Origin of the sequence: Amycolatopsis sp. NPDC052450 (assembly GCF_044547565.1) — a bacterium.
Classification (GTDB): Bacteria; Actinomycetota; Actinomycetes; order Mycobacteriales; family Pseudonocardiaceae; genus Amycolatopsis.
Window position 1 is genome coordinate 204,479 of record NZ_JBIUAQ010000011.1, and the last position, 49,823, is coordinate 254,301.

General features: G+C 69.3%; 47 protein-coding genes. 15 read left to right on the forward strand and 32 right to left on the reverse strand.

Annotated features, from left to right (window positions below; translation table 11 throughout):
- Positions 1 to 218 precede the first annotated feature (218 nt).
- Positions 219 to 569, forward strand: coding sequence for a rhodanese-like domain-containing protein (locus tag ACIHAO_RS20645; protein ID WP_125791596.1), 351 nt, complete (start codon positions 219 to 221; stop codon positions 567 to 569).
- 29 nt (positions 570 to 598) lie between these two features.
- Complete coding sequence (locus ACIHAO_RS20650) at positions 599 to 1,033, forward strand: co-chaperone YbbN (protein WP_125791224.1); 435 nt, start codon at positions 599 to 601, stop codon at positions 1,031 to 1,033.
- Here ACIHAO_RS20650 and ACIHAO_RS20655 read toward each other — a convergent pair.
- The gene (locus tag ACIHAO_RS20655) at positions 1,015 to 1,812 is read right to left on the reverse strand and encodes an alpha/beta fold hydrolase (RefSeq protein WP_396560079.1); all 798 of its coding nucleotides are present in this window, start codon (positions 1,810 to 1,812) and stop codon (positions 1,015 to 1,017) included. The two genes, ACIHAO_RS20650 and ACIHAO_RS20655, sit on opposite strands and share 19 nt — an antisense overlap.
- Here ACIHAO_RS20655 and ACIHAO_RS20660 point away from each other — a divergent pair.
- Entirely contained in the window at positions 1,811 to 3,253 is a 1,443-nt protein-coding gene (locus ACIHAO_RS20660) for a M1 family metallopeptidase (RefSeq protein WP_396560081.1), read from the forward strand. The genes ACIHAO_RS20655 and ACIHAO_RS20660 overlap by 2 nt on opposite strands.
- A gap of 69 nt (positions 3,254 to 3,322) precedes the next feature.
- Here the strand turns inward: ACIHAO_RS20660 and ACIHAO_RS20665 are convergent, their stop codons facing one another.
- Positions 3,323 to 4,513, reverse strand: coding sequence for an FAD-dependent monooxygenase (locus tag ACIHAO_RS20665; RefSeq protein WP_396560083.1), 1,191 nt, complete (start codon positions 4,511 to 4,513; stop codon positions 3,323 to 3,325).
- A 61-nt stretch (positions 4,514 to 4,574) separates the two neighbouring features.
- On the opposite strand from ACIHAO_RS20665, the gene ACIHAO_RS20670 reads away from it, so the two are divergent.
- Together ACIHAO_RS20670 and ACIHAO_RS20675 are read left to right on the forward strand one after the other, a co-directional pair.
- Positions 4,575 to 4,883, forward strand: coding sequence for an antibiotic biosynthesis monooxygenase (locus tag ACIHAO_RS20670; RefSeq protein WP_005165349.1), 309 nt, complete (start codon positions 4,575 to 4,577; stop codon positions 4,881 to 4,883).
- On the forward strand, positions 4,876 to 5,688 hold the full coding sequence (locus ACIHAO_RS20675) for an SIR2 family NAD-dependent protein deacylase (RefSeq protein WP_396560085.1): 813 nt from the start codon (positions 4,876 to 4,878) through the stop codon (positions 5,686 to 5,688). The genes ACIHAO_RS20670 and ACIHAO_RS20675 overlap by 8 nt, the downstream gene beginning before the upstream one ends.
- Here ACIHAO_RS20675 and ACIHAO_RS20680 read toward each other — a convergent pair.
- Both ACIHAO_RS20680 and ACIHAO_RS20685 read right to left on the reverse strand, forming a co-directional pair.
- Complete coding sequence (locus ACIHAO_RS20680) at positions 5,681 to 6,517, reverse strand: hypothetical protein (RefSeq protein ID WP_396560087.1); 837 nt, start codon at positions 6,515 to 6,517, stop codon at positions 5,681 to 5,683. The two genes, ACIHAO_RS20675 and ACIHAO_RS20680, sit on opposite strands and share 8 nt — an antisense overlap.
- Positions 6,518 to 6,542: 25 nt before the next feature.
- Positions 6,543 to 7,568, reverse strand: coding sequence for an endonuclease/exonuclease/phosphatase family protein (locus ACIHAO_RS20685; protein WP_396560089.1), 1,026 nt, complete (start codon positions 7,566 to 7,568; stop codon positions 6,543 to 6,545).
- A 135-nt stretch (positions 7,569 to 7,703) separates the two neighbouring features.
- Between ACIHAO_RS20685 and ACIHAO_RS20690 the strand changes: the two genes are divergently transcribed.
- On the forward strand, positions 7,704 to 8,681 hold the full coding sequence (locus ACIHAO_RS20690; RefSeq protein ID WP_396560091.1) for an ATP-binding cassette domain-containing protein: 978 nt from the start codon (positions 7,704 to 7,706) through the stop codon (positions 8,679 to 8,681).
- Positions 8,678 to 9,478, forward strand: a complete 801-nt coding sequence (locus tag ACIHAO_RS20695) for an ABC transporter permease (protein WP_396560093.1) — start codon at positions 8,678 to 8,680, stop codon at positions 9,476 to 9,478. Before ACIHAO_RS20690 ends, ACIHAO_RS20695 begins: the two co-directional genes overlap by 4 nt.
- 361 nt (positions 9,479 to 9,839) lie before the next feature.
- On the opposite strand, the gene ACIHAO_RS20700 is transcribed toward ACIHAO_RS20695, so the two are convergent.
- Positions 9,840 to 13,028: a BTAD domain-containing putative transcriptional regulator gene (locus tag ACIHAO_RS20700; protein ID WP_396560095.1), complete on the reverse strand. Its 3,189-nt coding sequence runs from the start codon at positions 13,026 to 13,028 to the stop codon at positions 9,840 to 9,842.
- A 137-nt stretch (positions 13,029 to 13,165) separates the two neighbouring features.
- Here ACIHAO_RS20700 and ACIHAO_RS20705 point away from each other — a divergent pair, with 137 nt between their 5' ends.
- On the forward strand, positions 13,166 to 14,581 hold the full coding sequence (locus tag ACIHAO_RS20705) for a M1 family metallopeptidase (RefSeq protein ID WP_396560097.1): 1,416 nt from the start codon (positions 13,166 to 13,168) through the stop codon (positions 14,579 to 14,581).
- 26 nt (positions 14,582 to 14,607) lie between these two features.
- Positions 14,608 to 15,243: a pyroglutamyl-peptidase I gene (pcp, locus tag ACIHAO_RS20710; RefSeq protein ID WP_396560099.1), complete on the forward strand. Its 636-nt coding sequence runs from the start codon at positions 14,608 to 14,610 to the stop codon at positions 15,241 to 15,243.
- Here pcp and ACIHAO_RS20715 read toward each other — a convergent pair whose 3' ends face one another.
- From ACIHAO_RS20715 to ACIHAO_RS20730, 4 genes are all read right to left on the reverse strand, one after another.
- Positions 15,244 to 17,019, reverse strand: a complete 1,776-nt coding sequence (locus ACIHAO_RS20715) for an Hsp70 family protein (RefSeq protein ID WP_396560101.1) — start codon at positions 17,017 to 17,019, stop codon at positions 15,244 to 15,246.
- A 185-nt stretch (positions 17,020 to 17,204) separates the two neighbouring features.
- Positions 17,205 to 17,543, reverse strand: coding sequence for a helix-turn-helix domain-containing protein (locus ACIHAO_RS20720; RefSeq protein ID WP_396560103.1), 339 nt, complete (start codon positions 17,541 to 17,543; stop codon positions 17,205 to 17,207).
- A gap of 1 nt (position 17,544) precedes the next feature.
- Complete coding sequence (locus ACIHAO_RS20725; protein ID WP_396560105.1) at positions 17,545 to 17,910, reverse strand: type II toxin-antitoxin system RelE/ParE family toxin; 366 nt, start codon at positions 17,908 to 17,910, stop codon at positions 17,545 to 17,547.
- A 330-nt stretch (positions 17,911 to 18,240) separates the two neighbouring features.
- Positions 18,241 to 20,799, reverse strand: a complete 2,559-nt coding sequence (locus ACIHAO_RS20730) for an ATP-dependent Clp protease ATP-binding subunit (RefSeq protein ID WP_125791213.1) — start codon at positions 20,797 to 20,799, stop codon at positions 18,241 to 18,243.
- 406 nt (positions 20,800 to 21,205) lie between these two features.
- On the opposite strand from ACIHAO_RS20730, the gene ACIHAO_RS20735 reads away from it, so the two are divergent.
- Entirely contained in the window at positions 21,206 to 21,964 is a 759-nt protein-coding gene (locus tag ACIHAO_RS20735; RefSeq protein ID WP_396560154.1) for a (2Fe-2S)-binding protein, read from the forward strand.
- Here ACIHAO_RS20735 and ACIHAO_RS20740 read toward each other — a convergent pair.
- A complete protein-coding gene (locus ACIHAO_RS20740) occupies positions 21,961 to 22,542 on the reverse strand; it encodes a TIGR03086 family metal-binding protein (RefSeq protein ID WP_396560107.1) in 582 nt (193 codons plus the stop codon). The two genes, ACIHAO_RS20735 and ACIHAO_RS20740, sit on opposite strands and share 4 nt — an antisense overlap.
- A 66-nt stretch (positions 22,543 to 22,608) precedes the next feature.
- On the opposite strand from ACIHAO_RS20740, the gene ACIHAO_RS20745 reads away from it, so the two are divergent.
- Positions 22,609 to 23,448: a DUF6597 domain-containing transcriptional factor gene (locus ACIHAO_RS20745; RefSeq protein WP_396560109.1), complete on the forward strand. Its 840-nt coding sequence runs from the start codon at positions 22,609 to 22,611 to the stop codon at positions 23,446 to 23,448.
- Positions 23,449 to 23,454: 6 nt separating this feature from the next.
- On the opposite strand, the gene ACIHAO_RS20750 is transcribed toward ACIHAO_RS20745, so the two are convergent.
- Both ACIHAO_RS20750 and lysS read right to left on the reverse strand, forming a co-directional pair.
- On the reverse strand, positions 23,455 to 23,808 hold the full coding sequence (locus tag ACIHAO_RS20750) for an Lsr2 family protein (protein WP_005165380.1): 354 nt from the start codon (positions 23,806 to 23,808) through the stop codon (positions 23,455 to 23,457).
- A gap of 151 nt (positions 23,809 to 23,959) precedes the next feature.
- Positions 23,960 to 25,471, reverse strand: a complete 1,512-nt coding sequence (gene lysS / locus ACIHAO_RS20755) for a lysine--tRNA ligase (protein WP_396560111.1) — start codon at positions 25,469 to 25,471, stop codon at positions 23,960 to 23,962.
- Between the two features lie 96 nt (positions 25,472 to 25,567).
- On the opposite strand from lysS, the gene ACIHAO_RS20760 reads away from it, so the two are divergent.
- Positions 25,568 to 26,341, forward strand: coding sequence for a class I SAM-dependent methyltransferase (locus ACIHAO_RS20760; protein ID WP_396560113.1), 774 nt, complete (start codon positions 25,568 to 25,570; stop codon positions 26,339 to 26,341).
- Positions 26,338 to 27,102 carry a class I SAM-dependent methyltransferase gene (locus ACIHAO_RS20765; RefSeq protein ID WP_396560115.1) on the forward strand — a complete coding sequence of 255 codons (765 nt, stop codon included), beginning with the start codon at positions 26,338 to 26,340 and terminating at the stop codon, positions 27,100 to 27,102. The genes ACIHAO_RS20760 and ACIHAO_RS20765 overlap by 4 nt, the downstream gene beginning before the upstream one ends.
- Before the next feature lie 46 nt (positions 27,103 to 27,148).
- Here the strand turns inward: ACIHAO_RS20765 and ACIHAO_RS20770 are convergent, their stop codons facing one another.
- The 7 genes from ACIHAO_RS20770 to ACIHAO_RS20800 form a co-directional block, all read right to left on the reverse strand.
- The gene (locus tag ACIHAO_RS20770) at positions 27,149 to 27,928 is read right to left on the reverse strand and encodes a type III pantothenate kinase (protein WP_396560117.1); all 780 of its coding nucleotides are present in this window, start codon (positions 27,926 to 27,928) and stop codon (positions 27,149 to 27,151) included.
- 4 nt (positions 27,929 to 27,932) lie between these two features.
- On the reverse strand, positions 27,933 to 28,427 hold the full coding sequence (panD, locus tag ACIHAO_RS20775; RefSeq protein ID WP_125683507.1) for an aspartate 1-decarboxylase: 495 nt from the start codon (positions 28,425 to 28,427) through the stop codon (positions 27,933 to 27,935).
- Positions 28,428 to 28,439: 12 nt separating this feature from the next.
- A complete protein-coding gene (gene panC, locus ACIHAO_RS20780; protein ID WP_125786163.1) occupies positions 28,440 to 29,348 on the reverse strand; it encodes a pantoate--beta-alanine ligase in 909 nt (302 codons plus the stop codon).
- Positions 29,345 to 30,271 (reverse strand): Rossmann-like and DUF2520 domain-containing protein, encoded by a 927-nt coding sequence (locus ACIHAO_RS20785; protein WP_396560156.1) that lies wholly within the window; start codon positions 30,269 to 30,271, stop codon positions 29,345 to 29,347. Before ACIHAO_RS20785 ends, panC begins: the two co-directional genes overlap by 4 nt.
- A gap of 135 nt (positions 30,272 to 30,406) precedes the next feature.
- Complete coding sequence (locus ACIHAO_RS20790) at positions 30,407 to 31,576, reverse strand: PrsW family intramembrane metalloprotease (RefSeq protein WP_396560120.1); 1,170 nt, start codon at positions 31,574 to 31,576, stop codon at positions 30,407 to 30,409.
- Between the two features lie 28 nt (positions 31,577 to 31,604).
- Positions 31,605 to 33,626, reverse strand: coding sequence for a DUF6779 domain-containing protein (locus ACIHAO_RS20795; RefSeq protein WP_396560122.1), 2,022 nt, complete (start codon positions 33,624 to 33,626; stop codon positions 31,605 to 31,607).
- 69 nt (positions 33,627 to 33,695) lie between these two features.
- Positions 33,696 to 34,157 (reverse strand): DUF3180 domain-containing protein, encoded by a 462-nt coding sequence (locus ACIHAO_RS20800; RefSeq protein WP_396560124.1) that lies wholly within the window; start codon positions 34,155 to 34,157, stop codon positions 33,696 to 33,698.
- A 60-nt stretch (positions 34,158 to 34,217) separates the two neighbouring features.
- On the opposite strand from ACIHAO_RS20800, the gene ACIHAO_RS20805 reads away from it, so the two are divergent.
- Positions 34,218 to 35,159, forward strand: a complete 942-nt coding sequence (locus ACIHAO_RS20805) for a MerR family transcriptional regulator (RefSeq protein ID WP_396560126.1) — start codon at positions 34,218 to 34,220, stop codon at positions 35,157 to 35,159.
- A gap of 390 nt (positions 35,160 to 35,549) precedes the next feature.
- Here ACIHAO_RS20805 and folK read toward each other — a convergent pair whose 3' ends face one another.
- From folK to dacB, 13 genes are all read right to left on the reverse strand, one after another.
- Positions 35,550 to 36,041, reverse strand: coding sequence for a 2-amino-4-hydroxy-6-hydroxymethyldihydropteridine diphosphokinase (gene folK / locus ACIHAO_RS20810; protein WP_396560128.1), 492 nt, complete (start codon positions 36,039 to 36,041; stop codon positions 35,550 to 35,552).
- Positions 36,038 to 36,397 carry a dihydroneopterin aldolase gene (gene folB / locus ACIHAO_RS20815; RefSeq protein ID WP_396560130.1) on the reverse strand — a complete coding sequence of 120 codons (360 nt, stop codon included), beginning with the start codon at positions 36,395 to 36,397 and terminating at the stop codon, positions 36,038 to 36,040. The genes folK and folB overlap by 4 nt, the downstream gene beginning before the upstream one ends.
- Complete coding sequence (gene folP / locus ACIHAO_RS20820) at positions 36,390 to 37,232, reverse strand: dihydropteroate synthase (RefSeq protein WP_396560132.1); 843 nt, start codon at positions 37,230 to 37,232, stop codon at positions 36,390 to 36,392. The genes folB and folP overlap by 8 nt, the downstream gene beginning before the upstream one ends.
- Complete coding sequence (folE, locus tag ACIHAO_RS20825) at positions 37,229 to 37,843, reverse strand: GTP cyclohydrolase I FolE (protein ID WP_396560134.1); 615 nt, start codon at positions 37,841 to 37,843, stop codon at positions 37,229 to 37,231. Before folE ends, folP begins: the two co-directional genes overlap by 4 nt.
- Positions 37,812 to 40,229 (reverse strand): ATP-dependent zinc metalloprotease FtsH, encoded by a 2,418-nt coding sequence (gene ftsH / locus ACIHAO_RS20830; RefSeq protein WP_396560136.1) that lies wholly within the window; start codon positions 40,227 to 40,229, stop codon positions 37,812 to 37,814. The genes folE and ftsH overlap by 32 nt, the downstream gene beginning before the upstream one ends.
- Positions 40,230 to 40,430: 201 nt before the next feature.
- Entirely contained in the window at positions 40,431 to 41,264 is an 834-nt protein-coding gene (locus ACIHAO_RS20835; protein ID WP_396560138.1) for an ESX secretion-associated protein EspG, read from the reverse strand.
- A 197-nt stretch (positions 41,265 to 41,461) separates the two neighbouring features.
- Positions 41,462 to 42,256, reverse strand: a complete 795-nt coding sequence (locus ACIHAO_RS20840) for an ESX secretion-associated protein EspG (RefSeq protein ID WP_396560140.1) — start codon at positions 42,254 to 42,256, stop codon at positions 41,462 to 41,464.
- A gap of 66 nt (positions 42,257 to 42,322) precedes the next feature.
- Positions 42,323 to 43,693 carry a WXG100 family type VII secretion target gene (locus ACIHAO_RS20845; RefSeq protein WP_396560142.1) on the reverse strand — a complete coding sequence of 457 codons (1,371 nt, stop codon included), beginning with the start codon at positions 43,691 to 43,693 and terminating at the stop codon, positions 42,323 to 42,325.
- A gap of 17 nt (positions 43,694 to 43,710) precedes the next feature.
- Entirely contained in the window at positions 43,711 to 44,076 is a 366-nt protein-coding gene (locus ACIHAO_RS20850; protein ID WP_125791195.1) for a hypothetical protein, read from the reverse strand.
- Positions 44,077 to 44,221: 145 nt separating this feature from the next.
- Positions 44,222 to 44,785 (reverse strand): hypoxanthine phosphoribosyltransferase, encoded by a 564-nt coding sequence (gene hpt / locus ACIHAO_RS20855; RefSeq protein ID WP_396560144.1) that lies wholly within the window; start codon positions 44,783 to 44,785, stop codon positions 44,222 to 44,224.
- Between the two features lie 13 nt (positions 44,786 to 44,798).
- Positions 44,799 to 45,773: a tRNA lysidine(34) synthetase TilS gene (gene tilS / locus ACIHAO_RS20860; protein ID WP_396560146.1), complete on the reverse strand. Its 975-nt coding sequence runs from the start codon at positions 45,771 to 45,773 to the stop codon at positions 44,799 to 44,801.
- Positions 45,770 to 46,798 carry a zinc-dependent metalloprotease gene (locus ACIHAO_RS20865; protein ID WP_396560158.1) on the reverse strand — a complete coding sequence of 343 codons (1,029 nt, stop codon included), beginning with the start codon at positions 46,796 to 46,798 and terminating at the stop codon, positions 45,770 to 45,772. Before ACIHAO_RS20865 ends, tilS begins: the two co-directional genes overlap by 4 nt.
- 100 nt (positions 46,799 to 46,898) lie before the next feature.
- On the reverse strand, positions 46,899 to 48,965 hold the full coding sequence (gene dacB / locus ACIHAO_RS20870; RefSeq protein ID WP_396560148.1) for a D-alanyl-D-alanine carboxypeptidase/D-alanyl-D-alanine-endopeptidase: 2,067 nt from the start codon (positions 48,963 to 48,965) through the stop codon (positions 46,899 to 46,901).
- A 167-nt stretch (positions 48,966 to 49,132) separates the two neighbouring features.
- Between dacB and ACIHAO_RS20875 the strand changes: the two genes are divergently transcribed.
- Positions 49,133 to 49,651 carry an inorganic diphosphatase gene (locus ACIHAO_RS20875; RefSeq protein WP_125786179.1) on the forward strand — a complete coding sequence of 173 codons (519 nt, stop codon included), beginning with the start codon at positions 49,133 to 49,135 and terminating at the stop codon, positions 49,649 to 49,651.
- Positions 49,652 to 49,823: the final 172 nt, after the last annotated feature.

Below are 49,823 nucleotides of genomic sequence, written 5' to 3' on the forward strand. Positions count from 1 at the left end.
CTGTCCCGCCACCCCAAACCCACTGGCGCCCCGCCGCGCCCCCCCCCCCCGCCCCCCCCCCCACGGCCGGACCCACGGCCGCGAGCGAATCCCCGCGACCCGGCACCTTTGCGCTACCCCTGGATAACCCTTCGGCATGCCGATGCGGCACTAGAGCGTGTCCCGGCGGCCGTCCGACGATGGGAATCGTCAATCACGGCCTGCTGAAAAGGGGCACCATGCTGCCGTTGATCACTCGTACGGAACTGCTCTCCGGAATGGAGACCGGATCGGTGATCGTGGTCGACACGATGCCGGTCGCCTATTTCGAAAAGGAGCATCTTCCCGAAGCTCGCAACATTCCGGGGTTCCCGTACGAACAGGCGGCCGAATTCACCGACCGCCTGGCACCGGCGGTGCTCCCGGACAAGACCGCCGCGATCGTCGTCTATTGCGCGAACACGCCGTGCCGCAACAGTGAATTCGTCGGACGGCGCCTGCTGGAACTCGGGTACACGAACGTCCGCAAGTACCGCGAAGGCATCGAAGACTGGGTCTCGAACGGTTTGCCGACCGCGTCTTCGTCCTGAGTGGACTCCTCACAGCCAAGGAGATCGTCTTGTCCAAGCTCAAACGATTCGTCTGTGTGCTGGCCGGCGTGCTGGCGCTCATCACCGGCTTCGGCAACGGCGTGGCTTCGGCCGCACCGACCGCCGAGAACGTGATGACGGTGACTTCGGCCAATTACGCCGAGGTCATGAACATCTCGCGGCAGAAGCTGGTCATCATGGACTTCGGCGCCACCTGGTGCCCGCCGTGCCGCCAGATGAAGCCGGTGATCGAACGGCTCGCCGGTGAATACGGCGGCCGGTTCCTGCTGGGCGAGGTCGACGTCGACCAGAGCCGCGACCTGTCCACCCGGTACAACATCCGCTACCTCCCGACGCTGGTCGGTGTCCGCAACGCCGCCGAACTGCCGTCGTCGCGGAACATCGGCTACCCGGGCGAAGCGCGGTTGCGTGCCTGGATCGACGCTCAGCTGGCGAAGGGCTGACCGATGACGTCGGAGAGAAACGCTTCGACGGCACCGAGGTAGGTCTCCGGCGCTTCGTCGTGCACCACGTGCCCGGCGCCTTGGACGACGATGTGCCGTCCGAGGCCGCCGGGTACGCGGGCGGCCAGTTCGGCCTGCTGGCCGTGCGGCATCGCGGTCCGTTCGCCTTCGATCGCGAGCAGCGGGCATTTCACGCGTTCGACGAACTCCCAGAAATCGCGCCGTCCCCATTCCGCCGCGATCTCGTACAGGTCCGAGAGTGACGCGATCAGGTGGTAGCCGTCCTCCCGTTCCTCGACGCATTCGATGAAGTAGTCGCCGGTGTCGCCGAAGAACTCGCGCACGTGGGCCAGCGACCGGAACGGGACCGGCCACGACTCGAAGTACCCGCGCCAGGTGTCCACGGTCCGGCCGCGCTGATCCGGCGCGAAATCCTCGCAGACCACGGCGCGGACGAGGCCGGGATGGATCGCCGCGGTGACCCAGGCGTGCAGGCCGCCCATCGAATGCCCGATCAGGACCGCGGGCTCGTCGAAGGTCCGCAGCACCGCGGCGACGTCGTCGGCGAACCGCTCGGTGCGCCATGGCCCGCCGCGCGGCCCGCGTCCGTGACCACGCGCGTCGAGGCCGTGGACACGCCCGTACGGTTCGAGCCTTCGCGCGACCCGCCACCACGTCGTCGCCCTGCCCATGAGCCCGTGCAGCAGGACGATCGGCGGCCCGTCGCCGCCGAAAGTGATCAACCCGTCGCGCTGGATCACCACTAAGCTCCCCTCCATGCGCAGCCGTGTCCCCGCCGCCGGCCTGATCCTGGGGCTGGTCTGCGCCCTGATTATCGGCTGTACCGCCGATCCTCCGCCTGCCACACCCCCGCCGCCGCCCCCGATGAACCCGGCTCCCGGCGCTTCGGGCGCGGGCGACCCGTACTACCCGATGGACGGCAACGGCGGTTACGACGCGGCCGAATACCAGGTCGGGATCACTTACGACCCCGCGAAAGGGCGTCTCGACGGCGACACCACGGTGATCGCGAAAGCGACCCAAGACCTCAATCGGTACAACTTGGACTTACGCGGCTTGACGGTCCAATCCGTTGAAGTGGAGGGGAAACCGGCGAAGTTCGCCCGCGAGGGCGAATTCGAACTGGTGGTGACCCCCGCCGAGCCGATCCGGAACGGGACCACCTTCCGCACGAAGATCCTCTACGGCGGCGACCCGTCGGCGACCCCCAAGGCCGGTGGCAGCGAGAACGGCTGGCAGAAGTCGAAGGACGGCGGCGCGTTCATCGTCGGCGAGCCGCATTCGGCGTCGTTCTGGTATCCCGTCAACGAAACCCCGCGCGACAAGGCCATGTTCACCCTCACCGCGCGGGTGCCGGACGGCTGGACCGTCATCTCGAACGGGCGCGAGATCCAGAAGACCTCGGCGAACGGCTGGAGCACGACGTCCTGGCAGGAACGCACACCCGTGGCGGCCTACCTGACCACGGTGGCGATCGACAAGTTCACCGTCGACCGGATGGCGCTCGCGGACGGGACACCGGTGGTCAACGCGTACGCGCCGGGTGCCGAAGACCGGCGCGACGCCGGCAGGCGGCTGCCGGAGATCATCGGCTTCCTGAGCTCGAAGTTCGGGCCGTACCCGGTGGACGCGGCGGGCGGCATCTATCTCGACGAGGACATCCACTTCTCGCTGGAGACCCAGACCAGGCCCACCTACGCGAAATGGGCCGACCTGATCACCGTGGTGCACGAAACCGCACACCAGTGGTTCGGCGATTCGGTGACGCTGAATTCGTGGTCCGACATCTGCCTCAACGAATGCCTCGCCTCGTACGCGCAATGGCTGTGGCAGGAATCGCGGGACAACGAGAACCTGGACGACCGTTATCGCGCCTCACTCGAGATCATGGGCGGCAGCAAGGACTTCTGGGCGTCGAAACTGGTCGATATGGGAGCCGGGCAGGAGTTCCACGGCGTCTACGACAAGGGGATCCTCGCCATCCACGCGCTGCGGCGGAAGATCGGCGAAGGAGCGTTCGCGCGGCTGCTGAAGGAGTGGCCGGCGGCGTACCGGAACGCCAACGCGTCCTGGGCGGATTTCGAGGCGTTCACGATCAAGCTTTCGGAGCAGGACCTGCGGCCCTTCTTCGACTCCTGGTTCCACGGCACGACGATCCCGCCGGACGCCGAACTGCTGCCGGGCACCCTGCGAGGCTGACGCCACGCAATTCGTCACCTACTTGCGGCCGGGCACTCTCGCAAGTAGGTGACGAATTGCGGGGGGCGGTCAGGCGCCGGGGTAGTCCGGCAGGTCGATGCCGTTCACGACGTCCCGCATCTTCCGCGAAGCCAGCGCGGCGAACGGCTTGAGCCGCATCACCCGCATCGCCAGGTAGCGCATCCGCAGTGCCGTCCGCGACTTCGCGAAGATCGACTCCGCGTTGGCCCGCCCCATCTCCTGCGTCTTCTCGACGAACTCGCGCATGACCGCTTCGTAGCGTTTGAGCCCGGTGTCGAGGCCCGCGGCGAGTTCCCCGGCGAGGACGTACGCGCCGACGAACGCCAGGCTCGTGCCCTGCCCGGAGAGCGGTGAAGGGCAGAACGCGGCGTCACCCAGCAACCCGATCCGGCCGTGCGACCAGGAGTCCATGATCACCTGGGCGCACGAGTCGAAGTAGAAGTCGGGAGCCTTGTCCATCTGTTCCAGCAGCCAGGGCGCTTCCCACGCCATTCCGGTGGCGAACTCGCGCACCAGCGCCTTCTGCGCCTCGACGTCGCGATAGTCGTAGTCCACCTTCTCCGACGCGAACCCGAAGTAGGCCATCGCCTCGTCGCCGTCGCGGATGCCGCGGATCCCGGCGGACCGGCCGACGTCGTCGTAGCCGATCGCCCAGTTCCGCAGGCCGAGCCGGTTCGGCACGGTGAAGAACGCCAGGTACGAGCCAAGATGCCGGACGAACCGGGACTCCTCGCCGAAGGCCAGCGCCCGCACTCCCGAATGCAGCCCGTCGGCCCCGATGACCAGGTCGAACGTCCTCCGCGACCCGACGGCGAAGGTGACGTCGACGCCGTCGGGTCGCTCGTCCAGCGCGGTGATCCGGTCGCCGAAGACGTACTCCGTCTTTTCCTTGGTCGCCTCGTACAGGACTTCGGTCAGGTCGCCGCGCAGGATCTCGATCTCGGCGATGACGCCGTCGCCGTCGAAGTCGTCGGCGCGGAGAGTCGCCTTCGTGCGGTTCTTCCCGTCGACGAGCGTCTCGCCCTTCGTGTCCGTGCACGCCGCGCGGACGCGTTCGTCCAGGCCCATCCGGCGGACGACTTCTTTGGCCGTTCCGCGCAGGTCGACGGCCTGGCCGCCGGGGCGCAGCGTCGGCGCGCGCTCCACGACGGTCACCGAGAAGCCGTACCGGGTGAGCCAGAAGGCCAACGCCGGTCCGGCGACACTCGCTCCGGAGATGAGGATCTTGGTGTCAGCCATTCTTGGGAAGGTCCCACGCATCACATCGCGGCGCAAAAGAGTTTCGTCGTAGGCTGGCGGCATGGCTGTCGTGAAGATCAACGCGATCGAGGTACCCGAAGGCGCAGGCCCCGAGCTGGAGAAGCGGTTCGCCGCGCGGCTGCACGCTGTCGACAACCAGCCGGGCTTTCTCGGCTTCGAGCTGCTCCGCCCGGTCTCCGGCGAGTCGCGCTACTTCGTCTACACCAAGTGGGAGTCCGAAGAGGCGTACCAGGCGTGGGCGTCCGGCCCGGCGCGTGAGGCGCACGCGGGTGAGCGCGCGAAGCCGGTCTCCAGCGGCGCGAATCTGCTGGAATTCGAGGTCGTCCAGGCTTCGAAGCCGGGTGAGTGAGCTCGAACGAGCCGCGGAACTGATCGACGGCGCCGGCGCGCTGCTCGTCTGCGCCGGTGCCGGGATGGGTGTCGACTCCGGCCTGCCCGATTTCCGGGGTGACGAGGGTTTCTGGAAGGCGTATCCGCCGTACGAGCGGCTGGGCATCAGCTTCGTCGAGCTCGCCGACCCGCGGCATTTCGCCGAGGATCCCGAGCTGGCCTGGGGTTTTTACGGGCACCGGCTCGCGCTGTACCGCGCCACCGTCCCGCACGACGGCTTCGGTCTCCTGCGGTCCTGGGGAGCGGCCAAACCCGGCGGCACCCGCGTCTTCACGTCCAATGTGGACGGACAGTTCCAGAAGGCGGGCTTCCCGCACGTCGCCGAAGCGCACGGGTCCATCCACCACTTGCAGTGTCTCGCCAAATGCACCGGCGAGATCTGGCCCGCCGAAGACATCGAAGTCCCGATCGACGAAGACACGATGCGCGCGCTGGAGCCGTTGCCGTCCTGCCCGCGCTGCGGTGGCCTTGCCCGGCCCAACATCCTGATGTTCGGCGACTACGACTGGCTCGGCCGACGCAGCCAGGCCCAGCTCGACGAGCTGACCGCGTGGCGTCGCGCGCATCGCGACCTCGTGGTGGTGGAACTCGGCGCCGGACAGGCCGTGCCGACGGTGCGGCGCTATGCGGAACTGGCCAGCGCCGCGACCGGCGCCCTGATCCGGATCAACCCGCGCGAGCCGCAGGTCCGGCACGGTCGCGGCGTCTCGCTCGCGAGCAACGGCCTCGAAACGCTCAGGGAACTGGACGCGCTGCTCAGCTAGGCCGGATCCACAGGTCGCGGTCGCCCTTCAGCAGCACCCGCCCGTCATCGAGGGTCGCCGCGGCGACGAGCCGATCCGCCGGGCAGCCCAGCTCTCCCCGCTGCCAGCCGCCGCCCGAAACCCAGACCACCGCACACGACCGGTTCGAGGTCTGGGACTGATCCCACTCGGTGCGGTCGCCGAACAGCACCGCTTCGCCCGCCTTGTCGACCGTCCCGCCGAGGATCCGGCCGTCCCCGAGGGAAACGGTCTCCCAGGCGCCGGGCGCACCCGTCACGACCAGCGCCCCGGCCGCGGAACCCCCGGCCAGCAGCCATTTCCCGCCGGTGCGGAGCACCGTGGAAAACCAGAGATCGCTTCCCCGCACATGAACCGGCGACACCGTCCAGGTCTCGCCCGCGTCGCCGGAGGCCCACACCCGTACGTCCGCGCCGAGGGAGCCGGCCACGAGGACCTGATCGCCCTCGGCCGCGATCGCGGTCGGCGCCCAGTGCCCCGGCCGGTCCCGCGGCAGGACGATCTCGCGCACGCTGCGGCCTTCGTCCCCGGACACCCACGCGATCGGCTCGGACCGCTCTTCACCGGGGAACTCCCGGACTCCGACCCCGACCACGTTCCCGCCCGCGCGGGCCAGCGCCACCGGCCGCCTGCCGGGACCCGGCCGGAACAGCCGCTCGATCTCGGCGGGGGGCTCCAGGACGCCGAGGGACCGCGCCTCACCCGGCCGGGCGGCGAAGCCCAGCGCGCTTCGCGCGGCGCTCGGCGGCAGGTTCCCCGGGACGCAGGCCGCCACCAGCGACAGCGCGAGCACGCCCCAGAGCTTCCTCATGAGCGGGAAGCCTGCCAGCGGAAGGTCACTTTCCGGGCAGTACGACCTCGGCGTAGACCGCGTCGTGATCGCTGCCGGGCGTCTCCAGCACCTTGAAGTCCGCGATGGCCGTCCGCTTGTCCGCCAGCACGTGGTCGATCGGCACCGGCGGCACCATCCCGTTCGTCCAGGTGCCCTGCAACGCCTTCCCCAGCTGATCGGCCGCGTCCACGTATCCCCTGGTCAGCAGCTCGCGGAAGAGCGAGTGGTCGAAGCTGGCGTTGAAGTCGCCCGCCAGGATCCGGATGTCGTGCTCGGCGTCGGCGTACGGCAGGTCCTTGGCCTCGTCGACCCACGCGTGCCTGTCCCACATCGGCGCCGACGGGTGCACCGCGACGACCTCGATCCGCACACCTTCGCCGAGGTCCACGCTCGCGCTGGGCTGCTTGTCGTCCGAATCGCCGCTCAGTTTCAACGGCGTGAGCGGGTACTTCGACACGAGCCCGGAGCCGTACGCCCACTCGGCCGGGTGCAGCACGTGGTACGGCAGCAGGTCGAAGAGCCCGGCCCGTTCGAGGCCGGTGATCGACTCGGGCGTCATCTCGGTCAGGCTCAGGACGTCGACCTGGTGTTCCTTCACGTAGCCGACGATCACGGCCGGATCCGCCTGGCCGCCGAGCAGGTTCGACGCCAGTACGCGGACGTGCTTCCCGCCGAGCGCCTTCTGCTCGTTCGCGAACGCGCGAGGCAGCACCATCGACGCGATCGTGCAGGTCAGCACGAGCGCGACGACCGCGGTCCACCAGCGGCGAAACCCCAGCGCCAGGATCCCGAGCACCAGCGTCGCGATGCCGGCGTACGGCGTCAGCGCGAGCGCCGCGATCGTGTAGGTGTTGCCGTCGTAGCCCACCAGCCGCAGTGCCGTCAGCACCGCGAACGGCACGATCGCCGCGATGAGCAGCCCGCCGGCCAGCTTCCGCCCGGTACCCCGGCGCGCCGGTCGGACCACCCGTTCTTCGATCACCATGACGTCGAGTATGCCGATCATCGGCATCGTGGCGGCGGTCTCCACAACACCTCCACAACCTCCTCACGCCGCGTCTACCAGCGCGTATCAGGTCCTGTCAGGTCCTGCCAGCGCTTTGTGCGCGCTCTGCCAGGCCCGGCGTGCACCTTTGTCCACGGGCGAGATCCACAGGAGGAAACGATGACTCACGCGATCAGGGCCGAGGGCCTGGTCAAACACTATGGGGAGACGAAGGCGCTCGACGGGGTCGATCTGGAGGTCCCGGCGGGCAAGGTGGTCGGGGTGCTGGGGCCGAACGGCGCGGGGAAGACGACCGCCGTCCGGATCCTGGCCACCTTGATCCGGCCGGACCGCGGCCACGCGAGCGTCTTCGGCCACGACGTCGTCAAGAACCCGATGGCGGTCCGGAGCATGATCGGGCTGACCGGGCAGTACGCGTCGGTCGACGAGGACCTTTCCGGTACGGAGAACCTCGTGCTGATCGGCAGGCTGCTGGAGTTCTCGAGGGCGGACGCGAAGAAGCGCGCGGCCGAGCTGCTGGAGCGGTTCGAGCTGACCGGCGCCGCCGGGCGCGCGATCAAGACCTACTCGGGCGGGATGCGGCGGCGGCTCGACCTCGCCGCGAGCCTGGTCGGCCGTCCCAAGGTGCTGTACCTGGACGAGCCGACCACCGGACTCGACCCGCACGCCCGCAACGAGGTCTGGGCCGTGGTCCGGACGCTGGTCGCGGACGGCACGACGGTGCTGCTCACCACGCAGTACCTGGAGGAGGCCGATCAGCTGGCCGACACGATCACCGTGTTCGACCACGGGCAGGTCGTGGCGAACGGGCGGGCCGACGAGCTCAAGCGGCGGACCGGCGGCCAGACGCTGCAGGTCCGGCCGAGCGCGCTCGCCGACCTCGACGCCGTCGAGCGCATCCTGGCCGGGCTCACCGGCACCCGGCCGAACCGGGACGACGACACCGGGCTGCTCACCGCGCCCGTCGCCGACCCCGTCCTGCTGTCCACCTTGGTCCGCAAGCTGGACGAGGCCGGGATCACCGCGGACGAGCTGGCGCTGCGGCTGCCCAGCCTCGACGAGGTGTTCCTCGCGCTGACCGGCAAGAAGACCGACGGGTCCACAAAGGACACCACTCCGGAAGGGAGCCTGGTATGACGACCATCGCGATGCCCGCACCACCGCGGCACGTTTCCCCGTCGAGCAGCGTGCGGCACGGGCTTTCCCTTGCCTGGCGCGGGATCCTGAAGATCCGCAAGAACCCGGAACAGCTGGCCGACGTCACCATCGCGCCGATCATCTTCCTGGTCATGTTCGTCTACCTGTTCGGTGGCGCGATCATGGGCAGTACGGAGAGCTACCTCCAGAACATCGTGCCCGGCATCATGGTGTTCAACATCCTGCAGGCCAGCATGACCGTCGGCGTCCAGCTGAACACCGACGTCACCAAGGGCGTGTTCGACCGGTTCCGGGCCATGCCGATCGCGCGGTCCGCGCCGCTGATCGGCGCCGTACTGGCCGACATCGTGCGGTACCTGGTGTGCCTGGTCGTGCTGATGGTCGTCGCGACGATCATGGGCTACCGGATCCAGACCGGACCGGCCGAGTTCGCGCTGGCGATCGTGCTCGTCATCGCGTTCGCGCTGGCGTTCTGCTGGGCTTCGGTGTTCGTCGGGATGCTGGTGAAGAGCCCCGGCGCGGTGCAGGGCCTGATGTTCGTGGTGCTGATGCCGCTAACCTTCGGCAGCAATGTGTTCGTGGGGACGAGCACCATGCCCGGCTGGCTGAAGGCGTGGGCCGACATCAGCCCGGTGACGCAGATGTCCGACGTGCTGCGCGGGCTGATGAACGGCGGTCCGGTCGCCGGTCCGCTGACCGGGGCGCTGATCTGGATGGCGGCCGCGATCGCGGTCTTCTTCCCGCTCGCCACGTGGGCTTACCGGAAGCGCGTCTGACGGGGGTCAGGGGGAACGCGCGCGGGTCGTGAGTGGCGTTTCGGGTCAGGGCCAAGGGTGTCTTAGGTACCTATGTGGGTTCCGGCTGCGGTTGCTCTCAGGCTCGAGTCCGTGAAGGCCTCCTTGAGGGACTCTGGGTCCCTCAAGGAGGCCTTCACGGACTCGATGATCGCCGCGTTCGCCCCACGTGCACCAGCGGTCACAGCGGCTGCGCGTGAAGGACTTCCAGTCAGACGCTTGCGTGAGTGGTCACGGTCCGTGGGGACATAAGAGCTCGACACCGGACCGCCGGAAGCACTGAACGAGCCGCCCACTCATCCTCGCGTCTCGTGAGTGGTGAGGACTGCTAGAACCCGAAACGTCACTCACGACCCGTTTCGGCGGTTATACAGGCCACCAGGTCCGGACGCGACAGACCGGCGTCCTGGACGAGGAGCTCTTCGTAATGCTCCTCGCCGAAATGCTCGCGAAGGTCGTCGACGAGCTGCCGGATGCCGGGCTCCCCGAGGTCCAGCCTGCCGCGCAGCAGTTTCGCCGCGCCGAGCAGCCGGACAGCCGCCTCCGGCCGCCCCTGCCGGAACCGGATCAGGCCGCAAACCTCGACGATCCGGCCGAGATCGGGCATGTCGCCGCGTTCCGCGGTGGACTTGACGACGATCGCGGCACCGCGCTCGGCACCATCCAGATCTCCGGCGGCCAGCGCGATCTCCGTGTCGATGTACCCGCCGTACTCGTCGCCGAACATGCCCGGCATCGACACCGTCGCCATCAGCTCCCGGAACCGGACGCCGACCGCGCGCGCCTCGTCGATCCGTCCGGCGCGGCAGAGCAGGTCGGCCTTCCCCACCAGCACCATCACCGCGAGCTGGTCGTTGCCCGTGTCGATCGCGTAGCGCTCCGCGTCGCGCATCTCGCGCATCGCCGTGTCGAGGTCACCGGCCCGCGCGTACTCCGTCGCGAGCCTCCAGCGCTGCTGGATCACGTCGTCCTGCGACCCCAGTTCGAGTGCGAGGTCGAGGCCTCGCCGGTACAGCGCGAGCGCGGCGTCGTGATCGCCCGACATCGAGATATCGCTCGCCTTCATGCCCACGGCCATCGCGGTGCCCCAGCGGTCGCCCACGGCCGTGAACCCTTCGTAGGCCCTGTCCCTGGCCCTGTCCGCGCGCTCGGGGTCGCCGTCGTCGGCGAGGATGAAGCTGTACGCCCACGACCCGGCCGACCTGGCCCACGGATCCGGGCTCGCCATCGCCCTCTCGACCTCGCGATGCGCGAGTTCCTTGTTCTGGCTGAAGAAGGCCAGCATCGGCAGGCAGATGGCCAGCCCGGCGAACCGGGTGTGCGCGTTCGTCCGCACGCAGTCCTCGATGAGTTCACGCACGGCTTCGCGGTCGCCGGCTCCCGGCACCATCGAGGTGATCTCGCCCATCGCCCGGAACGCGGCGGCGAAGTCCTCCTCCAGCCGGTCGCCGAAAGCGAGCACTTCGGCGACGAAGGACTCGACCCGCTCGCTGTCGCCCTTGACCAGCCAGTACCAGAAGGTGTTGCCGAACAGGCGCGTCGCCATTTCCGCGTCGCCGGCGTCGATAGACTGGCGAAGCGCCGTCACGATGTTGCCGTGTTCCGCGTCGTAGCGGGAGATGGCGACGAGCTGATCCGCCGTCCGCAGCATCGGTTCCAGCCGCTCGGTGAGCTGGGCGTAGTAGCGGTGATAAGCCTTCGTGAGCTGCTCTCGCTCTTCGGCCTCGTCAAGCCGCTCCGCCGCGTACGCCCGGATGGTCTCCAGCATGCGGTACCGCGGCTCGCCGTGATCGCCGGTCACCGCGTCCACAATGGACTTCTCGACGAGCGATCCGAGAACGTACAGGACGTCTTCGGCGGCCAGGCCGTCTCCGGCGCAGACACCTTCGACCGCTTCGACCTCGGCACCCGCCCCGAAGACCGAAAGCCGCCTGGCGAGCACGCGCTCGGCGTCGTCGAGCAGATCCCAGCTCCACTCGACGACGGCACGCAGCGTGCGCTGCCTCGGCAACGCCGTCCGGCTGCCCGAGGTCAGCAGGCGGAACCGGTCGTCGAGACGCTGCGAGATCTGCGCGACGGTCATCGACCGCAGCCGCGCGGCGGCCAGTTCCAGTGCCAGCGGCATGCCGTCGAGCCGACGGCAGATCTGCGCGACGGCGTCCACAGTGGACTCGTCGAGGAGGAAGTCCGGGCGCACGGCCACCGCCCTGTCGACGAACAGCCGGATCGCACCCGCCTCGGCCGCCTGCGGGACGGTCGGCGTCCCTTCCGGGACGGACAGGGGGCCGAGCGGGCACAGCGTCTCGCCGTCGATGGCCAGCGCCTCGCGGCTCGTCGCGAGGATGCGCAGCGTCGGCACGCGGCGCAGCAGGGTGTTCGCCAGCTCCGCGGCAGCGTCGACCAGATGCTCGCAGTTGTCCAGCACCAGCACCGACTCGCCGGCACCGAGTGTCTCCACGACCCTGGCCAGCGCGTCCGCCGGACGCCGCATCGGATCGCCGCCGTGCGAAAGGCCGAGATCCCACAGCTCCAGCGCGGCGAAGACCGCGCCGGGCAGGTCGCCGGGGTCGCGGACACCGGCGAGCGGCACGAACCAGACACGTCCGCGCGCGTGCGCCGGATGCCGCGTCGCGACCTCGGTGGCCAGCCGTGTCTTCCCGGCACCACCGGACCCGACGAGCGTCACCAGCCGCGCCCCCGCGAGGAGCTCGGCGACCAGCTTCAACTCGTCGTCACGGCCGACGAAACTGGTCAGCCGGACCGGGAGATGATCGGCGGCCGCGGGCGCCGGGCCGAGCTCACCGCGCAACGCGGCGAGATGGATCTCCTGGAGTTCGGCCGACGGGTCGACGCCGAGCTGGTCGGCCAGCGCCGCGCGGACCTCCTCGTAGACGGCGAGGGCGTCGGACTGCCGGTCCGCCGCGCACAACGCCCGGATCCACAGCCCGGCGAGCCGTTCGCGCAGCGGATTCCGCGCGGCCGCCTCCTTCAGATCCGCCAGCACCCGCCCGTGCCCACCGAGCCGGATCTCCGCTTCGAAGCGATCTTCGACGGCTTCGAGCCGCAGATCCTCCAGCCTGGTCGCCGGTGCCTGCGCGAAAGGGGCTTCGAGCACGTCGGACAGCGCTTGACCACGCCAGAGCCCGAGCGCTTCGGCGAGGACCGCGGCCGCACCGGCGTCCCGGCCCGCCGCCAGCTCCGCGCGGCCCTCCGCCGCCAGCCGTTCGAAACGGAACACGTCGACGTCCTCGCGGGCGACGTCCAGCCGGTAACCACCGGGGCCGGAGTCGAGGGCGACGCCATCGGCACGCAGGACCTTGCGCAACCGCGAGACCAGCGACTGCAACGCGTTCGCCGCGTCGGCGGGCGGTTCCGCGCCCCAGAGACCGTCGATGAGGGCCGTCGCCGGAACCGCGCGGCCGGCGTCCAGCGCGAGCCTGGCCAGGAGCATGCGGAGGCGGGCACCGCCGATGTCGACCGGGGTGCCGTCACCGGCCTCCGCTCCGACCGGGCCCAACAGCGTCACACGCACGACCCCAGCTTTCCAGAAGCCGCAACCAGGCGACGGAAGTGGGGATTATCCGGGCACGAAGGATCTTTCCGGGCGGACGGCCGACGTCACGGCGCTAGGTTCGTGATCGAGTCACAGCCGATCGACTGGGAGCGTGAATGAGGTACCGGAGTGCGGCCGTCATCGCCGCCGTTCTGGCCGCGAGTGTCCTCGGCGGCGGGACCGCCGTCGCCGGCACCGGGAAACCGGGCGCCGACGGCGCGGGCGACAGCTACTACCCGCAGGACGGCAACGGCGGCTACGACGTCGGCGACTACAACCTGAAAATCGGCTACGAGCCCGCCACCAAACAGCTCACCGGCCTCCAGACGATCACCGGCCGGACCACTCAGGCGCTGAGTTCGTTCAACCTCGACCTGCGCGGGCTGACCGTCGACTCGGTCAAGGTCAACGGGCGAAAGGCGGCCTTCACCCGCAGCGGTGACCACGAACTCGTGATCACCCCGGCGCGTCCGCTGCGGAACCACGAGCGGTTCACCGCCGAGATCGCCTACCACGGCGTCCCGCAGCCGATCGAGGATCCGTCGCTGGGCGAGAACGGCTGGCAGTACGCGAAATCCGGCGGCGCGTTCGTCGCGGGCGAGCCGAAGTCCGCGACCACCTGGTACCCGGTCAACGACACCCCGCGGGACAAGGCGACCTTCCACCTCGCGGTCACCGTGCCCTCGGAATGGGGTGCCATCTCGAACGGCCGCGAGCGCGGGCAGTTCGCTTCGGGGAAGAACACCACGTACGTCTGGGCCGAAGAGACCCCGGCCGTGCCGTACATGACGACGGTCGCGATCGACAAATGGGAGTTCGAGCGGACGAAGCTGTCCGACGGCACCCCGGTCGTCAACGCCTACGCCCCCGGCACCCCCGCGGCGACGAAGCAGGCCGAGGCGCGGCTGCCGGAGATCATCGACTTCCTGGCGTCGAAGTTCGGGCGCTACCCGGTGGACGCCGCGGGCGGCATCTTCCTCGCCGAGCCGATCGGCTTCTCACTGGAGACGCTGAGCAGGCCGATCTACTCGGGCGCGGCGGGCAACGTCCCGACGATCGTGCACGAGAACGCCCACCAGTGGTGGGGCGACTCGGTCGCCGTCGACAAGTGGAAGGACGTCTGCCTCAACGAATGCTTCGCCTCGTACGCGGAATGGCTCTGGTCCGAGGCGAAGTCGGGGCAGGACCTCAAGGCGCGCTACCTGACCGCCGTGCAGAAGGCGACGGACCGGTTCTGGGCAGGGAAGCTGTACGACATGGGGCCCGGCAACGAGTTCACGTACGTCTACTCGAAGGGCCCGGTGGCGCTGCACGCGCTGAAGAACTACATCGGCGCGGCACCGTTCGACCGCATCCTGAAGACGTGGCCCGCCATCCACCGCGACGGCAACGCGAGCCTGCCGGAGTTCCAGAAGTTCGCCGAACGCGTCGCGCACAAGGACCTTCAGGGCTTCTTCGACGCGTGGTTCTACGGCAACACCAAACCGGCACCCGAGTTCCTCTACCCCGGGGACCTCAAGCCGGCGGCCTGACCGTCGTCACACGTTAGGGTGAGGGCATGACGTCAGTGCTCCTCACCGGTTTCGAACCGTTCGGCGGTGAGCGGGTGAACCCGTCGTGGCAGGCGGTTTCCCTGCTCACCGGCCGTCGGCAAGACGCCGTGGCCGTCGAACTGCCGTGCGTGTTCTCGCGTTCGCTGGTCACCTTGCGCGACGCGATCGACGAATACCGCCCGGAACTGGTGATCTGCGTCGGACAGGCGGGCGGCCGCCCCGGCGTCACCCCGGAACGCGTCGCGATCAACCTGATCGACGCCCGCATCCCGGACAACGCGGGCTCGCAACCCGTCGACGTCCCGGTGATCCCCGGCGGGCCCAACGCGTACTTCACCACTCTGCCGGTGAAAGCGTGTGTCGCGGGGATCGAGCACGCGGGACTGCCCGCGTCGGTCTCGCACACCGCCGGGACGTACGTGTGCAACCAGGTCTTCTACGGGCTGATGCACTTGCTGGACAACGACTTTCCCGGCGTCCGCGGCGGTTTCGTGCACGTGCCGTACACGCCGGAGCAGGCCGCGCGGACGACCGCGCCGAGCCTGGCCGTGCACCGCGCGGCGGAGGCGCTGGAGATCATCGTGGACACCGCGCTTTCGGTGACCGAGGATCTCGCGACCCCGGCGGGCACCCTGCACTGATCAGGGCTTGAGCTGCGCGGTGAAGAACTCGACCATCTCCGCCGTCGTGCGCGAAGTGCCGTCGCTGCGGGTCGAAACGAGCATCGCGCTCAACGGCGCGTCCTCGGTGCCGAAGAGCACGATGCCGCTTCGCTTGCCCGCGCCCGCCAAGTAGCGCCCACGGAGCCCGTCGGCCGCCCAGGTGCCCTCCACGGGCTTGCCCTTGGTCATCCGCTGCCGGACGCCGTCCTCCAGGCCGGTCATCGCGACACCCTGGTAGTAGTTGATCGCGTTCGACGCCTTGTCGCCGGAGAACACACAGGTGACCGCCGACGACGCCCCCACCGTGGCGGCCGCGTCCGGCGCCTCCCGGCAGTCGTCCCCCTTCGGGACGACCGCGGCGATCCGGCGGAGGCAGTCCGTGAAGCCCTGCGCGTCCTTCGCCCCCGGCTGGTCGCAGCTCACCGGTTTCGCCGGGGCCGGTCCGGCGACCGGCGCTTCCTCGCCGCCGCGGAGCAGGACGATCGTCGTCACGATCGCCGCGAGGGCCAGCACGATGACGCCGTACGTCGTGGGCTTCTGCCAGCTCCGGCCCGGCGGGGGCGGGGGCGGCGCCCAGCGCGGCGGCTGCGGGCGGCGCGGCTGTTGTTGCTGCACGGGCTGCTGCTGCACGGGCTGTTGCCGCACCGGCGGCGAGACCGGCGCGAAGGCGGGCACGGTCAGCTGAGAATCCTCGCCACCCGCGGGCACGTGGTGCAGCCCGAACGCGACCGCCGTCTCCGGCTGATCCTGCGTGGTCGGCGCGATCCTGAGCTGGTTCGCCAGCAGGCTCGCCAGCAACGGCATCCGGCTCGGCCCGCCGACGAGGTAGACGCCGCCGAGCCGGTCGGGGGACAGCCCGGCGCGGCGGATCGTGGTGGCCAGCAGTTCGGCGCTGCGCAGGAAACTCGGCCGGACGAGCGCTTCGAGCTCCGTCCGCGTCACCCGCACGTCGCCGAACGGCTCCGGCATCGGGATCTCGGTCTGCTGGTGCCGGGACAGGCTTTCCTTGGCGTCACGGACATCCTGCAGCAACGACCGGCGCGTCCGGCGGTCGCTCACCGACTGCGGACGCAGGATCCGTTGCCACCGCGCGGGTTCGGAATGCGACACCTCACGGCCGATGTGCACCAGCAGCGCCTGGTCGATGTCGAGACTGCCGAGATCGGGCAGGCCGTCCTCGGCGAGCACGGCGAACCCCTGCGCGCTGACACCGACGACCGCGCAGTCGAAGGTGCCCGCCCCGAGGTCGTACACCGCGATCGGACCGGGCGGCCGCCGTCCGTGGTTGAGGGAGGCGTAATGCGCGGCCGCGGCGACCGGCTCGGGAATGAGCACCGTCGCGGGAAAACCGGCCTTGAGCGCGGCGTCGCGGAGGATCTGCTTGCGATCCGGGCCCCAGCCCGCGGGATGGGAGATCCGCACCTGCGCGGGCAGGCGCTGAAGAAGCAGCTCGGCCTCCTCGCCGACCCGGCGCAGGACCGCGGCGAAGGCGTCGGCGATGGGCAGCGTGACCTCACCGAGCTGGAGAGCGCCCTCGTCGATGCGACGCTTCGGATTCGCCTCGAACCGGCTCGGATCCAGCCGCGCCCGGCGTTCGGCGTCACGGCCGACGAAGACGGTGCCGTCCTTGTCGACGTAGATCGCGGACGACATCGTCACCGACCCGTCGATCTCGACGACCTGCGTCCCCCTGCCGTGGATCGAAAGCACCCCCACCGTGCTGGAGGTACCGAAATCGATCGCCAGAACGTCCACCTGACCCCCTCCCGGACCCGAAGGCATCGTCTCACGCCCCCCGATCACGCGAGTTCCGCCTCTGATCACGCGAGTTACGTCCCTGATCACGCGAGTTCGCCCTCTAATCACGTGAGTTCGCCATCCACGCACACAGGCCCCTGTGCGGGAAAGGCGAACTCGCGTGACCTGGAGCCCGAGACGGGTCAGACGGCGGTCGAAATGGTGACGTCGTGATCGTCGAAATCGGCGACCACCCGCATCCGGCCGCCCAAGGCGACGATGTACCTGCGGAGCGTGTCCAGTTCCATCTGGCTCGGATCGCCCTGCTCGAGCTGGCTGATCCGCGGCTGACTCACGCCCATCCGCTTGGCGACCTCGGCCTGACTCAGCCCCACGTCTTCGCGCAGTTCCGACAGTCGAAAGCCGAGAACGTACGCCTGAGTGGCTTCTCGCGCCTCAGCCCGCGCGACTTCGACGTCGCGGCCCGCCTCACGATCCGCGGCGAGCTTTTCGGCCTTGACCTCTTTCCAGGACCGACCCATTTCAGCCTTCCTCCATCGCGTCCAGATGCCGCCGGTATCGCTCCTCCGCGATCGGGATGTTGACGTCGTACCACCGTTTCCAGTTTCCGGCCTTGTCACCGGCCACCAGGAGCACGGCCCTGCGCACCGGATCGAAGACGAACAGGATCCTGATCTCGGTGTGCCCCGCCGACGCCGGGCGCAACTCTTTCAAGTTGTGCCTGCGCGAGCCACTGATCCGGTCGACCAGTGGCCGTCCGAGCCGCGGTCCTTCACGAGCCAGCATGTCGATCGCCTCTTCGACCCGGTCGGCCGTACGCGGTTCTTCCCGGCACAACGCCGCGAACCAGCGATCCACTTCGTCGTGAAGTTCGATCTCCCACTGCATCAGGCGACCATAATGTAGACCTTATATCGATCAGAGTGCGAAGACCAGAGTTCCCACGAAGGTGCGCTTCCACCACTGGGTTTTCCGCAGACGCAATGCCTCACCACGCACGAGTCCCGTTCCTGATCACGCGAGCTCGCCATTCCCGCACACAGGCCCCTGTGCGGAAAAGGCGAACTCGCGTGATCGGGCACGCAAGTCACGTGACTGGATGGCGAACTCGCGTGATTGGGAGGCCGACACGCGTGATCAGACGGACGACACGGCTGCAGACGCGAAAGTGCCCGCCGCGGCAAACCCGCGACGGGCACTTCCGGAACCGATGGGGCTTTACTCGCCCTCGGCTTCACCGTTCTCTTCGGTCGAGCCGGCACCGATGCTCACCGGCGGGGCGTCCGGGACCGACGAGGGCCGGGCTTCGCCGCGGAAGACGAAGTGCGCCTTGTCGTCCTTCTCGCCCTCTTCGTCGTTCCAGCCTTCGACGTCGACCAGGATGATCTGGCCGGCCTGGATCTCGCCGAACAGGATCTTCTCCGACAGCTGGTCCTCGATCTCGCGCTGGATCGTGCGGCGCAGCGGCCGCGCGCCCAGCACCGGGTCGAAGCCGCGCTTGGCGAGCAGCGCCTTGGCCTTGGGCGTGAGCTCGAGCTCCATGTCCTTGGCCTTGAGCTGCTTCTCGACCCGGGCGGCCATCAGATCGACCATCTGGATGATCTGGTCCTTGGTCAGCTGGTGGAAGACGATGATGTCGTCGATCCGGTTCAGGAACTCAGGCCGGAAATGCTTCTTCATTTCCTCGTTGACCTTTTGCTTCATCTTCTCGTACCGGTTGGCGGTGTCGCCTCCCTGCGAGAACCCGAGCGAGACGGACTTGGAGATGTCCGAGGTACCCAGGTTCGAGGTGAAGATGAGCACGGTGTTCTTGAAGTCGACCGTACGACCCTGGCCGTCGGTGAGACGGCCGTCTTCGAGGACCTGCAGGAGCGTGTTGTAGATCTCCTGGTGGGCCTTCTCGATCTCGTCGAACAGCACCACCGAGAACGGCTTGCGCCGTACCTTCTCGGTCAGCTGGCCGCCCTCTTCGTAGCCGACGTAGCCCGGAGGGGCACCGAAGAGCCGCGAAGCGGTGTAGCGGTCGTGGAACTCGCCCATGTCGATCTGGATGAGCGCGTCGTCCTCGCCGAACAGGAACGCCGCGAGCGCCTTGGACAGCTCGGTCTTACCGACACCGGACGGGCCGGCGAAGATGAACGAGCCGGAGGGGCGCTTCGGGTCCTTCAGGCCGGCGCGGGTGCGGCGGATCGCCTGGGAGACGGCCTTGACCGCGTCCTCCTGGCCGATGATCCGCTTGTGCAGCTCGTCCTCCATGCGGAGCAGACGCGTGGTCTCCTCCTCGGTGAGCTTGAACACCGGGATGCCGGTCCAGTTGGCGAGGACCTCGGCGATCTGCTCCTCGTCGACCTCGGCGACGACGTCGAGGTCGCCGTCCTTCCACTGCTTCTCCCGCTCACCCTTCTGGCCGAGGAGGGTCTTCTCCTCGTCACGGAGGCGGGCGGCGCGCTCGAAGTCCTGCGCGTCTATCGCGGACTCCTTGTCCCTGCGCACGTCGGCGATCTTCTCGTCGAACTCGCGCAGGTCCGGCGGCGCGGTCATGCGGCGGATGCGCATCCGGGCACCGGCCTCGTCGATCAGGTCGATCGCCTTGTCCGGGAGGAAGCGGTCGTTGATGTAGCGGTCCGCGAGGGTGGCCGCCTGCACCAGCGCGCCGTCGGTGATGGAGACGCGGTGGTGCGCCTCGTACCGGTCGCGGAGACCCTTCAGGATCTCGATCGTGTGCTCGAGCGACGGCTCGCCGACCTGGATCGGCTGGAAGCGGCGCTCCAGCGCGGCGTCCTTCTCGATGTACTTGCGGTACTCCTCGAGGGTGGTCGCGCCGATCGTCTGCAGCTCACCACGGGCCAGCATCGGCTTCAGGATCGACGCGGCGTCGATCGCGCCCTCGGCGGCACCCGCGCCGACGAGCGTGTGCAGCTCGTCGATGAACAGGATGATGTCGCCGCGGGTCTTGATCTCCTTGAGCACCTTCTTGAGGCGCTCTTCGAAGTCACCGCGGTACCGGGAACCGGCGACCAGGGAGCCGAGGTCGAGGGTGTAGAGCTGCTTGTCCTTCAGCGTCTCGGGCACCTCGCCCTTGACGATGTTCTGCGCGAGCCCTTCGACGACGGCGGTCTTGCCGACGCCGGGCTCACCGATCAGGACCGGGTTGTTCTTGGTGCGCCGCGACAGCACCTGCATGACCCGCTCGATCTCCTTGCCGCGGCCGATGACCGGGTCGAGCTTGCCTTCGCGGGCCTGCACGGTCAGGTTGCGGCCGAACTGGTCGAGCACCAGCGACGACGACGGGGTGCCTTCACCGCGTCCGGAGCCGGTCTCGGTCGACTCCTTGCCACCCTGGTAGCCCGACAGCAGCTGCAGGACCTGCTGACGCACCCGGTTGAGGTCCGCGCCGAGCTTGACGAGCACCTGTGCGGCGACGCCTTCGCCCTCGCGGATGAGCCCGAGCAGGATGTGCTCGGTGCCGATGTAGTTGTGGCCGAGCTGCAGCGCTTCGCGCAGCGACAGCTCAAGCACCTTCTTGGCCCGCGGGGTGAAGGGGATGTGCCCGCTCGGGGCCTGCTGCCCCTGGCCGATGATCTCCTCGACCTGCTGGCGGACGCCCTCCAGCGCGATGCCCAGCGATTCCAGCGCCTTGGCGGCGACACCTTCACCCTCGTGGATCAGACCCAGGAGGATGTGCTCGGTGCCGATGTAGTTGTGGTTGAGCATCCTGGCTTCTTCTTGGGCCAGGACGACCACCCGCCTCGCGCGGTCGGTGAACCTCTCAAACATGTGCACTCCCTCGACTGCTGCGACGGCGGCCCGTTTCCATCGTGCTTTCACCGCGATGGATTCAGCACCGTGAGACCACTCTAGTAGCCACGCGGTCGCGCTGGCGTACCACTACGGCTGATTGCGGCCCGTTCGCGCCCGGCCCGTTCTCCGGCCGTGCGCTCTTTCATCTTCCGGTTGCCCTGCACCTTTACGTCAAGCACAACGTGCGGACACGCGTCCGGATTCCGCCGGAAGGGCGTTGTCCGCTGAGCGCGAACACGGGTCCGCCCAGTGGATGGACACCCGTCCGGAGTAGTCACGGATCGTATGTAAGGTAAGGCGTACCTAATGACGGGAGGCCGGTGTGTCACGACACTACGCGCTCGCGTCCCCCGCGGACGGGCTCCGGGCCTCCCTCGCCAGGATGCCCGGGGACGCCCGGCTCCGCGGAGACGTGCCGGAGGACGAGCCGGGCTGGGTCCGCTGCGGCGACCTGCTCGGCGAACCGGCCGGTCTCGTGCGCTGGCGGGAGCGGCTCACCGGCTGGCTGGCCGAGACGTACCCGGAGTCGGCCCGGATCCCCGAGCGGACCCCGGCGAGCTGGATCCTGTCCTGGTACCTGCACGTCCCGGCCTTCGCCGGCGCGATGCTGCTGCATCACGAACGCCGCGTCCCGTCGCTGGCGCCGTCCGCGCTGGCGTTCCGGATCGGCGCCGACCGGCCGCATCCCGACTCCGTCGCCGTCTTCGGTGACGGTTTCCACTGCCTGCCGACGGACCCGGGCTCCGCGCATCCGCGGGCCGTCGTCGTCCCGGACGAGCGGGCGCTGGCGACCGTCCTGCGCGGCAGGTTCGTCGCGCACGCGAGCCGGTTCATCGACGTCTACGGGCCGCTGACGAGGCTCGGGCGGCGGCAACTGTGGGCGGCAGCCACGGACGCGCTCGACAACGCGCTGTGGTCGGCGGGACGGCTGGGCGGGACCCCGGAGGCCGAAGGAGCCGGGGTCGCGGACGCCGCGCTGGTCCTCGAATCGCGGTTCCCGCCGCTGACGTCGGCGTCGAAGCTGACGTCAGCGACGGGAGCCGACGGCCGCCGCGAGTGGACGAGAAACCGCGAAAGCTGCTGTTTCTCCTATCTGCTGCCGGCGGAATCGGAATGCGGCGGCTGTCCGCGAATCCGTTAAGGGGTCCAGGCGGGATTCCGGCCCGTCGCGCCCAACGCGCGTTCGAACGTCGTCGCGCCTTCCGCGACGACCACTTCGTCGCCGTACACCTTCATCGCCCGCGCCTGATCACCGATCTCCAGCGCGATGGCGTACACGGCGTCGGCGACTTCGGGGAGGACGGTGAACTCCGCGCCGGTCGCCTTGGCGAGGTCCCAGCCGTGGAAGACGAACTCGTCCAGCACCATGTAGCCGGCCATCGACGCGGGCATCGGGTTGCCGCCGAAGGTGGTCTGTCCCTGCCACGCCTCGGGCGCCCCGAAGACGTCCACGAGCCGCGCGGTCTGCTTCTCGACGTCACCGAGCCATCCGTCGCCAGCGAGCCCCGCCTCCGCCTCGCCGGAGGACACCTCGGGCGGCGGCGCCTTACGCCCGGCGGCTTCGAGCCAGGGTCCCCAGTAGAGAAGGTGGTTCAGCAGGGCGCGGACGTCGTATTCGGCGCACGGGGTGCGGGCGGCGAGGTCGGACTCGCCGATCCCGCGCAGGATTCCGGCGAATTCCGCGGCGGCGGGGGCGATCAGGGCAGCGTGTTCGGACATGGGGGCATGAGTTCACGGAAACCGGCGCACCGTCTTGAAGAAACGCGACAGGGTTAGGTTGAGGGGGTGAGCGGGCACCGGATCCCGGCGGGGATCGTCAACGCGCGGCAGGCGAAGTTCAGTCTCGTCCGGTATCCACCCACACCCGGGCTGGCCCCGTTCGTCGACCACCACTGGGTGCTGCGCTGGGATCTGAGCGGCCGTCCGGCCCACGAACAGGTGGTACTGCCCAATCTCGCGGTGAACGTCACGTTCTTCCGCCACGCGGAAGGTGCGTTCGGGCCGGGGAAACGACCTTTTCGCCACACCGTCGCGGGCACCGGCCACGGTATCGGCGTGCGATTCCGGCCGGGGGCTTTCCGGGCATTCCTCACCGGCCCGGTCACGATGATCTCCGGCGGTTCCGTTCCGCTCACCGATCTCTTCCCCAGCGCCGGCGGAGTGACGGAATCGGTACGGAATGCGACGAACGACTTCGAAATGGTCCGCCGATGCGAGGAACTGCTCCTCGGAGGAGATCCCGTGCTCACCGCCGCGGCCAGGTCGGCCATCGAAGCGGTCGAAACAATCGCGGCCGATCCGGCCATTACCAGAGTCGGCGAGCTGTCAAGCCGAACGGGCCTGTCTCAGCGAAGCCTGCAACGCCTGTTCGCCGAACATGTCGGCGCCGCCCCCAAATGGGCGATTCAGGTGTACCGATTGAACGAGGCGGCGGCACGGATCGCCGCCGAGGATCGGCCGGACTACGCGGAACTGGCGTTCACGCTGGGCTATAGCGACCAAGCCCACTTCATCCGGGATTTCCGCTCCGTGACCGGATGGGCGCCCACCGAGTACGCCCGCTTGAACCGTGTACAAGAACAAGAAAGCCGCCGGGAACAGTTTCCCGGCGGCCCGCGAGTCTGAAAGACCTCAGTTCTTCTTGTGGTAGGCCTCCACGACCTCGGACGGGATACGTCCACGGTCGGAAACCTGGAAGCCGTTCTTGCGGGCCCAGGCGCGAATGGCCTGGTTCTGCTCGCGGTCCACGGTCGCGGGGCGGGCGGCGGCCTTCACGCCGGCGACCGGACGAATGGCGGTGCGCTTACGGCCACCCGCGCGACGGGCGTGCTCCACATACTGGGCCAGCGCGTCACGAAGCTCTTCCGCGTTTTCCGCGGAAAGGTCGATCTGGTAGCTCACACCGTCCAAACCGAACTCGACGGTCTCTTCCGCCTCAGTGCCGTCGAGGTCGTCGACGAGAGAGACGAGCACCTTCTGTGCCATCTGTTTCCTCCTGCTGGGGGCTTACACGAATGATCTGGTACGGGGCATGCCCCGGACAGAAGACTTTGTCTAGCGACATTAATACCCGCTACCGAGACATAACGCAAATCTTGTTTACGAGAACGATCGAGGTATCTGTCACGCGGACGGGTTATTCGGGTCGGACGAGCGGGAAGAGGATGGTCTCCCTGATACCAAGGCCGGTCAGCGCCATCAGCAACCGGTCGATCCCCATTCCGACACCACCGCTCGGCGGCATTCCGTACTCCAGCGCACGGAGGAAATCCTCATCCAGGTTCATGGCCTCACTATCACCCTGCGCACCCAGCCGAGCCTGTTCCACCAGACGCTGACGCTCCACCACGGGATCGACGAGCTCGGAGTATCCGGTGGCCAGTTCGAATCCGCGCACGTACAGATCCCACTTCTCGGCCACCCCCGGCTTGCTGCGATGTTGCCTGGTCAGCGGGGATGTCTCGACCGGAAAATCACGGACAAAAGTGGGTTCGTGGAGATGATCTCCGACGAGATGTTCCCAAAGTTCTTCGACGAGTTTGCCGTGGCCTAACTTTGGGTCGAGCTCCAGCTCTCGCGCTTCGGCATAGGAACGCAGCTTGTCCGCCGATGTCTCGGGAGTGACCTCTTCCGACAACGCCCCGGACAGCGACTCGTACATTCCGAGCGTGGTCCACTCGCCGGACAGGTCGTACTCCGAACCGTCGGCGAGAGTGACCACCTGAGTACCGAGAACGTTCTGCGCCGCCTCCTGGATGAGCTGGCGCGTCATCACCGCATTGGAGTCATAGGTCGCATACGCTTCGTAGTACTCGAGCATCGCGAACTCCGGCGAGTGGGACGAGTCGCTGCCCTCGTTCCGGAAGTTCCGGTTGATCTCGAAGACCTTCTCGATACCGCCGACCACGCAACGCTTGAGGTACAGCTCCGGTGCGATCCTCAAGTAGAGGTCGAGGTCGAAGGCATTCGAATGTGTGACGAATGGCCGGGCCGCCGCGCCGCCGTGCAGCGTTTGCAGCATCGGGGTCTCGACCTCGAGGAATCCCCGGCCGTGAAACGAGTCACGCAGGGAACGCAGCACACCGGCCCGGGTACGGACCACGTCCCGCGCCTTGGGACGCACGATCAGATCGACATAACGCTGCCGGATCCGCGTTTCCTCGGCCAGCTCTTTGTACATCACCGGCAACGGGCGCAATGCTTTCGACGTGATCCGCCATGAGTCGGCCATCACGGAAAGCTCACCGCGCTTGGAGGTGATGACCTCGCCCTCGACGAATACGTGATCGCCGAGATCGACATCGGACTTCCACGCCGCGAGCGCGTCCGCGCCCACCTTCGCGAGGCTGATCATCGCCTGCAACTCGGTGCCGTCGCCTTCACGGAGACTCGCGAAACACAGTTTGCCGGTATTGCGCATGAACATGACCCGGCCGGTGACGCCGACGATCTCACCGGTGGCGGTGTCGACGGGAAGACCGGAATGCTTCTCGCGCACTTCGGCCAGCGAGTGCGTCCGGGGTACCTCGACCGGATACGGATCGATACCCTCCGCGATTATCCGGTCGCGCTTGTCCCGGCGCACCCGCATCTGTTCCGGCAGGTCTTCGTCGGGGCTCACGCCCTCGGATGCGGGGATTTCAGTCATGGCGCACAGCGTACGAACCCGCCGCTTCCCTACGCCAACCGGATTACCTTTTCCGAGTCCGGACCGGCCGGTTTTCTCTCCATTAACCTGGTTCGCGTGAACTCATCCACTCCCGGCATCGAACCCGAACTGCACGCCCGCCGCGCCGCCTCGTTCGGCGCGAAGGCCGCCGCCTATGCCGCCCATCGGCCGGATTATCCGGAAAAGGCACTGGCCTGGGGGCTGGCCGGCGCCCGGGGAACACCGGAACGGGTCCTCGACCTGGGCGCGGGCACCGGCAAGGTCAGCATGGGCCTGCTCGCGCTGGACGTCACGGTCACCGCGGTCGAACCGGACGCGCAGATGCTCGAAGAGCTCGCCAAGGCGCTCCCGGCCGTGACCCCGCTCATCGGGACCGCGGAGCGGATCCCGCTGCCGGACGAGTCCGTGGACGCCGTGGTCGCCGGGCAGGCGTTCCACTGGTTCGACCTCGACCGGGCCTATCCGGAGATGGCCAGGGTACTCAGGCCGGGCGGAGTCGTTGTGGCGCTGTGGAACCACGACGACGAGTCGACGGGCTGGCTGGCGGAGTTCAACACGCTCATCAAGAGCTCGATGAGCAGGCGCTGGCTGAGCGACTACGAATCGCTGCCGGATCACGAGGCCTTCGAACCGTTCGAGAAGGAGACCTTCGGCCACAAACAACCCAGGACGGCGGAAAGCTTGGTGGAGACGATCGCCACCCATTCGCATCTGCTGGTGGCCCCGGAAGCGGAACGCGCCGCCAAACTGCGCGCGGCGCGGGAATTCCTCGACCGGAACCCGGAAACCGCCTCGGGGGAATTCGACCTTCCGCTCATCACCACGGTCTTCCGGGCGGGTAAACGATGACCGACTGGAAGGCGGCGTTCACGGCGACGTTCGGCGCGCCCGCGTCGGCGGTGTCCGCGGGGATCTGGGCCGAGGCGTACGGCGACGAGTACCCCGCCGAACTGGACACCTACAGCTTCGTGACCCGGACCGACCTGCGCGACATCGTGGCCGGGGCGCGACTGGCACCGGGCGGGCGGCTGGCCGACATCGGCTGCGGGCGCGGCGGGCCGGGCCTGTGGGTCGCCGCGCGCACGTACGCGACGCTCACCGGCGTCGACATCGCGGAGACGGCGCTGGCTTCGGCGCGGCGTCGCGCCGAAGCGATGGACGTCGACGCGGCCGACTTCCAGGTCGGCAGTTTCTCGGACACCGGTCTGGAGGACGCGTCGTTCGACGCGGTCATGAGCGTCGACGCGCTGCTGTTCGCGCCCGACAAGCGGCGCGCCTGCGAGGAGTTCACGCGGATCCTCGTGCCCGGCGGGCGCCTGCTCGTCACGACCTGGGACTTCGACGGGCAGCCCGAGAACCGGCCGCCGCAGGTGCCCGACCACCGGCCGCTACTGGAAGCGGCCGGGTTCGACGTCCTTTCCTACGAGGAGACGCCGGACTGGCAGGCGAGGCAGCGGCGGACCGTGGAACTCTCGCTGGAGCGCGTGGCGGAACTGGCCGCGGAATCCGGCACGGATCCGGCGAAACTGCGGGCGAGCCTCGAAGTCGTCCTGCGGAACCAGGACCTGATGACGCGGCGGGTCCTGATCGTCGCTTCCCGTCGCGTTTAGTCCTCTGAATGCGGTAGTCGAACACGCAAGGACCGCATTCAGAGGACTAAACGCGGTGGTTGCGCTCGTAGACGAGGCGCAGGCCCAGGAGGGTGAGATCCGGCGCGTGCTCGGTGATCGTTTCGGACTCCTCGAGCACCAAGGGCGCGAGGCCACCGGTCGCGATCACCGCGACGGGATCGGTCCCGCCCGGCGAGAGCTCGCGCTTGATCCGCTTCACCAGGCCGTCGACCTGGCCGGCGAAGCCGTAGAGGATGCCGGATTGCAGGCATTCCACGGTGTTCTTCCCGATCACCGACCGCGGCGGCACCAGCTCCACCTTGCGCAGCGCCGCGGCCCGCGCGGCCAGCGCGTCGACCGAGATCTCGATACCGGGCGCGAACGCGCCGCCGAGGAACTCGCCCTTGGCGGAAATGGCGTCCACATTGGTCGAAGTCCCGAAATCCACCACCACGCAGGCGGTGGACGGGTGCAGATGGTGCGCGGCCAGGGTGTTCACCAGCCTGTCCGCGCCCACCTCCCTGGGGTTGTCGACCAGGAGCGGCACGCCGGTGCGCACCCCCGGCTCGATGACGATCTTCGGCACTTTGGCGTAATACCGCGAAAGCATCACGCGCAGTTCCCGCAGCACGGCGGGAACCGTGGACAGCGCGCTGATCCCGGTGATCGCGTCCGCGTGCGAGCCGAGGAGGCCGCGCATGGTCAACGCCAGTTCGTCGGCGGTCATCCGCGCGTCGGTGCGCATCCGCCAGTCGCCGATCAGCTCGCTCTCGGAGTACAGGCCGAGCACGATGTTGGTGTTACCGACGTCGACCGTGAGCAGCAAGGGCTCAGCTTTCGGCGTGCAGAAGCGCGTCGAGACGGCGGGCGTCGGCGGTTTCGGCGACCGGGAAGGTCATCGTGTCGTCGTCGGCCAGCGTCACGGTGCCGCTCAACAACCCGGAACCCTCCGGCGCGTGACCGGGGTTGGCGCCCTTCTCGACGATCCGGTTGTCCGCGTCGACGAAGACGACCCGCGGCCGGAACGAGGCCGCCTCGGCGTTCTCCATCTGCGCGTACGAAATCAGGATCACCAGATCCCCGGGGTGCACCAGATGCGCCGCGGCGCCGTTGATGCCGAGCACCCCACTGCCGCGTTCGCCCGCGATCACGTAGGTCTCGAGCCGCGCGCCATTGGTGACGTCCACAATGGACACCTGTTCGCCCGGCAGCAGATCCGCCGCGTCCATCAGGTCCTCGTCGACGGTCACCGAACCGACGTAGTGGAGATCGGCCTGGGTGACCGTCGCCCGGTGGATCTTCGATTTCAGCATCGTGCGATACATCGTGGACTCTCCCTATTCCCCTGCGTCCAGCGCGTTTTCCGGATGGTCGACGGCGGCGCCGAGCATCACCGGGACGTTGTCGATCAGCCGGGTACTCCCCACCCTGGCCGCGATCAGCAACCGCGCTTCACCGTCCGCGGGCGCGGGCCCGAGGTCGGTTCCCCTCAATTCCAGATAGTCGACCTCGACCGCCGGACGCGCGGCGAGGGTCTGCCTGGCGGTCGCCAGCACGGCTTCCGCGCCGTCGCGTCCGACGAAGGCACCCGCGGTGAGTGCCGCCGACAACACGATCGCGTCCTCGCGCTGTTCCGGAGTCAGGTAGACGTTGCGCGAGGACAACGCCAGCCCGTCGCGTTCCCGGACCGTCGGCACCCCGATGACACGGGTGTCGAAGTTCAGGTCACGCACCATCTTCTTGATCAGCACCAGCTGCTGGTAGTCCTTCTCCCCGAAGAAGGCGTAGTCCGGCCGCACGATGTTGAACAGTTTCGCCACCACGGTCAGCACGCCGGCGAAATGCCCCGGCCGCACCGCGCCTTCCAGCTCGTCGCCGAGCGCGCCGGGATGCACCGTGACGGTGGCCCCGTCGGGATACAGATCCGACGCCTTGGGCAGGAAGCCCAGCTCGACGCCGTCCTCCTTCAGCACCTCGAGGTCCTTGTCCAGCGGACGCGGGTACGCCTCGAAGTCCTCGCCCTCCCCGAACTGCAGGGGATTCACGAAGATCGACGTCGCGACGACCGTGTTCGGCAGCCGCTTCGCCCGGCGGATCAGCTCACGGTGGCCCGCGTGCAGGGCGCCCATCGTGGGCACCAGCGCGACCTTGCGGCCGACGCCGTGCAGGGCACGCGTCACCTTGCTGACCTGCTCGGGCGGCTGGAAGGTGTGCAGCGTGCCTCGGGCGAATTTCGGTGTGGTCACTGGTTTTGCTGCCCTTCGGCGGGATCTGCGGGATCACTCAGGAGTTCGGTGAGCTCGGCGGCGGCCGAGGCATCCAGTAGCCCGGCGGCGTCGCCGCGCGCCAGCGTGCGCCTGGCCAGCGCGCGATAGCTCGGGGCGACGTCGGGGCCACGTTCGGCAAGCACCGCGAGATGCTTACGCACGGTGCCGAGATCACCACGGGCCACCGGCCCGGTCAGCGCCCGGTCCCCGTGTCGGAGAACATTATCCAACGCCGCCGACAACAACGGAGCCACCAGGCGTTCGGGCTGGGCGATTCCCGCCTCCCGCAACAATTCCGCGCAATCGGCGACCAGCGTCATCAGGTGGTTCGCGCCGTGCGCCAACGCCGCGTGATAGAGCGCTCGCGCTTCGTCAGGGACCCGGACGGGTTCCGCGCCCATCTCCACGGTCAGCGCCTCACCGACGTTCCACGCCGCTTCGTCACCCTCTGTGGCTGTGACGCCGATGCTGCACGCGGCCAGCCTGTCGAGGTCTTCGGCGCGGCCGGTGAAGGTCATCACGGGGTGCAGGGCCAGCGGCAGCGCCCCGGCCTCGGCGGCGGGCGCGAGGACGTCGATGCCGTGCGACCCGGAGGTGTGCACGACGATCTGGCCGGCCCGCAGGGAGCCGGTGGCGACGAGGCCGCGCACCATCCCCGCGAGCGCGTCGTCCGGCAGGGCCAGCAGGACGAGGTCGGCGCGGCGGGCGACCTCGTCGGGCGGCAAGAGGGGTACGTCGGGGAGCAGTTGCTCCGCCCGGCGAACCGAAGCGTTGGAAAGGCCCGAAGCGGCGACGACGGTGTGCCCGGCCCTGGAGAGCGCGGCACCGACGACACTGCCGACCCGGCCCGCGGAAACGACGCCGACGGCCAGGCGAGCGGGCCTCATCATGGCGTTCGCCAGTGGACGCTCATGGTCGAAAACTCCTCAACTCGTTCCAGTCCCGCTCGGTGGGCGCGGGTACCAGACGACGGCGCGAGAGTAACCCTCCGGCCCGTGTCTGAACCGACCCTCGTGACCAGCTTCACCTGACAGTGGTCACCCGCGTGGCGCGCCGTCGGCCAGCCGCACGGCCTCGGCGCGCGACGTCTTGAGCACCTGGAGCAGCTCACGCTGCCGCTGTTTGGCCTCGTCGGTGAGCTTCCGGCCACGCCGCAGGAACGCGAGCTCGGTCACGCTGGCCTGGTAGCGGCCGACGGCCTTCGCCGCCTCCCGCCCCGACTGCTTCCGCGCCTGTTTCCGCCACGACCGCCGCCCGGACAGACTGGCCAGCAGCGGCACCTCGGACGGCGCGATCCAGCGCGCGTCGACCATCAGCGGCAACGCGGCCGCGACGATCCGCTGCTCGCGGCGCCGCTGCATGACCACCACCGAGAAGACCCCGATGAACAGCGGCACCATGATCAGGAAGTAGACGTTCAGGAAGGTCTTGGCGCCGCCGAGCAGCGCGGCACCGTTCCACAGCGCGTGCAGCAGCACCGCGACGACGTAGCCGCCGATCGGCGCCAGGATCCGCAGCGAGCGCACCTTGCTGCTCGCGGCGATGCCGAGCCCGATCCCGGTCATGACGGCGAACAGCGGATGGGTGAACGGCGAAAGCACGCCGCGGAGGAAGAACGCCGCGAGCACGCCGGCGCTCGTGCCGTCACCGAAGCCGTGCTCGGCGAAGGCGCGGCCGAAGTAATAGATGTTCTCGGTGAAGGCGAACCCGGCCGCGGTGAAGCCGGCGTAGACGATGCCGTCCACGACGCCGTCGAACTCGATCGGGCGGCGCCACCACAGCAGCAGGATGAAGGCCGCCTTCGCGGCTTCCTCGACGAGCGGCGCGGAGACCAGTCCGCTGATCTTGCCGCCGACGCCGGTGCCGAGCAGCAGGTCACCGACAGCCTCGGCGCCGCTGTTGAGCAGCAGCGCGATGATCGTCGCGACACAGGCGCCCCAGACGAAGGACAGCAGCAGGAGCTTCGGCGGTTCCGGTTCCCAGCGGTCGACCCACAGGAAGGCCGTGACCACCACGGCGACCGGGACCAGCGCCGCGAGCACACCGATCGTCACCGCGGGCAAGCCGACCTTCTCGGTCACCGTGCCGAACACGAACAGCCCGCACAGCGCGACGGCGATCAGCCCGAGCACCGGCAGCAGCACGGTGATCGACCGAGACCGGCGTGGCCGGTCGAGACCGGGCGCCGGGGAGGAAGGCTCGCTCACAGCGGGTCACCCTACCGTCGGGATACGGTCAGTCTTCGGCACGCCGCCTGCGCCGCGGGGTGGACTCGTTCGCGCCGTTCGCCGCGAGCAGGTCCATCACCGACCGGCCGGAGGCGTGGGAACCCGCGGCGGGCCTCTCCGGACGGCTGTGCGAAGACCCGTTGCGCGACGGCGCCTCCTCCTCCGGCTTCGCCCGCCTGCCGCCGTGACGGCCGCTGGAGGACTCGGAGTTCTGCCAAGCCGGAGGCTCGCCGTCCGGGCGGCGGCGACGGCCGCCACCGGTGGGCTCCGGAACGTTCGGGGCCGGGGTGAGCGAGACCGAGGAGTCCTCCGCCGCCCGGCGACGGCGTCCGCCGCCGTTCTGCGTCAGGCGGACCTCTTCGGGCAGCGTCGGGTTGACGGCGGGCGGCTTCTCGGTGCCACCGCCGTGCCGCGACGGCGCCTCGGCGGCCGGACGGCGTACCGGTTCGGGCTCCGGCTGCCGCACGGGCTCTGCCCGGCGAGGCGGCTCGGACACGACAGGGATCGGCATGGGGATCGACAGCGGGGTCGGCGGCTCAGGATCACGACGCGGCTCGGGGCGCGGTTCCGGCCGCGGCTGCGACGCCGACGGCTGGGGCTGCTGCGGTTTCGGTGGCGGCATCGGGCGCAGCCGGTCCTGGAAGTCGTCCTTCCTGGGGAACGCCGCGCTCAGGTCGGACACCGGGCGCTCCTGCGTCCACGACGGCTTCCACTCGCCGGTGGCCTCCATCGGCTCCTGGGCGGGTTTGTTCGCGGGCGGCGGCGTGCCACCGGCCGGGTGGGACCGCTCGACCGGCTTCATCCCTGGACGGGTCAGGCCGAGCTCGCGGTTCGGCCGCGGACGATCCGGCTCGACCCGCTTGACCGGCTTCGCCTGCGCGGCGGGCTTCACCGGCGGCGTCTCCTTGCGGGTCTGCTCCTCCGGGCGCGGCGCGGGCGGCCGCTGCACGGTTCCGGCGTCGAGCCGCTGCTGCAGCGAAGGCTGCGGACGGCGAGTCGGTTCGTTGCGCTGGGGCTCGGGGCGCTGGGGTTCCGGACGCTGCGGCTGCCGGGCGACGGTGGGCATCGACGGCTGCGAGACCTCGGCGCGGGAGACACCCGGCATGGACGGGCGCGACACCTCGGCGGGCGTCACCGGCGGCGGGGTCTTGCGCTGAGGTTCCAGACGCTGGGGCTGCGAAACCTCGGCCGGCGACATGGCGGGGTTGGACATCTCGAGCCGCTCGCGGCGGGCGGCTTCGGCGGCGAGCGCCTCGGCCGCCTTCGAAGCGCGGGCGTCCGCCTTGCGCATGCTGCGGCGAGTGGACTCGTCGACCGGCTTCGGCCGCTGGACCTGATTGCTCTGGCCGTAGCCGTTGGTGCCGTTGACCTGGCCGTTCGACGGCTTGCGACGGGCGGCGGGCGGCGTGCCCGCCCGCGCGGACGCGGGTTCGAGGACACGGTCGATCATCTCGGTCGGGCGGTCGCGCTCACGCTCGTCGACGTCGATGGTGGTGCTCTTGGCGGGCATCAGCTGGGGTTTGCCGTTGCCGTTCTCGGAGCCGGCGCTCATCAGCTGCTTGTTGTCGAGGGACCGCATCCGGGTGGCCTGCGCGGTGAGCGCGACGCGTTCGAGGAGGACCTCGCCGCCGCCGAAGAGCGACTGGAGGCTTTCACGCAGGGCGCTCACCTCGGCTCTGAGCGCTTCGAGCTCGTCATGGGAGCGGTTCTCGGCGACCTGACGGCTCTCCGCTTCGATCTCCAGCTCGAACTCGCGGCGGGCGGCGATCTCGCGTTCCAGCTCAAGCTCGTAGACGGCCTGCGCCTCGGCGACGGCGTCCTCGCTCTGTGACACGTGCTTGCGGTAGCGGACGGCCAGGAACGCACCGATCAAGGCGGCCCACAGCGCCGCGACGATGCCCAGCCGCAAGTAGCGGAGGTCGTCGGAAAGCACCAATGCGAGAGTCGCGCCGACGGCGAGAACCAAGCCGACGACAAGCCACGGCCTACCCGCAAGGCGGCCGCGCGAGTCGTCACCCACCCCGGTCATGCCCAACACCGTACCTTCTAGTAATCCGAACGAGACCTAGTCGGTACTTCGAGCGGTGGCTCTCGAGCGTTAACCGGTCGGCTCGGGATCGGGGTCCCGATCACCGCCCTCGGGGGTCCGGCAGCAGTGTTCGAGCCACAAAGCCGCAGCTACCAGGGCCACCGAGCTGACGATCCCGACCGTCGCCGAACGGAGGTCACCGCCCGCCGCGAGGAGTTCGTCACGTCGCGGAAAAAGATACGCGAAAGCCGCCAGCCAGACCCCCGTCATGGCGGATCCGGCGAGCGACGAGGCCTTGGCGAGGGCCACCGATCGGGCGACGGAGATCGCGGCGAGCACGCGGCCCTCCTTGATCCGCGAACGGATGATGAAGGCGAGCACGACCTCGCACAGCGCGAGGACGAGCAACGTGATTCCGGCGAAGAGCGGAAGCGCGGGGATCGATCCGTAGGCGACCTGGAACACCAGATAGGCCAGGACCAGACCCAGGAGGCCGGCCACCGCCAGCTCGCGTGGCCGGGTGAAGTGCATGGAACAACGCTACCTGGCAGGCTTGACTCTCCACCAACTGGAGAGTCGACGATGAAGCATATGGGCACCGCAGCGGTTTTCACCATCGGGGAGCTGGCCAAACGGACCGGCCTGCCGGTGAAGACCATCCGCTTCTACTCCGACGAAGGACTCCTGCCACCGACCGACCGCACCGACGCCGGCTACCGCCTTTACGACGCCACCGCGATGGCGCGTCTGGAGCTGGTCCGGACGCTGCGGGAACTCGGGCTGGGCCTCGCGGACGTGGAGCGGGCGCTGACCAGGGAAGCGACCATCGGGGACCTCGCGGTCCAGCACGTCGCCGCCCTGGACGAGCAGATCCGGCGGCTGGAACTGCGCCGCGCGGTCCTGCGAGCGGTGGCCAAACGGGACTCACCACTGGAGGAGGTCGAACTGATGAACAAACTCGCGTCGATGTCGGACGAGGACCGCAAACGTTTGCTCGACGAGTTCTGGGCGGACATGGTCGAAGGGCTCGAGCTGGACCCGCAGTTCTACGAGCGGATGCGCTCGGCGAAACCGGAACTGCCCGACGACCCGACGCCCGAGCAGCTGGAGGCCTGGATCGAGTTCGCCGAACTCGTCCAGGACGAGGAGTTCCGCGCGTCGATCCGCCGGATGAGCGAGTGGCACTCGAAGCTCCGGAAGGAGGACGGAGCGGACTTCGGCGAGAAGCAGCAACAGCTGTGGACCGCGTGGAGGGAGAAGGCGACCGAAGCGCTCGAAGCCGGTCTCGCGCCTGACTCGGCCGCGGGCCGCGAACTGGCGGAGACGATCTTCACGCAGTCTTCGCGGAACGGACAGGACCCCGCCGACCCGGCCTGGCGGAAACGGCTGGCCGACGGGATGTCGATCAGCATGGACCCGCGCGCCGAGCGGTACTGGCACCTGCTGGGGAAGATGAACGGCTGGCCGTCGTTCCCCTCGCAGATGCGGGAGGCCGAGTGGATCATCGCCGCCCTGCGCGCCGCGCTGGGATAGCAGCTATCGCCTCCGCGTTTCGTCACCTACTTGCGGTGGTTGGTCGCGAGTCGCACCGGGGCGCGGCAAAGGGCGTGTTGCGAAAGCCACCCACCCGCGCAATTAGGCACCTGCTTGCGGTGGTTCGTGTTGCCAACTTCCGCAGGCAGGAGGCGGGCGGCGACCGTGTGGATTTCTGGTCATCCAACGCCACAAAATCCACACGGTGCCCGCATCACCGGCCCGGTCACGACCGAGAGGTGACTGAACGTGAGGGGTGTGTGGATATAGGGACGCTCAACGTCCCTATATCCACACACCCCTCCGCCCGAGGCGCGTTTCGTCACCAACTTGCGGTGGTTCGTATCCCGAACTATCGCAAGTAGGTGACGAATTGCGGAGGGGGACGGGTCAGGCGAGGGTGAGCGACGTCGGCCGCACGGAGTCGCGGTCCGAAGCGGGGCGGGCGGCGAGGAGGTCGGCGACGGGACCGTGGCCGGGGAGTACTGCGTCGGGCTCGATTTCCAGCCAGGGGATCAGCACGCTCGCGCGCTCCGGCGTACCGGGATGCGGAAGCAGCAACTGGGGGTCGTCGGAGCGCACCCCGTCCACGGTCACTATGTCGACATCCAGCGTGCGCGGCCCCCAGCGGAGTTCGCGCACGCGTTCCGCCGCCTGCTCTGCGGCCTGCCCCGTGCGCAGCCAGTCCCAATGGTCACGCGCCGGGTCGTCGACCAGCACGACGGCGTTGAGGAAGTCCGGCTGATCCTCGACGCCCCACGCCTTGGTCTCGTAGACCGACGACACGGCGACGATCGCGGGCCGCACGGCGTCGACGGCGGACTGAAGGAACGCGAGCCGGTCCCCCAGATTGGAACCGAGCGAAAGCAGCGCGCGGCTCATCGTTCGCGTCGCACCGTGACGGCGACGTCGTCGAAGTTCAGCGGGATGGGCGCGGACGGTTTGTGCACCGTCACCTCGACGGCGCTCAGCCGCTCGTCGCGCAGCACCTCTTCGGCGATCTTCCCGGCGACGCTCTCGATGAGGTCGTACGGCTCGCCCGCGACGATCCCGGCGGCGAGTTCCGCGAGTTCGCCGTAGTGCAGCGTCTTGGTCAGGTCGTCGGAGGCGGCGGCCGGGCCGAGGTCCAGCCACACCACGATGTCGACGACGAACTCCTGCCCGTCCCGCTTCTCGTGGTCGAAGACCCCGTGCCTGCCGAAGACCCTCAATCCGGTCAACGTGATCCGGTCAGACAACGGGACTCCCCTTCCGCCAAGCCGCCGCGACGGTCACGGCGTCGATGCTCGCGCCCACCTCGTGTACCCGCACTCCCCAGGCTCCGGCCGCCGCGGCGAGCGCGGACACGGCCGCGGTCGCGTCCTCGCGGCCGTCCGGCGGAGCGGGCTTTCCGTCCTTTCCGGCCAAAAGGCGCCCGAGGAACCGTTTGCGCGAAGCGCCGACGAGAACCGGGAAACCCAGTGACAGAAGGGAATCCAGTCTGTTCAGCAGCGCCCAGTCGTGTTCGGCGTTCTTCGCGAACCCGAGCCCGGGGTCGAGCACGATCGCACTCTGGTCGACGCCCGCGGCGACCGCCTCGTCCACTCGGGACAGCAGTTCGGCGCGCACGTCCGCGACGACGTCCTCATAGGACGCCAGCGCGTTCATGTCCTTGCTGTGCCCGCGCCAGTGCATCAGTACGTACGGGGCACCGGTCTCGGCGGCGACCTTCGCCATGTTCGGATCGGCCAGCCCACCGGAGACGTCGTTGATGACGGACGCGCCCGCCTCGACCGCGGCGAGGGCGACCTCGGCGCGAGTGGTGTCCACGGACATCGCGACACCATCGGCGGCGAGTGAGCGGATCACCGGCATGATCCGGGAGATCTCGGTATCGGCGTCCACTCGGGACGCTCCCGGCCGCGTCGACTCCCCGCCGACGTCGATCAGATCCGCCCCGCGCGCCCACATCTCGTGCGCGTGCTCCAGCGCCTGCTCGACACCCAGGTAGCGGCCACCGTCCGAAAAGGAATCCGGGGTGACGTTCAGAATGCCCATCACCGCGCACCGGCCGGGCCGGGGCAGGGCGGTCATCGACGGCCCTTGATCAGATCCAGTGCCTCCGCCCGCGAGGACGCCGAAGTCTGCAGCAGCCCGCGCACCGCGGACGTCGTCGTCCTGGCGCCGGGTTTGCGGATGCCGCGCATGGCCATGCAGAGATGTTCGGCCTCGATCACGACGATCACGCCACGGGGCTTGAGCTTGCGCATCAGCGCGTCGGCGACCTGGGAGGTGATGCGCTCCTGGACCTGGGGGCGTTTGGCGTAGAGATCGACGAGGCGGGCCAGTTTGGACAGGCCGGTGACCTTGCCGTGCTCATTGGGGATGTAGCCGACATGGGCGACGCCATGGAATGACAGCAAGTGGTGTTCACAGGTACTGAACATCGGGATGTCCGTCACGAGCACGAGTTCTTCGTGTGCCTCGTCGAACGTGCGGTCCAGGACGTGGTCCGGCTCGGTGTAGAGCCCGGCGAACATTTCCCGGTAAGCGCGAGCGACCCGGGCCGGGGTCTCAAGGAGACCGTCCCGGTCCGGGTCCTCACCACAGGCGAGCAGGAGTTCGCGTACGGCTTTCTCGGCCCGGTCCTGATCGAAGACCGGGCTTGCGCCGTTACCGCTTGGTGTCGTCCTGTCCGTCGTCACGCCGTTGCTGTCCTTCGTCCTGCTGACCGCCGGGCTGGTCAGCGAACCAGCCGTCGCGCGGGCGGTCTTCGGCGGGACGCCAGGGCTGGTTCGGCTGGCCGCCCGGCTGCGTGGCCGGGGTCCATCCGGGAGGAGCCCCGTAGTTCGGCGGGCCGCCAACGGGCCCACCCTGGTAACCGCCTGCCGGACCACCCGGCTGCTGCCCACCATATGCCTGGGGCCAGTGACCGGTGCCGTTCGGCCCACCGTTGGGGCGACCACCGTTGGGGTAGGCGCCCGGCGGCGGCGGGGCGTACGGGTTCGCGTTCGGGTCCGGCGGCGGAGCGGGCTGCGTGTACGGCGGGCCACCGGGAAGGTCGCCGCCGCCCTGCGCGGTGCCGACCGGGGTCGGCGCCGGCTGCAGCACCGGCTGCTCCTTCTTCTCCTCCGGCGGCGGCCACGGCTCGCCGCGCTCCATCGCCAGCTCGCCGGGGGTCTTGATCGGCGGCTTGTCGGACGGCTTGCGGTCGCCGAACTCGTTGAAGATGGTGATGTGCGGGCGCTTCTCGACGGTCGCGAAGATCCGCTCGAGGTCCTTGCGGGTCAGCGTCTCCTTTTCGAGGAGCTCGATGACCAGCTCGTCCAGCACGTCACGGTAGGTGCTCAGCACGTGCCACGCCTCGGTGTGCGCGGTCTCGATGAGCTTGCGCACCTCCTCGTCGATCTCGTGCGCGACTTCCAGGGAGTAGTCCGCCTGACGGCCCGCCGAGCGGCCGAGGAACGGGTCGCCCTGCTCCTGGCCGTACTTGACCGCGCCGAGCCGGGCGCTCATGCCGTATTCGGTGACCATCGCGCGGGCGATCTTGGTCGCCTGCTCGATGTCGGAGGAGGCACCGGTGGTGGGCTCGTGGAAGACGAGCTCCTCCGCCGTCCGGCCGCCCATCGCGAAGACCAGGCGCCCGATCATCTCCGAACGGGTCATCAGCTCCTTGTCGTCCTCCGGGACGAGCAGGGCGTGACCGCCGGTGCGCCCGCGCGGCAGGATCGTCAGCTTGTAGACCGGTTCGATGTCCGGCATCGCCCACGCGGCGAGCGCGTGCCCGCCCTCGTGGTAGGCCGTGATCTTCTTCTCCTTCTCGGAGATGATCCGGCTCTTGCGGGCGGGGCCGCCGACGACGCGGTCGACGGACTCCTCCAGCGCGGCGTCGGTGATCACGTGCCCGTTCTCGCGGGCGGTGAGCAGCGCGGCCTCGTTGAGCACGTTCGCGAGGTCGGCGCCGGACATGCCGACGGTCCGCTTCGCGAGACCGCTCAGGTCGGTGCCCTGCGCGATCGGCTTGCCCTTGGCGTGCACCTCGAGGATCGCCTTGCGGCCGCGCATGTCCGGCGCGGACACCGGGATCTGGCGGTCGAACCGGCCGGGACGCAGGAGCGCCGGGTCGAGGATGTCGGGACGGTTGGTCGCGGCGATCAGGATGATGCCGCCGCGCGCGTCGAAGCCGTCCATCTCGACGAGGAGCTGGTTCAGCGTCTGCTCACGTTCGTCGTGGCCGCCGCCGAGGCCGGCGCCGCGCTGGCGGCCGACCGCGTCGATCTCGTCGACGAAGATGATGCAGGGCGCGTTCTGCTTGGCCTGCTCGAACAGGTCGCGGACACGGGACGCGCCGACACCGACGAACATCTCGACGAAGTCGGAACCGGAGATCGTGTAGAACGGCACGCCCGCCTCACCGGCGACGGCCCGCGCGAGCAGCGTCTTACCGGTACCGGGCGGCCCGTAGAGCAGCACGCCCTTGGGGATCTTCGCGCCGAGCGCCTGGTAGCGCGCCGGGTTCTGCAGGAAGTCCTTGATCTCGTACAGCTCTTCGACGGCCTCGTCGGCGCCCGCGACGTCCCCGAAGGTCGTCTTGGGCATGTCCTTGTTGAGCTGCTTGGCCTTCGACTTGCCGAAGTTGAGGACGCGGTTCCCGCCGCCTTGGGCGTTGTTCATCATCCACATCAGCAGGCCGAGCACCAGCGCCAGCGGGATGGCGAAGATCAGGATCTGCGTGAGGACGTTCTGCTGGGTGACCTTGGTGGTGAACTTGACCGGGTTGTCACCGCTCTTCAGGCCGATGAGCTGGCCGTAGATGGTGCCCGCGACGTTCGCCGGGTACTGCGCGATGATCTGGTCGACCTGCTGGCCGTCGACCTCGATCTTCTTGTTCAGCAGCAGCTTGATCTGCTGCTCCTTGTCCTCTTGCGAGGCTTCCTTGACGTTGTTCGTGGTGATCTGCTGGTTCGCGATCGAGATCGGCACCTGGGTATAGCCACGATCACTGTCGAAGATCGTGTTGTATGCGAGAAACGCCAGTACCGCCGCGAGAATCCAGAGCACTGGGTTCTTGAGCACGCTCTTCCGGTTCATACGACTCGGCCCTGGTGGCCTCGACCCTTCCTGGTTGGGCGGCTCCTGTGATACCCGCCATCACGATCTTGACGACCCATGGTGCTCCGACACCCGCCCCTCAGGATACCGCCCGCCTGGACGGACGAGGGTGGTGAGCCTCTCGGACGTAAACGGCGGACGCCGCGCGAGGGTTCCCGGAGCGTGAACGGGGCGGCCACCCTAACGTGTGTCAACCGCCACACCAGCGGCCATTTCGCCCAGTCGCGTGCGGAGTGTCTTGATGTCAGCGGGTGACACGGTGACCCATTCGCGGCCGTCCGGACCTGCCTGTGACGTGCTGAGGTAGCGCCCGCTGGCGGTGTCGAACCAGCCGAGGACCCGTGACCGCTGCTTGGCGCCCACGTGGGACCGGCTGTTCGCTGCCAGCTGACCGCCGCGCAGCCTCGGCTGGCCGGTGAGCTTGCCGAACGCCTCACGCGGATCCGCGGTGATGCGGTCACTGAGTGAGACGCGGGACTTCTCCTTGCGACGCACCTTCGCCGCTTCGGGCTCCTCGGCCTTCTTCGTCGGGTTGACGGCGGCACGGATCGGCTCGGTGCGGCGGGCGTCGTCGATCGGCAGCGTGACGGACGCCTCGGAGCCGCGCTGACCCGGCGGCAGCAGCTCGACGACCGCTGTCGGGAGACCGTCTGCGGGTGCCTCCCGCAGCCAGATCCCGGACTGGTCCTGGATCGCGATCACCCCGTCGCGGCCGTCGGTGGCGCCGAGCAGGGCGACCGTCGGGGCCTGGAACTCGGGGATGTGCAGCGCGTCGATGGTCAGCGAACCGCGGGCGAGGAGGTACAGCCAGTCCTCGATCCTCCGCTCCAGCCTTCCCCGGCCGTCGCGGATCCCGCGGGCCTGGAGTTCGACGTCGGTGCGCTGGCGCAACGCCCGGCGCTCGGCCTCCGTCGCGCCGTGCGAACGGACGCGCAGCGGATAAGGCACGTCGCCGAGCTCGGCGGACTCCCAGAGGAAGTCGAACGCCATCGGTGTGAAGTGTTCTTGGTGCATGCTCCGTGCCCTCCCGGCACCTTGGCTCCTGGGCCTCGGGACACCCAGGGGGTTCACGATAGCGAAGGGGTACGACAGTCGGCGGCCGGATCCGGGAAACGTCCGTGTTCCGGGCGCCGGGACGTGCAATGAAAGGCCCCTTCATTGCAAATTTTGCAATGAAGGGGCCTTTCATTGCACGCGAAGGGACCGAGAGATCAGCGTGCGGGCGAAGCGTCCGCCGCGATCTTCCCCAGCATTTCCGTGAGCCGGTGCCGCAGGGTCGCCGGGTCCGCGGGCGCGATGGTGATCCAGTCCCGTCCGTCGGAACCGCGCGTGGCCTGGGTGAAGTACCGGCCGGACTGGGTGTCGAACCAGCTCAGCACCGAAGACCGGGTTCGCGTGCCGTGTTTGCTGCGCGCGTTGGCGCCGAACTGGCCACCGCGAAGCCGCGGCTGCGCCTGGAGCCGCGACAGGGCCTTGCGGTCCTCGTCGGACGTCGCCGAGCCGTCGACCTGCGGCTGACGACGCTGGAGGAAGTCCGCGCCCGAGGCGCCGACCAGGCCGTCCAGCGGGAGGGTGATCGACTTCTCCGTGCCGCGCGAACCCGGCGGCAGGAGGGAGACGATCGCGCTCGCGAGGCCGTCCGGGGCGATGGGGTGGAAGTGGAATCCGCGCGGGTCCTGCACCGTCAGCAGGCCTTGCCCGCCGAGCAGCGAGGCGACCGCGAGCAGCGGTTCGGTGCCGGGATTGTTGAGCTGGACGCAGTCCAGGCTCAGGTCCGGCCGCGCGAGGACACCGAAGTAGTCCTCGATATGCGGTTCGGGACGGCCGCGTTCGTCGGCGAGACGACGCTGGTTCAGCGACTGGAGCGTCTGCGTCCGCAGCGCGCCGCGCTCGTCCATGGTCGCCCCGTGCGAGCGGAGCCGCAGCGGGTACGGCAGTTCACCGGCGTTCGCGCTTTCCCACAGGAAGTCCAGCTCGACCGGGGTGAGCAGGTCACCGTTCGCCATTTTCCGCCCCCAAACAAGTCAGCGGGCGCGCGGCCGGATCGGCCGCGCGCCCGGTGAAAAACCGCTCTAGCGTTCGTCGTCTTCGGTCCAGGCGCCGATGACCGGCGGCGGGGTCGCCTCGTTGGCGCCGAAGGCGTCGTCCGGGTCCGGCTCGATGAGGAACGACGCGTGCGTGTGCTCCTCTTCCTGCTCGGCCTGCGCGCCGGGGGCGCCCATGCCCATGCCGCCGCCCATGCCCTGCATCGGCGGCGGGGTGGCGCCGATGGTGCCGCTGGAGGACACGATGCCCTGCTGCGGCACGGCCTGGGACGCGGCGCTCTGCGCGGGGGCCTTCTCGGTGGCCGACGCGTCGGTGCTGTCGGTGTCCTTGGCGCCGGACTTGTTGCCCTGTCCGAGCGCCTTGGCGCCGGCGTAGCCGAGGCCGCCGCCGAGCGCGGCCGCGGTGAGGGCCTGGCCGAGTCCGTTGCCGCCGCTCGCCGGGGCGTGCGGGGTCGCCATCGGGGCGCCCGCGCCGGAGGCGACGCCGGCACCCGGCGCGACACCGGAAGCCGGCAGGTTCCCCGCGGCGGGGGTGTAGCCGGCCTGCGAGAACGAACCCGCGTCCGGACCGGCCTGGAGCGGGGCCCCGACGCTGCCGTGCGCGCCGCCGTAGCCGTGCGTGCCGGCGAGGACCGGCGTACCGGAGACCGCACCCGAGTTGAGGCCCGGGCCGCCGACGCTGCCGACACCGCTGAACGAAGCGCTGTTGTGCGTGGCGGTCGGCTTCATGCCGAGGGATTCGGGGCCGAAGCTCGGGGTCGAGCTGTCGACCTCGCTCATCTCCTTGGTGTAGGCCTCGAGGAACCTGGCCTGCTCCGCCCGCACTTCCTTGTCCTGGTCGGCGAGGGGCTTCTGGTCGGTGATCATGCCGACCGGACCGGCCGCGAGGGCCTGCGCCATCGCCTTCTCCGGGCTGTAGTCGGTCGGCTTCGGCATGAGCTTGACCTTGGTGGCCGCGTCGGCCTGCTTCTGCAGCCTGTCCGACATCGTGCGCGCGGCCTCGGATGCCTGCGAACCCGAGTTCGCGATGGCGACCAGCGAACCCTGCGCGGCGGCCGCGCCCTGTCCGATCCAGGCGGCGCCGAGTTCGGAGATCGCGTTGTAGAGGTCGTTCGAGGCCTGGCTCAGCTTGCTGCCGTGCGAACCCCAGGACTGGCTGATGCTGGTCGCGGTGCTCGGGTCGTTGCCGAGGTTGGCCTGGTTCCACAGGTCCTGGCTGCTCGCGGCGCTTTCCCAGTTCGGCGGGTTGGTGATGGCGCGGTCGGCGCCGATGTCGAACCCGTCGGAACGGCCGCGGGCGGACGACACGATGCCCTCGGCGTGCGAGTTGTCGCCGAGCTGGACCGGCGTGCTGGTGCTGCTCTCGCCGTAAGAGTCGGCGCTGTGCTTCGGTGGCATGGCTTTCTGACTCCCCCTCAGACGTTACGGAACGGCTCGGCGGCGGCCTGGTCGATCTCGTGGTACCGGGCCATCGCGATCACGATGCCGGACTCCGCGGCCTCGTACTGCTGGTACAGGTTCTGGAGTGCCGCGGCGTACGAGTCGCCGCCGCCGTCGGCGCGGTTCGCCACCTTCGCGGCGATCGCGTTGCCGACCGGGTTGTTGCCCAGCTTCGGCGCCTGCCCGAGGTCGCCCGCGCGCTGCAGCAGGGCCTCGACGGCGTCCTTGCCGGTGCGGATCTTGTTCAGGGCGGTCTGGGCCGCGTCCGGGTCGATCCCGACCTGACCCTGGGCCGCGGCGTTCTTGAACGCGTTCGCGTCCGCCAAGCTGCTGTTCCCCATCTGAGCTCTCTCCGTTTCCCCCGGGCCAGGCCACGATGGCTTCGTCGGCATTGGTCTTCGCATAGGTTAACGCACTTGATCGAAGCCTATGACGCGTTCTCGGTGCTCAGGGTTCCGCATTTCCCCGGACGCGGGCAAGCGGTTCTCAGGACGTGTAAACGTGCGGATCCAGGGTGCCGATGTAGGGCAGGTCCCGGTAACGCTCCGCGTAGTCCAGGCCGTATCCGACTACGAATTCGTTGGGGATGTCGAACCCGATGTACTTGACCGGTACGTCGACCTTGACCGCCTCGGGCTTGCGCAGGAGCGAGACGACCTCGAGCGAGGCCGGGTTGCGGCTGGCGAGGTTCTTCAACAGCCAGGACAGCGTGAGCCCGGAGTCGACGATGTCCTCGACGATGAGGACGTCGCGGCCGGCGATGTCGCGGTCGAGGTCCTTGAGGATCCGCACCACGCCGGACGACGACGTCGCCGAGCCGTAGGAGGAGACCGCCATGAACTCGAGCTGCGAAGGAAGAGGGAGTGCCCTGGCGAAGTCGGTCATGAACATCACCGCGCCCTTGAGCACGCCGACGAGCAGGAGGTCACCCCGCCCCGCGCCGGGGCCGTCGGCCGGATAGTCCGCGGCGACCTGCGCGGACAGTTCGGCGATCTTGTCGTTGATCTGCTGCTCGGTGACGAGCACGGAGGCGATCTCGCCTTCGTACACGGGACGATCCCCTCTAGGTGGTGGACTGGGGTGCTTCGAGCAAGAGCCTGCCATGCGCCCGCTTGGCCACCAACTCGCCGGGTAGCCAGACCCCGCCCTGGCCCCGCCAATTCCCCACCAGCGCGTCGACCGAACGCAGGTGGGCGTCGGTGAGTTCGCGGACCCCGGAGTCCAGCAGCCACCTGCGGAGGACGCGCCGCCGCAGCGCGGGCGGTTCGGTGGCGAGCACCGCGGCGTCGAGCCCTTCCCCGGTGAAGGCGCGCAGGTGGACCTCGGCCGCGAGTGTGTCCAACGCCTCGGTGTCCTCGCGCAGTTGCGCCGCCGTGCGGGCCAGCGAGGCCGCGACACCTCCGGAGAGCACCTCCTCCAGAAGGGGCAGTACTTCCGTCCGTAACCGGACACGGGTGAACCGCGGGTCGTCGTTGTGCGGGTCCTGCCACGGGTCGACGCCGAGGGCCCGGCACGCCTGCCGGGTGGTGGCGCGGGTGACGCCGAGCAGCGGCCGCCCCCATGGCGGGTCGTGCGGCCGCATCCCGGCCACCGATCGCGGTCCGGAGCCCCGGCCGAGGCCGAGGAGGACGGTTTCGGCCTGGTCGTCGAGGGTGTGGCCGAGCAGGACGAGGCCGTGCCCGCCGGGGAGCGCCGAACGCAAGGCGCCGTAGCGGGCCCGGCGGGCCGCGGCTTCCGGCCCGCCCGCGCCCTCGACCCGCACTTTCAGGACCTCGGCGGTGTCGGCGCCCAGTTCCCGCGCGGTACTCGCGGCTTGAGCGGCGGTCTCGGCGGAACCGGCCTGGAGGCCGTGGTCGACGACGAGTGCCCGCACCTTCAGCCCGGCGCGGGAGCCGGCGAACGCCGCCGCTTCGGCCAAGGCCAGGGAGTCCGCGCCGCCGGAGACGGCGACACACACCTCGTCGGCGACGGTCGCCGACGCCAGGAAATCCCGTACGGCCGACCGCACGGCCGCGATCGCCGGATCCGGTCCGCTCACCCGTGCAGGCGCCGCACCCAGGCCGCCGGATCGGTGATCTCGGCCCTGGTCGGCAACGTGTTCGGCGAAGTCCACACCGCGTTGAAGCCGTCCATGCCGACGGCGTCGACGACGTGCTTGGTGAACTTCGCGCCCTGTTCGTACTGGCGCAGCTTCGCGTCCACGCCGAGCAGGCTGCGCAGCACGCGGTCGATCAGCCCGCCGCCCTTGCGCCGCGCGGTGAACCGCGAACGGATCAGCTCGACACTCGGCACGACCTGCGGCCCGACGGCGTCCATCACGAAATCGGCGTGCCCCTCCAGCAACGTGGAGAGGGCGAGGAGCCGGTCGAACACCGCGCGTTCGCTCGGCGACTGCAGGAGTTCGGCGAGCCCGGCGCCGCCCGCCCTGCCCTTGCCGATCTGCTTGATGGTGTCCGGCAGACGGCCGACCAGATCGCTCAGCCCGTCCGCGTCACGGCCGGCGAGCCCGCCGATCAGGCGCTCGACCTCGTCGGCGAAGTAGTCGCGCAGCCAGGTGACCGCGGTGAACTGCAACCGGTGGGTGCATTCGTGCAGGCACACCCACAGCCGGAAATCGTGCCCCGGCACGTCCATCGCCTGCTGGGCGGCGACCACGTTCGGCGCGACGAGCACCAGCTGCCCACGGCGTTCCGGCCCGCCGAACGGGTCGTACTGGCCGAGCACGCGGGAAGCCAGGAAGGCGAGCACCAGACCGGTCTGGACACCGGCGCCACCCGCCAGCACGGGCGCCAGCGGACCACCCTGTGCCTCCGGCAGCGCGCGCCCGGTGAGCGCGTCGAGCCCCGCGGCGGCCGAGCGGACCCAGCCGGGCCTGTCGACGACTTCGGCGGGCAGCAGCGGCAGGTCGAGGCCGAGCCCGGTCAGCTCGCGGACGTGCCCCTCCGCCTCACTGGTCAGCTCGCGCAGATCGGCGACGGCTTCTTCGGCCACTTCGCGGTCGACCGCCGGACCGCCACGCACCAGGAGGGCGCCCGTCGAGGCGGCCAGGGACCAGTCGACCATCGAACGTGTCTTGGTCGGCGTTTCCTCAGTCACTCTTATGACGCTACCCGCTGGAAGACCGGTTTCCGTCCCGACTTCCTCACGCTCCGATTCCGGTCGCTCACCGGCAGCCGCACTTGTGCAGCGTCGCGGCGACGACGTCGAGCGCGGCCCTGCCCTTGTTCTGGTCCGAACCGGACGACATCAGCGCGAAGACGAGCATCCGGCCGTCGGTGTCCAGCACCACGCCCGCCAGGGTGTTCACCCCGGACAGCGTGCCGGTCTTGCCGCGCACCCAGCCGCGGCCCGCGGCCGACGCGGGATCGCCGTAGCGCCTTTCCAGCGTCCCGCTGCCGCCCGCGACGGGAAGGCCCGCCAGCAGGGGCCGCAGTTTGGCCGTCCGCGGATCCTTGCCGTCCGGCGCCGCCGCGACCGCGAGGATCTCGCTGAGCGCCTTGGCCGGGATCTTGTTCTGGTCGGACAGTCCGCTGCCGTCGTTGATCTGGACGCCGGTGAGGTCGAATCCGGCCTGCTTGAGCACGTCCATCGTCGCGGCCGCGCCGCCGGTGAACGACGGCTCGGCGCCCTTCGCGAGCGCGAGCTGGCGGGCGAGGACGTCGGCCATCAGGTTGTCCGAAAGCTGCAGCAGCGAGTTGGCGAACTCCGCGAGCGGCTGCGACTTGACCTCGCCGAGCACCTTCGCGTCCTTCGGCGCCGTCGTCGTACCGCCGGCTTGGGCTTCGAGCTTCCCCGCGATCTTCTGGGTCAGCGCGGCCGCCGGATTCGCGATACGGGGCGAATGGTCGTTCTTCGGGTCGGTGCGGCCGCCGTCGGCCATCACGGGGAGGACCGGCGCCATGTAGGTGTTCCCGGCGGCGGTGTCCTCCGGATCCCAGCCCTTCGCCGACGTCGGGCCCTTGAACAGGCTGATGTCCAGCTGGACCTTGGAAATCTTGCCGCCGCCCGCCTTCTTGACCTGGGCGACGAGGTCGTCGACGTGCGCGGCGCCGGGGTACAGCGGCGAGTCGGTGCCCAGCGGCAGCGACGTCAGCGAGGGGTCGCCGCCCGCGACGAGGACCACCGTGCCCGGCTCGGCGCCCTGGACGATCTTCGTCGAGAACTGCGTCCCGTGGTCCATCGACAGCAGCGCGGCCGCCACGACGAGGATCTTCGTGGTCGACGCCGGGGTCAGCGGGGTGCCGGAGTTCTTGTCCCAGAGGACGTCGCCGGTCGCCGCGTCCACGACGGTGCCGGTGAGCGTGCCGAGGTCGGCGGCACCGGCGGGACCGGCCAGCGCGGCCGCGAGCCCTTCCTTCGTCGGCGCGACGCCGTTGACGTCAGGTCCGTGCAGGACCCGGGTGACACCGGCGGGCTTCGGGATCTCCCCCTTCGGCGCGTTCGGCGCCCAAGGCAGGCCGAGCCGGTTCGACACCTTCGGCATCGCGGCGGCGGCGCCCATCCCGGCGAGCAACAGGACGACGACCAGGGTCGTGATCAGCAGGGCCTTGCGCTTGCGCTTCGGCTTCGGCGCGGGCGCGGCCTCGGATTCGGCTGTTGGAGGCTCCTGGGACGGCGGCTCGGGCCGCTGGATCCCGACGGTGGCTTCGGAGTCGAAGCGCTCTTCGGACGGCTCGATGCGGACCGGGCGCGCGTGCATGGTCGCGGACGGGACCGGCGCGGGAAGCGGCGGCTCGACCCGGTTCTGCTCGGGACGGCGCGGCGGCTCCTGACGCGGAGGTTCCTGCCTCGGGGGTTCCTGGCTCGGCTCGGGTCTCGAGGGCTCGGCGTCACGGTGCGGGGTGGCGGCGCCCCGGTCGAACTGGTCCCAGTCCGGTTCGTCCTTGTGCTGCGGCTGGACCGGCTTGACGAAGAGCGTCTTCGGCTCTTCGTGCTGCTCCGCCTCGGGCGGCTTCACCGGCGTCACCGGCTCGAAGGCGGACCACTGCGGTGTCGGGGTCTCCGGAACGTCCGGTTCCTCGTCGATGTCACTGACCTCGACGACGGGCTGGAACCACGAGCCACTTTCGGGTGTGACCTTCGGCACTGACAGCTCTTCGGTCTTGCCGTTCGCCAGGCCCGACATGGGCAGCCAGACGGTGGCCTCACCCTCCCTCTTGGCGCCCTTGGGCTCGGCGGATGAGGTGTCCTTGTCGTCCGACGGCCACATCGGGACATCGTTTTCCGGCACTCAACGCTCCTTCATCCACCGTCCGGGGAAGGGGCCAAGCTCACATACGACCACATCGATGCGACCGCCCGAGCCCCCGTGGTCCACACTAGTGAAGACAAGACCATGAACTCGGTGAGCCGTCCGCGACGGCGGGGCGTACCAAAGACGAGAGCAGCGAGGCCGGCGTGGAATTCGACGTCACTATCGAAATCCCCAAGGGGGAGCGCAACAAGTACGAGGTGGACCACAAGACCGGTCGGATCAAACTCGACCGGACGCTGTTCACCGCCACGCAGTACCCCGCCGACTACGGGTTCATCGACGACACCCTCGGCCAGGACGGCGACCCGCTCGACGTGCTGGTGCTCGTCCAGGAGCCGACGTTCCCCGGCTGCCTGATCCGCTGCCGCGCGATCGGCATGTTCCGGATGACCGACGAGAAGGGCCCGGACGACAAGGTCCTCGCGGTCCCGACGAACGACCCGCGCCTGGAGCACCTGCGCGACATCCACCACCTCAACGAGTTCCACAAGCTCGAGATCCAGCACTTCTTCGAGGTGTACAAGGACCTGGAGCCGGGCAAGAGCGTCGAGGGTTCGAGCTGGGTCGGGCGTTCCGAGGCCGAGGCCGAGATCCAGCGTTCGTTCGAGCGTGAGACCGACCGGCTGGCCAAGGAGGCCGTCGACGGTCCGGCGGCTCACTAGTCGCTTAAGTGCCGAAGGGGCCCTTCACCGCATCACGTGCGATGAAGGGCCCCTTCGCCTCTAAGCACTCACGGATCGCCCGCCGGCCGTGGGGGGGGGGGGGGCGCGGGGGGGGGGGGGGGGGGGCCACGGGGGTTGGGGGCCGCCCCCCCCCCCCCCACCCCCCCCGAAA

Bases quoted from the DNA above. Each gene is read 5' to 3' on its own strand.
- ACIHAO_RS20645 (WP_125791596.1), top strand. From the start codon at position 219: ATGCTGCCGTTGATCACTCGTACGGAACTGCTCTCCGGAATGGAGACC.
- ACIHAO_RS20660 (WP_396560081.1), top strand. From the start codon at position 1,811: ATGCGCAGCCGTGTCCCCGCCGCCGGCCTGATCCTGGGGCTGGTCTGC.
- ACIHAO_RS20655 (WP_396560079.1), bottom strand. From the start codon at position 1,812: ATGGAGGGGAGCTTAGTGGTGATCCAGCGCGACGGGTTGATCACTTTC.
- ACIHAO_RS20665 (WP_396560083.1), bottom strand. From the start codon at position 4,513: ATGGCTGACACCAAGATCCTCATCTCCGGAGCGAGTGTCGCCGGACCG.
- ACIHAO_RS20670 (WP_005165349.1), top strand. From the start codon at position 4,575: ATGGCTGTCGTGAAGATCAACGCGATCGAGGTACCCGAAGGCGCAGGC.
- ACIHAO_RS20680 (WP_396560087.1), bottom strand. From the start codon at position 6,517: ATGAGGAAGCTCTGGGGCGTGCTCGCGCTGTCGCTGGTGGCGGCCTGC.
- ACIHAO_RS20690 (WP_396560091.1), top strand. From the start codon at position 7,704: ATGACTCACGCGATCAGGGCCGAGGGCCTGGTCAAACACTATGGGGAG.
- ACIHAO_RS20695 (WP_396560093.1), top strand. From the start codon at position 8,678: ATGACGACCATCGCGATGCCCGCACCACCGCGGCACGTTTCCCCGTCG.
- ACIHAO_RS20705 (WP_396560097.1), top strand. From the start codon at position 13,166: ATGAGGTACCGGAGTGCGGCCGTCATCGCCGCCGTTCTGGCCGCGAGT.
- pcp (WP_396560099.1), top strand. From the start codon at position 14,608: ATGACGTCAGTGCTCCTCACCGGTTTCGAACCGTTCGGCGGTGAGCGG.
- ACIHAO_RS20720 (WP_396560103.1), bottom strand. From the start codon at position 17,543: ATGGGTCGGTCCTGGAAAGAGGTCAAGGCCGAAAAGCTCGCCGCGGAT.
- ACIHAO_RS20725 (WP_396560105.1), bottom strand. From the start codon at position 17,910: ATGCAGTGGGAGATCGAACTTCACGACGAAGTGGATCGCTGGTTCGCG.
- ACIHAO_RS20730 (WP_125791213.1), bottom strand. From the start codon at position 20,799: ATGTTTGAGAGGTTCACCGACCGCGCGAGGCGGGTGGTCGTCCTGGCC.
- ACIHAO_RS20735 (WP_396560154.1), top strand. From the start codon at position 21,206: ATGCCCGGGGACGCCCGGCTCCGCGGAGACGTGCCGGAGGACGAGCCG.
- ACIHAO_RS20740 (WP_396560107.1), bottom strand. From the start codon at position 22,542: ATGTCCGAACACGCTGCCCTGATCGCCCCCGCCGCCGCGGAATTCGCC.
- ACIHAO_RS20750 (WP_005165380.1), bottom strand. From the start codon at position 23,808: ATGGCACAGAAGGTGCTCGTCTCTCTCGTCGACGACCTCGACGGCACT.
- lysS (WP_396560111.1), bottom strand. From the start codon at position 25,471: ATGACTGAAATCCCCGCATCCGAGGGCGTGAGCCCCGACGAAGACCTG.
- ACIHAO_RS20765 (WP_396560115.1), top strand. From the start codon at position 26,338: ATGACCGACTGGAAGGCGGCGTTCACGGCGACGTTCGGCGCGCCCGCG.
- panD (WP_125683507.1), bottom strand. From the start codon at position 28,427: ATGTATCGCACGATGCTGAAATCGAAGATCCACCGGGCGACGGTCACC.
- ACIHAO_RS20795 (WP_396560122.1), bottom strand. From the start codon at position 33,626: ATGACCGGGGTGGGTGACGACTCGCGCGGCCGCCTTGCGGGTAGGCCG.
- ACIHAO_RS20800 (WP_396560124.1), bottom strand. From the start codon at position 34,157: ATGCACTTCACCCGGCCACGCGAGCTGGCGGTGGCCGGCCTCCTGGGT.
- ACIHAO_RS20805 (WP_396560126.1), top strand. From the start codon at position 34,218: ATGGGCACCGCAGCGGTTTTCACCATCGGGGAGCTGGCCAAACGGACC.
- folK (WP_396560128.1), bottom strand. From the start codon at position 36,041: ATGAGCCGCGCGCTGCTTTCGCTCGGTTCCAATCTGGGGGACCGGCTC.
- folP (WP_396560132.1), bottom strand. From the start codon at position 37,232: ATGACCGCCCTGCCCCGGCCCGGCCGGTGCGCGGTGATGGGCATTCTG.
- ftsH (WP_396560136.1), bottom strand. From the start codon at position 40,229: ATGAACCGGAAGAGCGTGCTCAAGAACCCAGTGCTCTGGATTCTCGCG.
- ACIHAO_RS20835 (WP_396560138.1), bottom strand. From the start codon at position 41,264: ATGCACCAAGAACACTTCACACCGATGGCGTTCGACTTCCTCTGGGAG.
- ACIHAO_RS20840 (WP_396560140.1), bottom strand. From the start codon at position 42,256: ATGGCGAACGGTGACCTGCTCACCCCGGTCGAGCTGGACTTCCTGTGG.
- ACIHAO_RS20845 (WP_396560142.1), bottom strand. From the start codon at position 43,693: ATGCCACCGAAGCACAGCGCCGACTCTTACGGCGAGAGCAGCACCAGC.
- ACIHAO_RS20850 (WP_125791195.1), bottom strand. From the start codon at position 44,076: ATGGGGAACAGCAGCTTGGCGGACGCGAACGCGTTCAAGAACGCCGCG.
- ACIHAO_RS20865 (WP_396560158.1), bottom strand. From the start codon at position 46,798: ATGGTCGACTGGTCCCTGGCCGCCTCGACGGGCGCCCTCCTGGTGCGT.